Source organism: Acetobacter okinawensis, from assembly GCF_002153655.1.
Taxonomy (GTDB): domain Bacteria; phylum Pseudomonadota; class Alphaproteobacteria; order Acetobacterales; family Acetobacteraceae; genus Acetobacter; species Acetobacter okinawensis_A.
The window spans coordinates 110,467-164,475 of sequence record NZ_JOPJ01000002.1 but is presented as its reverse complement, the minus strand read 5'-3'; the positions used below and the strand labels follow the sequence as shown (position 1 = coordinate 164,475).

General features: G+C 60.1%; 58 protein-coding genes, 2 tRNA genes, 1 other RNA gene and 1 pseudogene (2 of these 62 cut by a window edge). 28 read left to right on the top strand and 34 right to left on the bottom strand.

Going from position 1 to position 54,009, the window contains the following annotated elements:
- A protein-coding gene (locus HK26_RS01665) for an HlyD family secretion protein (RefSeq protein ID WP_086638191.1) crosses the window boundary here: on the top strand, positions 1-706 show its 3' portion. The gene continues 206 nt to the left of window position 1, outside the view; only the last 706 of its 912 coding nucleotides appear in the window; its start codon lies beyond the left edge, outside the window; the stop codon is at positions 704-706.
- 22 nt (positions 707-728) lie between these two features.
- Positions 729-2,243, top strand: a complete 1,515-nt coding sequence (locus HK26_RS01660) for an efflux transporter outer membrane subunit (RefSeq protein WP_025827703.1) — start codon at positions 729-731, stop codon at positions 2,241-2,243.
- Positions 2,244-2,316: 73 nt separating this feature from the next.
- On the opposite strand, the gene HK26_RS01655 is transcribed toward HK26_RS01660, so the two are convergent.
- From HK26_RS01655 to hpnA, 6 genes are all read right to left on the bottom strand, one after another.
- A complete protein-coding gene (locus HK26_RS01655; RefSeq protein WP_374188200.1) occupies positions 2,317-3,042 on the bottom strand; it encodes a phosphorylase family protein in 726 nt (241 codons plus the stop codon).
- A gap of 41 nt (positions 3,043-3,083) precedes the next feature.
- Positions 3,084-4,382, bottom strand: coding sequence for a hydroxysqualene dehydroxylase HpnE (gene hpnE / locus HK26_RS01650; protein WP_086638190.1), 1,299 nt, complete (start codon positions 4,380-4,382; stop codon positions 3,084-3,086).
- 19 nt (positions 4,383-4,401) lie between these two features.
- Positions 4,402-5,280, bottom strand: coding sequence for a presqualene diphosphate synthase HpnD (gene hpnD / locus HK26_RS01645; RefSeq protein WP_086638189.1), 879 nt, complete (start codon positions 5,278-5,280; stop codon positions 4,402-4,404).
- Between the two features lie 96 nt (positions 5,281-5,376).
- Positions 5,377-6,237, bottom strand: coding sequence for a squalene synthase HpnC (hpnC, locus tag HK26_RS01640; RefSeq protein WP_086638188.1), 861 nt, complete (start codon positions 6,235-6,237; stop codon positions 5,377-5,379).
- Between the two features lie 104 nt (positions 6,238-6,341).
- A complete protein-coding gene (locus HK26_RS01635; RefSeq protein WP_086638187.1) occupies positions 6,342-7,556 on the bottom strand; it encodes a glycosyltransferase in 1,215 nt (404 codons plus the stop codon).
- Positions 7,557-7,574: 18 nt separating this feature from the next.
- A complete protein-coding gene (gene hpnA, locus HK26_RS01630; RefSeq protein WP_086638186.1) occupies positions 7,575-8,570 on the bottom strand; it encodes a hopanoid-associated sugar epimerase in 996 nt (331 codons plus the stop codon).
- 215 nt (positions 8,571-8,785) lie between these two features.
- On the opposite strand from hpnA, the gene HK26_RS01625 reads away from it, so the two are divergent.
- Both HK26_RS01625 and HK26_RS01620 read left to right on the top strand, forming a co-directional pair.
- The gene (locus tag HK26_RS01625) at positions 8,786-9,856 is read left to right on the top strand and encodes a lysylphosphatidylglycerol synthase domain-containing protein (RefSeq protein WP_025827693.1); all 1,071 of its coding nucleotides are present in this window, start codon (positions 8,786-8,788) and stop codon (positions 9,854-9,856) included.
- Between the two features lie 3 nt (positions 9,857-9,859).
- Positions 9,860-10,759, top strand: a complete 900-nt coding sequence (locus tag HK26_RS01620) for a prephenate dehydrogenase/arogenate dehydrogenase family protein (RefSeq protein ID WP_086638185.1) — start codon at positions 9,860-9,862, stop codon at positions 10,757-10,759.
- Between the two features lie 6 nt (positions 10,760-10,765).
- Here the strand turns inward: HK26_RS01620 and HK26_RS01615 are convergent, their stop codons facing one another.
- The 3 genes from HK26_RS01615 to HK26_RS01605 form a co-directional block, all read right to left on the bottom strand.
- Positions 10,766-11,500: a tetratricopeptide repeat protein gene (locus HK26_RS01615; RefSeq protein ID WP_086638184.1), complete on the bottom strand. Its 735-nt coding sequence runs from the start codon at positions 11,498-11,500 to the stop codon at positions 10,766-10,768.
- Between the two features lie 3 nt (positions 11,501-11,503).
- Positions 11,504-11,629: a type B 50S ribosomal protein L36 gene (gene ykgO / locus HK26_RS01610; protein ID WP_003625637.1), complete on the bottom strand. Its 126-nt coding sequence runs from the start codon at positions 11,627-11,629 to the stop codon at positions 11,504-11,506.
- Between the two features lie 169 nt (positions 11,630-11,798).
- On the bottom strand, positions 11,799-12,728 hold the full coding sequence (locus tag HK26_RS01605; RefSeq protein WP_086638183.1) for a hydrogen peroxide-inducible genes activator: 930 nt from the start codon (positions 12,726-12,728) through the stop codon (positions 11,799-11,801).
- Between the two features lie 163 nt (positions 12,729-12,891).
- Here HK26_RS01605 and HK26_RS01600 point away from each other — a divergent pair, with 163 nt between their 5' ends.
- Both HK26_RS01600 and ahpD read left to right on the top strand, forming a co-directional pair.
- Positions 12,892-13,434 carry a peroxiredoxin gene (locus HK26_RS01600; protein ID WP_086638182.1) on the top strand — a complete coding sequence of 181 codons (543 nt, stop codon included), beginning with the start codon at positions 12,892-12,894 and terminating at the stop codon, positions 13,432-13,434.
- A gap of 203 nt (positions 13,435-13,637) precedes the next feature.
- The gene (ahpD, locus tag HK26_RS01595) at positions 13,638-14,165 is read left to right on the top strand and encodes an alkylhydroperoxidase, AhpD family (protein WP_025827687.1); all 528 of its coding nucleotides are present in this window, start codon (positions 13,638-13,640) and stop codon (positions 14,163-14,165) included.
- Between the two features lie 131 nt (positions 14,166-14,296).
- Here ahpD and HK26_RS01590 read toward each other — a convergent pair.
- From HK26_RS01590 to ppa, 3 genes are all read right to left on the bottom strand, one after another.
- A tRNA-Asp gene (locus HK26_RS01590) sits at positions 14,297-14,373 on the bottom strand.
- A gap of 159 nt (positions 14,374-14,532) precedes the next feature.
- The gene (locus tag HK26_RS01585; RefSeq protein WP_086638181.1) at positions 14,533-15,360 is read right to left on the bottom strand and encodes a DODA-type extradiol aromatic ring-opening family dioxygenase; all 828 of its coding nucleotides are present in this window, start codon (positions 15,358-15,360) and stop codon (positions 14,533-14,535) included.
- A 182-nt stretch (positions 15,361-15,542) separates the two neighbouring features.
- Positions 15,543-16,070, bottom strand: a complete 528-nt coding sequence (ppa, locus tag HK26_RS01580) for an inorganic diphosphatase (RefSeq protein WP_025827684.1) — start codon at positions 16,068-16,070, stop codon at positions 15,543-15,545.
- Positions 16,071-16,228: 158 nt separating this feature from the next.
- Between ppa and HK26_RS01575 the strand changes: the two genes are divergently transcribed.
- The 3 genes from HK26_RS01575 (at position 16,229) to HK26_RS01565 (ending at position 18,614) form a co-directional block, all read left to right on the top strand.
- A tRNA-Ile gene (locus HK26_RS01575) sits at positions 16,229-16,302 on the top strand.
- 76 nt (positions 16,303-16,378) lie between these two features.
- Positions 16,379-18,058 carry an energy-dependent translational throttle protein EttA gene (gene ettA / locus HK26_RS01570; protein ID WP_086638180.1) on the top strand — a complete coding sequence of 560 codons (1,680 nt, stop codon included), beginning with the start codon at positions 16,379-16,381 and terminating at the stop codon, positions 18,056-18,058.
- Between the two features lie 58 nt (positions 18,059-18,116).
- Positions 18,117-18,614, top strand: coding sequence for a GNAT family N-acetyltransferase (locus tag HK26_RS01565; protein WP_025827682.1), 498 nt, complete (start codon positions 18,117-18,119; stop codon positions 18,612-18,614).
- Between the two features lie 56 nt (positions 18,615-18,670).
- Here the strand turns inward: HK26_RS01565 and HK26_RS01560 are convergent, their stop codons facing one another.
- From HK26_RS01560 to HK26_RS01550, 3 genes are all read right to left on the bottom strand, one after another.
- Entirely contained in the window at positions 18,671-19,294 is a 624-nt protein-coding gene (locus HK26_RS01560; RefSeq protein ID WP_025827680.1) for an MlaC/ttg2D family ABC transporter substrate-binding protein, read from the bottom strand.
- 25 nt (positions 19,295-19,319) lie between these two features.
- Entirely contained in the window at positions 19,320-20,168 is an 849-nt protein-coding gene (locus HK26_RS01555; RefSeq protein ID WP_086638179.1) for an MlaA family lipoprotein, read from the bottom strand.
- 243 nt (positions 20,169-20,411) lie between these two features.
- Positions 20,412-21,239 carry a TerB family tellurite resistance protein gene (locus HK26_RS01550; RefSeq protein ID WP_086638215.1) on the bottom strand — a complete coding sequence of 276 codons (828 nt, stop codon included), beginning with the start codon at positions 21,237-21,239 and terminating at the stop codon, positions 20,412-20,414.
- A 119-nt stretch (positions 21,240-21,358) separates the two neighbouring features.
- Here HK26_RS01550 and HK26_RS01545 point away from each other — a divergent pair, with 119 nt between their 5' ends.
- Complete coding sequence (locus tag HK26_RS01545; RefSeq protein WP_086638178.1) at positions 21,359-22,306, top strand: ketopantoate reductase family protein; 948 nt, start codon at positions 21,359-21,361, stop codon at positions 22,304-22,306.
- 22 nt (positions 22,307-22,328) lie between these two features.
- The gene (locus HK26_RS01540; RefSeq protein WP_086638177.1) at positions 22,329-23,201 is read left to right on the top strand and encodes a PhzF family phenazine biosynthesis protein; all 873 of its coding nucleotides are present in this window, start codon (positions 22,329-22,331) and stop codon (positions 23,199-23,201) included.
- On the opposite strand, the gene HK26_RS01535 is transcribed toward HK26_RS01540, so the two are convergent.
- The 5 genes from HK26_RS01535 to HK26_RS13390 are packed head-to-tail and all read right to left on the bottom strand — an operon-like array spanning position 23,198 to position 27,034.
- Entirely contained in the window at positions 23,198-23,446 is a 249-nt protein-coding gene (locus tag HK26_RS01535; protein WP_086638176.1) for a ribbon-helix-helix domain-containing protein, read from the bottom strand. The genes HK26_RS01540 and HK26_RS01535 overlap by 4 nt on opposite strands.
- Positions 23,443-24,549, bottom strand: a complete 1,107-nt coding sequence (gene queG / locus HK26_RS01530; protein WP_086638175.1) for a tRNA epoxyqueuosine(34) reductase QueG — start codon at positions 24,547-24,549, stop codon at positions 23,443-23,445. The genes HK26_RS01535 and queG overlap by 4 nt, the downstream gene beginning before the upstream one ends.
- Before the next feature lie 45 nt (positions 24,550-24,594).
- Positions 24,595-25,755: a tRNA guanosine(34) transglycosylase Tgt gene (tgt, locus tag HK26_RS01525; RefSeq protein WP_086638214.1), complete on the bottom strand. Its 1,161-nt coding sequence runs from the start codon at positions 25,753-25,755 to the stop codon at positions 24,595-24,597.
- Between the two features lie 43 nt (positions 25,756-25,798).
- Positions 25,799-26,860, bottom strand: coding sequence for a tRNA preQ1(34) S-adenosylmethionine ribosyltransferase-isomerase QueA (gene queA, locus HK26_RS01520; RefSeq protein ID WP_086638174.1), 1,062 nt, complete (start codon positions 26,858-26,860; stop codon positions 25,799-25,801).
- Between the two features lie 12 nt (positions 26,861-26,872).
- Positions 26,873-27,034: a hypothetical protein gene (locus HK26_RS13390; protein WP_159101983.1), complete on the bottom strand. Its 162-nt coding sequence runs from the start codon at positions 27,032-27,034 to the stop codon at positions 26,873-26,875.
- Here HK26_RS13390 and HK26_RS01515 point away from each other — a divergent pair.
- Positions 27,033-27,245 carry a hypothetical protein gene (locus HK26_RS01515; RefSeq protein ID WP_086638173.1) on the top strand — a complete coding sequence of 71 codons (213 nt, stop codon included), beginning with the start codon at positions 27,033-27,035 and terminating at the stop codon, positions 27,243-27,245. The two genes, HK26_RS13390 and HK26_RS01515, sit on opposite strands and share 2 nt — an antisense overlap.
- A 511-nt stretch (positions 27,246-27,756) precedes the next feature.
- On the opposite strand, the gene HK26_RS01510 is transcribed toward HK26_RS01515, so the two are convergent.
- The 5 genes from HK26_RS01510 to HK26_RS01490 all read right to left on the bottom strand — a co-directional run bounded on the left by HK26_RS01510 (position 27,757) and on the right by HK26_RS01490 (position 32,762).
- On the bottom strand, positions 27,757-28,506 hold the full coding sequence (locus tag HK26_RS01510; RefSeq protein ID WP_086638172.1) for a methylenetetrahydrofolate reductase: 750 nt from the start codon (positions 28,504-28,506) through the stop codon (positions 27,757-27,759).
- A complete protein-coding gene (locus HK26_RS01505; RefSeq protein ID WP_086638171.1) occupies positions 28,503-29,411 on the bottom strand; it encodes a bifunctional methylenetetrahydrofolate dehydrogenase/methenyltetrahydrofolate cyclohydrolase in 909 nt (302 codons plus the stop codon). The genes HK26_RS01510 and HK26_RS01505 overlap by 4 nt, the downstream gene beginning before the upstream one ends.
- Positions 29,412-29,546: 135 nt before the next feature.
- Positions 29,547-30,707, bottom strand: coding sequence for a GNAT family N-acetyltransferase (locus HK26_RS01500; protein WP_086638170.1), 1,161 nt, complete (start codon positions 30,705-30,707; stop codon positions 29,547-29,549).
- Positions 30,708-30,725: 18 nt separating this feature from the next.
- Entirely contained in the window at positions 30,726-31,187 is a 462-nt protein-coding gene (locus HK26_RS01495; protein WP_025827658.1) for a RidA family protein, read from the bottom strand.
- 36 nt (positions 31,188-31,223) lie between these two features.
- On the bottom strand, positions 31,224-32,762 hold the full coding sequence (locus HK26_RS01490; protein ID WP_086638169.1) for a TSCPD domain-containing protein: 1,539 nt from the start codon (positions 32,760-32,762) through the stop codon (positions 31,224-31,226).
- A gap of 185 nt (positions 32,763-32,947) precedes the next feature.
- Here HK26_RS01490 and HK26_RS01485 point away from each other — a divergent pair, with 185 nt between their 5' ends.
- The 7 genes from HK26_RS01485 to HK26_RS01455 all read left to right on the top strand — a co-directional run bounded on the left by HK26_RS01485 (position 32,948) and on the right by HK26_RS01455 (position 37,495).
- Positions 32,948-33,328, top strand: coding sequence for an NADH:ubiquinone oxidoreductase subunit NDUFA12 (locus tag HK26_RS01485; protein WP_086638168.1), 381 nt, complete (start codon positions 32,948-32,950; stop codon positions 33,326-33,328).
- A gap of 57 nt (positions 33,329-33,385) precedes the next feature.
- Positions 33,386-33,922 (top strand): outer membrane lipid asymmetry maintenance protein MlaD, encoded by a 537-nt coding sequence (gene mlaD / locus HK26_RS01480; RefSeq protein ID WP_086638167.1) that lies wholly within the window; start codon positions 33,386-33,388, stop codon positions 33,920-33,922.
- A gap of 52 nt (positions 33,923-33,974) precedes the next feature.
- Entirely contained in the window at positions 33,975-34,190 is a 216-nt protein-coding gene (locus tag HK26_RS01475) for a hypothetical protein (RefSeq protein WP_086638166.1), read from the top strand.
- On the top strand, positions 34,187-34,816 hold the full coding sequence (locus HK26_RS01470; RefSeq protein ID WP_086638165.1) for a DUF2155 domain-containing protein: 630 nt from the start codon (positions 34,187-34,189) through the stop codon (positions 34,814-34,816). The genes HK26_RS01475 and HK26_RS01470 overlap by 4 nt, the downstream gene beginning before the upstream one ends.
- Positions 34,817-34,904: 88 nt before the next feature.
- Entirely contained in the window at positions 34,905-35,648 is a 744-nt protein-coding gene (otsB, locus tag HK26_RS01465; protein ID WP_086638164.1) for a trehalose-phosphatase, read from the top strand.
- A 3-nt stretch (positions 35,649-35,651) separates the two neighbouring features.
- On the top strand, positions 35,652-36,992 hold the full coding sequence (locus HK26_RS01460) for an alpha,alpha-trehalose-phosphate synthase (UDP-forming) (RefSeq protein ID WP_086638163.1): 1,341 nt from the start codon (positions 35,652-35,654) through the stop codon (positions 36,990-36,992).
- A complete protein-coding gene (locus HK26_RS01455; RefSeq protein ID WP_257640808.1) occupies positions 36,989-37,495 on the top strand; it encodes a disulfide bond formation protein B in 507 nt (168 codons plus the stop codon). Before HK26_RS01460 ends, HK26_RS01455 begins: the two co-directional genes overlap by 4 nt.
- Positions 37,496-37,576: 81 nt before the next feature.
- Here HK26_RS01455 and HK26_RS01450 read toward each other — a convergent pair whose 3' ends face one another.
- Positions 37,577-38,029 (bottom strand): NUDIX hydrolase, encoded by a 453-nt coding sequence (locus tag HK26_RS01450; RefSeq protein WP_086638161.1) that lies wholly within the window; start codon positions 38,027-38,029, stop codon positions 37,577-37,579.
- Between the two features lie 163 nt (positions 38,030-38,192).
- Here HK26_RS01450 and HK26_RS01445 point away from each other — a divergent pair, with 163 nt between their 5' ends.
- From HK26_RS01445 to HK26_RS01430, 4 genes are all read left to right on the top strand, one after another.
- On the top strand, positions 38,193-39,161 hold the full coding sequence (locus tag HK26_RS01445; protein ID WP_219337077.1) for an aldo/keto reductase: 969 nt from the start codon (positions 38,193-38,195) through the stop codon (positions 39,159-39,161).
- A 100-nt stretch (positions 39,162-39,261) separates the two neighbouring features.
- On the top strand, positions 39,262-41,529 hold the full coding sequence (gene uvrB, locus HK26_RS01440; RefSeq protein ID WP_180539254.1) for an excinuclease ABC subunit UvrB: 2,268 nt from the start codon (positions 39,262-39,264) through the stop codon (positions 41,527-41,529).
- Between the two features lie 77 nt (positions 41,530-41,606).
- Positions 41,607-42,266 carry a 2OG-Fe(II) oxygenase gene (locus tag HK26_RS01435; protein ID WP_086638160.1) on the top strand — a complete coding sequence of 220 codons (660 nt, stop codon included), beginning with the start codon at positions 41,607-41,609 and terminating at the stop codon, positions 42,264-42,266.
- A 42-nt stretch (positions 42,267-42,308) separates the two neighbouring features.
- The gene (locus HK26_RS01430; protein ID WP_086638159.1) at positions 42,309-45,050 is read left to right on the top strand and encodes a M16 family metallopeptidase; all 2,742 of its coding nucleotides are present in this window, start codon (positions 42,309-42,311) and stop codon (positions 45,048-45,050) included.
- A 75-nt stretch (positions 45,051-45,125) separates the two neighbouring features.
- Here HK26_RS01430 and HK26_RS01425 read toward each other — a convergent pair whose 3' ends face one another.
- The 3 genes from HK26_RS01425 to HK26_RS01415 all read right to left on the bottom strand — a co-directional run bounded on the left by HK26_RS01425 (position 45,126) and on the right by HK26_RS01415 (position 48,341).
- Positions 45,126-46,118 (bottom strand): transporter, encoded by a 993-nt coding sequence (locus HK26_RS01425; protein ID WP_257640811.1) that lies wholly within the window; start codon positions 46,116-46,118, stop codon positions 45,126-45,128.
- A 361-nt stretch (positions 46,119-46,479) separates the two neighbouring features.
- Positions 46,480-47,559, bottom strand: coding sequence for a DNA polymerase IV (dinB, locus tag HK26_RS01420; protein WP_086638158.1), 1,080 nt, complete (start codon positions 47,557-47,559; stop codon positions 46,480-46,482).
- Between the two features lie 182 nt (positions 47,560-47,741).
- Positions 47,742-48,341, bottom strand: a complete 600-nt coding sequence (locus tag HK26_RS01415; RefSeq protein WP_086638157.1) for a hypothetical protein — start codon at positions 48,339-48,341, stop codon at positions 47,742-47,744.
- Between the two features lie 164 nt (positions 48,342-48,505).
- On the opposite strand from HK26_RS01415, the gene HK26_RS01410 reads away from it, so the two are divergent.
- Genes HK26_RS01410 through HK26_RS01400 form a run of 3 tightly spaced genes read left to right on the top strand, consistent with a single transcriptional unit; the run spans position 48,506 to position 50,856 of the window.
- Positions 48,506-49,579, top strand: a complete 1,074-nt coding sequence (locus HK26_RS01410) for a quinone-dependent dihydroorotate dehydrogenase (protein ID WP_086638156.1) — start codon at positions 48,506-48,508, stop codon at positions 49,577-49,579.
- Positions 49,576-50,451: a TIGR01459 family HAD-type hydrolase gene (locus tag HK26_RS01405; RefSeq protein ID WP_086638155.1), complete on the top strand. Its 876-nt coding sequence runs from the start codon at positions 49,576-49,578 to the stop codon at positions 50,449-50,451. The genes HK26_RS01410 and HK26_RS01405 overlap by 4 nt, the downstream gene beginning before the upstream one ends.
- A 3-nt stretch (positions 50,452-50,454) precedes the next feature.
- Positions 50,455-50,856 carry an NUDIX hydrolase gene (locus tag HK26_RS01400; protein ID WP_086638154.1) on the top strand — a complete coding sequence of 134 codons (402 nt, stop codon included), beginning with the start codon at positions 50,455-50,457 and terminating at the stop codon, positions 50,854-50,856.
- Positions 50,857-50,920: 64 nt separating this feature from the next.
- Here HK26_RS01400 and HK26_RS01395 read toward each other — a convergent pair whose 3' ends face one another.
- The 5 genes and pseudogenes from HK26_RS01395 to HK26_RS01375 form a co-directional block, all read right to left on the bottom strand.
- Positions 50,921-51,736: a TIGR00282 family metallophosphoesterase gene (locus HK26_RS01395; protein ID WP_086638153.1), complete on the bottom strand. Its 816-nt coding sequence runs from the start codon at positions 51,734-51,736 to the stop codon at positions 50,921-50,923.
- A 33-nt stretch (positions 51,737-51,769) separates the two neighbouring features.
- The gene (locus HK26_RS01390; RefSeq protein ID WP_086638152.1) at positions 51,770-52,354 is read right to left on the bottom strand and encodes a 5-formyltetrahydrofolate cyclo-ligase; all 585 of its coding nucleotides are present in this window, start codon (positions 52,352-52,354) and stop codon (positions 51,770-51,772) included.
- Positions 52,341-52,496: non-coding RNA, 6S RNA (gene ssrS, locus HK26_RS01385), on the bottom strand. Before ssrS ends, HK26_RS01390 begins: the two co-directional genes overlap by 14 nt.
- Positions 52,497-52,652: 156 nt before the next feature.
- A pseudogene (locus tag HK26_RS01380) lies at positions 52,653-52,844 on the bottom strand (cell division protein ZapA); the annotation flags it as partial.
- Between the two features lie 3 nt (positions 52,845-52,847).
- Complete coding sequence (locus tag HK26_RS01375; protein WP_086638151.1) at positions 52,848-53,144, bottom strand: hypothetical protein; 297 nt, start codon at positions 53,142-53,144, stop codon at positions 52,848-52,850.
- Between the two features lie 86 nt (positions 53,145-53,230).
- Between HK26_RS01375 and HK26_RS01370 the strand changes: the two genes are divergently transcribed.
- The gene (locus HK26_RS01370; protein WP_143296268.1) at positions 53,231-53,716 is read left to right on the top strand and encodes a hypothetical protein; all 486 of its coding nucleotides are present in this window, start codon (positions 53,231-53,233) and stop codon (positions 53,714-53,716) included.
- Positions 53,713-54,009: the 5' end (the start) of a class I fructose-bisphosphate aldolase gene (locus HK26_RS01365; RefSeq protein ID WP_086638149.1), read on the top strand. It continues 618 nt past the right edge of the window; 297 of the gene's 915 nt are visible here — the first part of the coding sequence; the start codon lies at positions 53,713-53,715; its stop codon lies beyond the right edge, outside the window. Before HK26_RS01370 ends, HK26_RS01365 begins: the two co-directional genes overlap by 4 nt.

Sequence of the window (54,009 nt, the reverse complement as noted above, 5' to 3'; positions counted from 1 at the left end):
CAAGGGCGACCCGCTCTTTGTGCTGGATCCGGTCCGCTTCCGTCTGGCTATCCGCGAGGCACAGGCCCGTCTGGACGGCGCTCTGGAGGATTTGAAGCTCAAACGCAATGATGCCAAGCGCCGTATGGGGCTGGGTGGCATTGTGTCGGCCGAAGAGCAGGAAGTGTTCAACTCCAATGTGGCAACCCAGATTGCCGCGGTGGATGCAGCCCGCGCGGCGCTGGATGTAGCCAAGCTTAACCTGCAACGCTCGGTCCTCTACTCTCCCGTCAATGGTTATGTGACCAACCTTAATCTGCGGGTGGGGGATTACGCCGCAGCCAGTCAGGCCCGCATGGCGGTGATCGATGCCGACTCCTACTGGGTTTACGGGTATTTTGAAGAAACCAAGATGTGGGGCGTGCATGTGGGGGATGTCGCCCGTGTCAAGCTGATGGGGTACAAACCCATTCTGGCAGGGCATGTTGTCAGCATTGCGCGCGGGATTAACGATACCAACGGTACGCCCGACAAGCTGGGGCTGCAGGATGTCAATCCGATCTTTACGTGGGTGCGTCTGGCCCAGCGTATTCCTGTGCGTATCCATCTGGACCATGTGCCTGACAGTGTGACACTGGCTGCGGGTATGACCGCAACGGTCAGTGTCGGGCCGGAACCAACAGGGCGCAGGGGCAAATTGACCACCTGGCTGCAAGATCATCTCTGAGCGTGGGCCAAGGATGAAAAGCATGAAGGCTCGCCGCCGCTTTGGGTTATGTGCCGCAACCGGCATGCTGCTCTCCGCCTGTACTGTTGGGCCAAATTACCAGCCTGACCGTATGAAGCTGCCAGCCCAGTTCAAGGAGGCGGCGGAAGAGCACGTTGCTACCCCTGAAGAGATTGAGCGCACAAACAAGGAAATGGTCGAGTGGTGGTCCCTGTTCAGGGACCCCATGCTCTCCCAGCTTGTGCAGGACGCCATCAAGGGCAACTATGACCTGCAGATTGCGGGGCAGCGTATTCTGGCCGAGCGCGCCATGCGCGACCGTTCCGCCGCGCAGTGGTACCCACAGATGGATGCCAATATGGGCGGGGGGGATGTCCGCTACTCCCTGAATATTGATAACTGGCCGATCCGTCCGGGTAACCCGCAGAACAGGCCCGAGGCCTCCATGCTGACCTATGGTGCCACCGCATCGTGGGAGCTGGATATGTTCGGGCGGATCCGTCGGGATGTGGAAGCGCGCGAGCACGCGGTTGAAGCCACGATTGAGGCCCGCCGCGCAGTTCTTATGGGTCTTCTGTCCGAGCTGGCATCGGACTACATGCTGCTGCGTGTGACCCAGTTGCAGATCCAGATTGCAACGGACAACATCCGGGTTGCCAAGGACGCGGTGGACCTGACCAACAAGCTGTATCTGGAGGGTGTGGGCAACACCTTGCAGATTGCTCAGGCTCAGGCTGAACTGGATGCACAGATTGCGGCACGTGAGCCGCTTAAAACCCGTGTTTCTCAGGTAACACACGCGATTGCAGTTCTGCTGGGCAAAATGCCCGGTGAGCTGGAAGATCAGCTCAAGCAGCCGCGTGCGCTCCCTACAGTGCCGGAGTTCCCCGCGGTTCTGCCATCCGTGGTGATTGCCAACCGCCCGGATGTGCGTATGGCCGAGCGGCGTTACGCAGTTGCCACGGCCCAGATTGGCGTATCGGTTGCCAACCTGTACCCGCATTTTGTGGTGCCGTTGACATTCAACCCCAATGCTTCGGCTATGTATCAGGCGTTTCAGGTCAACGCCATGAGCTGGCAGTTCCTGCTTATGGCCAGTCTGCCGCTGATGCATGGTGGTAAAATGACGTCCGAAGTCCGGGCGGCACAGGCCTCGGCGGAAGCATCACGTCTGACATATCGTCAAACAGTGCTGACCGCGTTCAAGGAAGTCGAAGACGCGATGGCCGCATGGCATGATGATATTGAATATGCCGAGCAGCTGCACAAAGCGGCGGAAGACAGTGCAACAGCCAGCGAGCGGGCGCGCAAGCTGTATGGGGCAGGTCTGGTTGGCTTTCTGGAAGTGCTGACAACCGAACGCACGACCCTGAACGCGCAGAACACCGAGGCACTGGCCCGTCTGGAACGCCTGCGTGATGCGGTTAATCTTTACACGGCGCTGGGGGCTGGCTGGAAAGGTGTAGCCTTGACCAATTCCACCCTGCCTGTTTCTCTGGAAACGCAGAATATTCTGGCAAGGGCTTTTTCGCAGTAACACGCGGGCAGCAGGTCTGGGGCCATATACCCGCCCGGCATGTCTGTCGGGCGGTTTTTTTATACCCTGACGATCAGCCGCGCGCGTTGCCGGTTGCAAACTGCCTGAATGCCGGGCGCTCTGCCTGCGTGTGCAAAAAGTGCAGCATGGCCTTGCGCGCCAGCCCGGCATCTCGCCCCAGATTGATCAGCCCGCTTATCTGCGATGGGTGGCGGAGCAAGGAGCGGAGGAGCAGGCCAATTTTAAGCCCCCCATCGGGGGAGAGCACGCAGGCCGTAACCGGGGGGAGGGAGCGCGTTGCCGGGTCGCAGATAACACGTAGTACGGCAAAAGGTAGACCAGCCTCCTGCGCAGCCTGCGCCAGAAAGCCACTTTCCATATCCAGTGCGGCACAGTGTGTGTCGGCAAACAGCGTGGCTTTGTGCTGTGCCTCAAGGACCACATCATCATGGTGCAGCAAAGGGCTATTGATAACGCCTTGCTGGTCTGCTCCCAGAATATGGCGCAGGGTCGCATCACACGACCACGTGTTGCTCCATGCTTTGACCGCGCCGGGAATAACAATGCTCCCCGGTGGCAGGGCCGGGTCCAGCCCTGCGGCCAGCCCGAACGATAGCAGGCAGTCTGCTCCACATGCGGCCAGCCGGTTGGCCTCGCGCTGGGCGCCTGTCCGTGTGGCGCCACTTGCCGCAATGGCTGCATGGGGGAAAACACTGCGGATGAGCTGTGCTTCGGCCTTGAGCCCGACCAGAATGCCGGGGCGTAAGGGGGCTGGATGTGTGGTGGATGTTTGTATCATGGATCAGCCCCCGGCGTGGTGGATAGTGTGGTACCCCCTGCTCAGGCCGGGGTTTTAAGGCCCAGTGCCTGCGCGGCCCGCAGGCCCGAGCGCATGGCCCCTTCCAGCGTGGCGGGCAGGCCGGTGTTCGTCCAGTCGCCTGCCAGTGCCAGATTGACAAGCGGGGTCGCAGGTCCGGGTCTGCGGCGGTTCTGCTCTGGGGTGGCGGCAAAGGTTGCGCGCTTTTCCCATACAATACGCTGCGCATCTGGTGTTTGCGGCAGGGGTTGTTCGAGCACTGCATCGCAGGCACTGCGCAACTCGGTCCAGATTGTGCGGGCCAGTTCTTCATGGTCGTGGCTTGCGTAGCGGTTGGCCGCGCTGACTGTGACGGACAGAATATTCCCGCGCAAAAACACCCACTCTGTTACGCCGCCGATTACGCCCATAAACCCGCAGCGGGCAAAACTGCCAACAGGGCGTGGCGCATCCTTCAGGCGGAAATGCAGGTTGAGAATGCTCTCAAACGCGTTGGGGGTTACCAGCCCGGCCATATGCGGGGCCAGCAGTGTTTCTGCCACCGGGGCGGTGGTCGCCACAATGACGTGATCCTGTTCGGACAGAGCAATGCTGTCCTGGGCTGTGTGCAGGGCGCTGACCCGGCCTTTTGTAACATCCAGCCCGGTAATGCGGGTTTGTGTGCGGACTTCGGCGTTCATGCTGCCCAGATAGGCTATGGCCGGGTCCACAAGGGATTCGGACAGACCATCACGCGCAAACCATGGCACACAGGCATGCCCGCCCAGAGAGAGAGATTCGCGCACGACTGCACCCAGTAGTGCGGCACTTCCCGTATCGCTCAGGGTATTCAGCGCGGAAATGGAAAAAGGTTCGAGCAGCCTGCGGGTAAAGGCACCGGGGAGCAGGCAGTCGGCTACGGTGGTTTTGGCATCCGCACGGATCAGGCGGTACAGGCTCTGCAACTCGGGCAGGCGCATGTCTGGCACGCGGCGGTGGGGCTGAAAAACCCACAGGGGGAGCCGTCCGCGGGACAGGTCAAGCGTCCAGCGGGCATCATCAGCCAGATCCACGAATGGAAAAATCGGTTCTTCCGGTCCGCTGAGTGTGTCCAGCGCTCCTGTTATGCCCAGATAACGGAAAACAGTGCTGTTGGCGGACAGCAGCAGGTGGTTGCCGTTATCTATCCGGCAGTCAAGGTGCCGGTCATGGTAGGAGCGTGCTCGCCCACCACAGCTACGCCCGGCTTCATGCACGATAACGCGCGTACCTGTACCCGCTACGTCAACAGCAGCGGCAAGGCCTGCCATGCCGCCGCCAATAATATGCAGAATACCAGACATACCGTGTTTTGCCGTTTCTTCAGGAGACGTAGGACAGGGCAAACCATTTGGCTTTGCCAAGCAGGGTGGTCTGGGGGCGTGCGCGCAGTACGGCAGCATCCCAGCCACGTTTGCACAGGGCCTTGAGAATGGACTCGTAGCTTGCCCCCATAATGCGTGCGGGCAGCATGGAGCGGGGCTGGCAGACCTTCATGGTGGCAAAGGCCGTGCGGAAGTGGTCCTGCGCACGGGCAGCCATAACGCGGGCGACCTGTTCCAGACCGGGTGCGTACAGGGCCTGCACCGGGTCCTTGGGTACGTCAAAGCGTTCCAGCAGGTCGGCGGGCAGGTAGAGCCGCCCGCGAGCGGCGTCTTCGGGGATGTCGCGCAGGATGTTGGTAATCTGCAGGGCGCGGCCCAAGTGGTAGGCTACGCGGTCGCCATTGTCCGAACTATCGCCAAAAATGCGCACGGACAGGCGGCCAACGGCAGAGGCTACACGGTCACAGTAAAGGTCCAGCGTTTTTTCATCCGGGGCGACAATGGCGGTCTGTGTGTCCATCAGCATGCCGTCGATGACGGCATCAAAATCCACCTGCTGGAGGGAGAAGAAGTTGATGGCAGCCAGCAGTACCCGGTCCAGTGCTTCCACCGGTGGGAAGGCCCGCTCGGCGTATAGCTCGGCAATGCGCTGGTGCCAGTCTTCCAGCCCTTTGGTGCGTTCGGCCAGCGGGGTGTTGCCATCGGCAATATCGTCCACAACACGGCAGAAGGCATAAATGGCGTACATGCCATAACGCCGCATGGGGGGCAGGATACGCATGCCAGCGGCAAAGGAGGTACCTGCCTGTTTGACGGTGCTTTCCACCCAGGCAAGATCAGCAGGATCGCATCCGAGCGGGGTCGGTTTATCGTGCATCTGGATGTTTACGGCTGTCACGCGCTTGTCACCTGTTTATCGTCAAGATTGAAAAGAACGGGTCTCTTTTTACAGAACTTTCACCATTCGGGAAGGTCATGCCCATGCCCGCAGGGCCGCAATGGCTGCATGCATGGCGTCTGTCCGGCGCAGGGCCACGCGCCCTGCCAGAGGGTCTTCGCGGCGCAGGCGCTGTGTCAGGCGGTGGGCAAGGGCCACAATGGCCGCACATTCCATACGGAAACGCCGGTCCTTGATATGGGCTGGCAGCGCGCTGGCCTGCCGGTTTAGGTCGTCCACCCCGTCGAGCAGGGTGTTAAAGACCCGGCGCATGGCGGGGCTGGTCCGCCCTGCCAGCAGGTCCTGCGCAGAGGTGCCTGCCCGTTGCATCAATTCGGAGGGCATGTAGCAGCGGTTCAGGCGCTCAAGGTCCTTGGCGCAGTCCTGCAGGTGGTTCAGAATCTGCAGGGAGGTGCATAATGCGTCTGACGGGCCAAAGGCTGCCGGGTTCTCCCCATGCAGGCAGATCAGGTAGCGCCCGACCGGGTTGGCGGAATATTTGCAGTATTCCAGCAGGTCGTCCCACGTATGGTAATTATGCCCGCGTGAATCATTGCGAAAGGCGACCAGCAGGTCTGTTGCCGTCTCGAACGGGACATGGGTCTGCAAAAGGGATGCCCGCAGGCGTGCAGCACTCAGGGCATCAGCCCGGTTGATGGCGCTGCGCTGGCCAAGCAGCACCTCCTCCATGGCATCCAGCCGGGTGATTTTGTCCTGCGGGGGCAGGCTCTCGCAGTCTGCAATGTCGTCTATGACGCGGGCATAGTCATAATAGGCATGCACATGCGGGCGCAGTTTGCGGCTGAGTAGCAGGGAGCCTACGGGAAAATTCTCGTCAGACGCACCCTTGCCGGATGAAACGTCAGCTTGTCCCCAGATGCGTGTATCGTCAGTCATGCCGTGCCGTGTTCCAATAAAGGGTGCCTAAAGGCCGCTTGGTGTTTACATGACCCCGCCAGCCGTGCCTATCCCTTAATCCGGCAGGGGGGGGGCACAGGGACTCACCCGCCGGGTGCGCGTATTTTCTGTGCCGTATCGGTGGGGGAGGTGTGGTCGTTGTCGGGGGTGGTTCCGGTATAGGCCCGGTTCTTCCACACAACGCCGCGTCCACGATGGTGGTTAAGTGCGGAGCCTATGGTGGCCGCGGTGTAAAACCCTGCGATGAGCGGCAATGCCAACGCCCAGAGCACGGAAAGCCGGAAGCGCCGGAGTGTTGGCACAAAGGATGACGTGGCGGCAAGCCAGACCCCGGCTCCAATCCACCGGGCGCTACCATGCGCGCAGAGTGCAAGCATGGCCGGTGCAACCCAGACCACCAGCATGGCCACAACGGTCAGAACAAGCAGAATGGGGGAGAACCTGAGCTGCACGTAAGCCGTGCGCGCAATCATGCGCCAGATGTCGGCGGCAGACGGGTAAGGGCGAATGGAGCGTGCCAGGCAGGAATGGCCAAGGTAGAGTTGCCCCCCGGCCTGTTTGACGCGGGCTGCCAGAGTGCAGTCATCAATCAGGGCACCCTTCAGGGCTTCAATCCCGCCAATCTGGTGGAGCATGTCACGCCGGAGCAAAATGCTGCCCCCGGCGGCTCCGGCGGTTTTGTCTTTGGGGTTGTTGACCTTGGCAAAGGGGTAGAGCAGCGTAAAAAAGAAGACAAAAGCGGGGACCAGCGCACGTTCGGCCAGTGTTGCGCACTGGAGTTCCACCATTTCGGACACCATGTGCAGCCGCTCGGCCTGCGCCTTGGCAACAAGGGTGGAAATATGGGCCGGAGCGTGAATGATGTCCGCATCGGTCAGGAACAGGTAGCCACTGCCCTGCGGGCTCTGTTGCTCTGCCTCATGCACCCCTTGGGCCACAGCCCATAGCTTGCCGCTCCAGCCTGCCTCCGGGGTTGTGCCATCCAGTACGTGCAGTCGCCCCTGCGGGTCGGGCAGGGCTCTGGCCAATGCGCCTGTGCCATCCGTGCTGCGGTCGTTGACCACAATAACGCGCAGTGCGCCCGGGTAGTCCTGCTGCAAAAGGGAGCATACGGCCCCGGCAATGGATTCCGCCTCGTCACGTGCGGGAACGATGACTGTAACCTCTGGGGCAATATCCGCCGGAGCCTGCGCCATGCTGACAGGCTGGAGAATGGGCCCTGCCTGCCAGAAATACCCGTGGCAGAAGAGCAGACCCACCCAGACAAGGGCGCACAGAATGGCCAGAGCAAGCAGCATGGCAGACTGTGCCTTCCCTTATTTGAGCATGCCGTTGTTGCGGAACCACGTAATGGCATCCTCTACGGCCTGCCGTGCCGGGCGTGGTGCGTAGCCCAGTTCGTCCATGGCTTTTGCGGATGAGAAAAACATTTTCTTGCGGGACATGGCGAGCATCTCCCGTGTGACACGGGGCGAAAAGCCAAAGGCGCGGGACATCCACTCGGACACAACAGCTACCGGCCAGATGACCTCCTGCGGCAGGCTGATCTTGGGCGGGGGAACATGCGCGATCTGTGACACCATGGCAAACAGGTCACGCAGCAGATAGTTCTCTCCGCCCAGAATGTATTTTTCGCCAATTCTGCCGCGTTCAAGGGCTAGTGCGTGGCCTTCTGCCACATCATCCACATGCACGATGTTCACGCCCGTATCCACATAGGCGGGCATGCGCCCTGCGGCGCAGTCCAGAATCATCTGTCCTGTGGGGGTGGGTTTGATGTCGCGCGGGCCCACGGGGGTGGAGGGGTTTACAATCACCGCAGGCAGTTGCTGCTCACGCACAAGACGCAGGACTTCCTGCTCCGCGCGGTATTTGGAGCGTTTGTAAATGCCAATAACGGCATGTTCCTCTACAGGCGTGTTCTCGTCCGCTATGGAGCCGTCCCCGATCAGCCCAAGGGCGGCCACGGACGAGCAATAGACAATCCGCTCCACTCCGGCTTTCTGGGCGGCCAGCATCAGCAGGCGTGTGCCTTCCACGTTGGCGGTCATCATGGGGGCGGGGTCGGGTACCCACAGCCGGTAGTCGGCGGCAACATGGAAGACGTAGCGGCACCCTTCCACCGCACGCGCAAATGTGTCCGGGCGGGAAAGGTCCCCCTCCACCAGCTCGGCGGGAATGTCGGCAATGTTTCTACGGTCGCTGCCTTCGCGCACCATCAGGCGCAGGGAGTGCCCACGTTCGAGCAGTGTACGAGCTACGGCGGAACCGACAAAACCAGTTGCGCCGGTTACGAGCGTATGAGCAGTCATGGAGGGTGCGCTCCCGGTAGAGGGCTGAAAAAAAACAGGTGTTGGGTTTGGATCCCGAACGGCTGGTCTGTTTCTTTATCCTGACACCCGAGGTGGCGCCAGACCCCGTGGTAGTGTAAGGGGGCGGAACATTCACATATGCGCCCGGTCGGGTTTGCGCCACATCCATGGGGGTGGCGGAGCCAGTGGCGTAACAGGCGGACAGAGCTGAGGCCTTGAAGAAGCTTACGGTTTTTCTCACTTTTCTTGGGCTCGTGGTCGTTACGGCGGCAATGGCGTGGAGCGGTTTCGATTCCGTTTTGCGTGCTGTTATGCGCATTGGTCTGGGCGGCTTTCTGCTTATGGTATGCTGCCAGCTGGCCGTGGATGGCGTGCTGGGCATGGCATGGCATGCCGCGTTCCCTGAAATTGGATATGTGCGTCTGCTGCTTGCACGTATGGTGCGTGATGCGGCGGCGACCTGCCTGCCGTTCTCGCAGGTCGGGGGGATTGTCATTGGTATTCGTGCCACGTGCTCGGGCCATGGCATGCACCGTGCATCCGACCGCGAGGTAGAACTGCCCGAGGCGGCCTGCGCCAACCTTGTGGACATTACAACGGAGGTTATGGGGCAGGTGGCGTTTGTGCTGCTTGGTGTGGCCTGCCTTGTGGCGCACCAGCGCACCAGCCCGTTTGTGGTGCCGGTGGTGGGGGGCACACTGTTCCTGATCGCAGGGACGGCAGGCTTTATCTGGACACAGACACATGGGGGCAACCTGTTCCGCAAGTTTGGCGGCATGTTTACCCGCAGCCTTGCATCACAATGGCGGGACAGCATTCTGGCAGGTGCAGATAACCTGCAGGAGCGCATGGAGGCCGCGTGGAGCCGCCCATGGCATATCTGCCGTTCGGCCTCTTACCATCTGCTGGGCTGGCTGGGGGGCGCTGGCATGCTCTGGCTGACCGCGCGTTTTCTGGGGGCGCATCTGACCTTCTCCGGCGCTGTGGCGGTGGAGGGGGTGACCTGCGCCATTATGTCGGTCGGGTTTTTGGTCCCCGGTAGTCTGGGTGTGCAGGAAGGGGCCTATATGGCCATGGGCCATGCGTTTGGCATTGACCCTTCCCTGTCCCTCGGGATTTCGCTGCTGCGCCGTGGGCGGGAAATTATGATCGGTATTCCCGTGCTGCTGCTCTGGCAGTTCATGGAAATGCGGGGCCTGCGCCAGAGTGCGTCTGCCGAGCCTGCCCCGAGCAACGGTGAGGGTATGGGGTATTCCCCCTCCTCCAACGTGGTGAAGGATAGCTGAGCGGTGGCAGGTACAGACTCTGGCGTTGTGTTTGATACGCTTGTTGTTGTGGGGCCGGGGCTGATTGGCTCCTCCGTGCTCCGTCGCGCCAAAGAGTATGGCACACTAGCCCGCAGGCTTGTCGCGGTGGATAACAGTGCAGCCGTGTGTGCGCGGGTTATGGAACTCGGTCTGGCGGATGAGGCCACGACCGATGGTGTGGCCGCTGTGGCACAGGCCGACTGTGTTATGCTCTGCGTGCCCGTGGGGGCCATGGGTGCCGTTGCAGCCCAGCTTGTGCCAGCCATGAAGCCCGGCGCCGTGCTGACCGATGTCGGCTCCACCAAGGTTTCCGTGACCGAGGCCATAGCCCCCAGTCTGCGGGCGGATGTGCCCTATGTGCCTGCCCACCCCATGGCGGGAACCGAATTTTCCGGCCCGGATGCAGGGCTGGTGGACCTGTTTGAAAACCGCTGGTGCCTGCTGACCCCGCTGGAGGCCACAACGCCGCAGGCGCTACAGCAGATTCGCACGTTATGGACACGCTGTGGCGCCCGCCTGCGGGAGATGAGCCCCGCCCACCACGACCGCGTGTGCGCCATTGTCAGCCATCTGCCGCATCTACTGGCCTTTACCATCTGCGGTACGGCCGATGATCTGGCGGAGGAAACACGCTCGGAGGTGCTGGACCTCGCCGCTTCGGGGTTCCGTGATTTTACGCGTATTGCCGCCTCCGACCCCGTGATGTGGCGTGACATCTTTCTGGCAAACCGCGAGGCGCTGCTGGAAATGCTGGGGCGTTTTATGGAAGACGCACAGGCCATGGCCCGCGCCATCCGTTGGGGGGATGCGGAGTATATTGTCGATAAAATTGAACGCGGGCGTGAGATTCGTAAAAGCCTGATTGAGAACCGGCAGGCCTGAACCCGCTCAGGTCGGCTGACCAAAGGCCTTGAGACGGAGGGAATCGAGCCGCTTGCCGCTCTTGTCCAGCATGGGGTTAAGGGCTGTCGCCTTTTGCCACGCCTTGAGTGCGGCCTGACCATCGTTCAGGTGTTCTTCCACACTGGCGAGCAGGCTCCAGCTTTGTGCGTCCTCTGCATCGCGCGCCAGTGCTTCCCCAAGGTCAGCTACAGCTCCACGCAGATTGCCCGCTACAAGGCGCATCTGGGCCCGTGTGCGCCACAGGACTGCCTGATCGGGTTGCAGGGCCAGAGCATCGCCAACATCTTCCACCGCATCGTCCGGCTTTTCTGTCGCGAGGTCTTTTTCTGCCCGGCGGAGCAGGAGCTGCGTGGTGGGGGAAAGATGCGCGGCCCGCAGTGCCTCCAGCCTGCTTTGCAGGGTATGGGCATCATCAGGGGTCTGTGCCTGTGCCAGCAGCTTGACCAGCATGGCAATCTGCCCCGCTGTGGTGCCAGTGCCAGTGCCAGTGCCAGTGCCAGTGCCAGTGCCAGTGCCAGTGTGGACGGCGGGAGGCGCTGGTGTGGTGGTGGGGGCAGGTGGTGCAGCCGCCAGAGCATCTTCCCAAGTCAGGGGGAGAGCCGTGCTCAGCAGTGCAACAGACAGGCTATAAAACAGAAACCCGTTCCTTCGGTATCCGAGGGAACGGGTTTTGTGCATGATAGTCATGATAAGCTTGCCCGCAAGGGCGCGGCCAACCATCAATTAGCCCTGACGGGCCTTCATGCGGGGGTTCTTTTTGTTGATAACGTAAACCCGGCCACGACGACGCACCACACGGCAGTCTTTGTCGCGCACCTTGGCTGACTTCAGGCTATTTCTGATTTTCATGGCCCGTATTCTCCGCCGATGCTGCTCAATGCATGAATAAGTTGGCTCGGCACATACCGGCCCCGTGCGTCTGAGTCAATATTGCCCGCATTTATCGCGCGTTTTTCTTGCGGATTTTACGTTTTTGGGGCCTGTCAGTGAGCCAGATGCCTGTGATCTGGCCCGCTCTTCAGGCTGTGTGGGGGGCAAGGGTGCGCAGTGTGCCGGCCAGCGTGGTAAAATCCGCAGCACGGGGGGAGCGGGGGCGCCAGGCCAGGCCGATGGTGCGCCATGTAGCCCCCCCGGCCAGTGGGCGGGCAAGAATGGCACGGTTTTTAAGAATACCGTTCTCAATGGCCAGTGCGGGCATAATGGCGATTCCCAACCCCAGTTCAACCATTTCCGCCATGCTGTGGAGTGACATGGCGGTAAATGTGGGTTCGCTCTCCCCTTCCGAACCACTGCGGCTGGGGCTTTGGCGGCAGATGGCCAGTGTCTGCTCGCGCAGGCAGTGCCCGTCTTCCATCATCACCATGTTGTACTCGGACAGGCGCTCCGCAGGCACACTCTTCAACGCAGCAAAAGGGTGGTTGGTGGGCATGATGACGTAAAAGGGGTCCTGCCACAGGGGGTGGGTCTCTGTGCCGTCACACAGGCAGGGCATGGCCAGCACCAGCATGTCCAACTGCCCAAGGGAGAGTTTTTCCAGCAGATGCTCCGTTGTGTCTTCGGTCAGGGACAGGAGCAGGCGCGGAAAATGCTCATGCAGGATGCGGACGGTGCTGGGGATAAGGAACGGGCCAATCGTGGGAATGACCCCGAGTCGCAAGGGGCCGGTCAACGGGGTGCGGGCGGCTGCGGCCAACTGGGGCACGGCCTCCAGTGCCGCCAGAGCCTGCCGGGCCTTTAGCGCGATCTCATGCCCCAATGGGGTAAAAACCACTTTTTTACCCACCGTACGGTCCAGCAGGGGGGCATCAAGCTGGCGCTCAAGCGCCATGATCCCGGCAGAGAGGGTGGACTGGGTAACCGCGCAGACTGCCGCTGCACGGCCAAAATGGCGCAGTTCGGACAGGGCGATCAGGTAGCGCAGTTGCTGGGCGGAGGGGAGGGGAAGCATGACCAAGTCCTACCTGAAAACCAAGGTATGGGTAATCGATATACTCAATTGTTCCTATATAAAATTTTCATTGGATTAAATGAAAAAGGCGGCCCATACAGGTTTGCACCGCCTGACCAACTCAAGATGGTCAGGCACAGTGCCAGAAACAAGGAGCAAACATATGCTGACCGTTGGCGATAAGTTTCCCAGCTTTGATCTGACCGCCGTTCCGGGTGGGCCGGAAGGCCTGAAGGGCGAATTCGTTCAGATTTCCGACAAGACCGATGCCGGTAAGTGGAAAGTAGTGTTCTTCTGGCCGAAGGACTTCACCTTTGTCTGCCCGACCGAAATCGTGGCTTTTGGCAAACTGTCCAAAGACTTCGCAGACCGCGACGCAGTTGTGTATGGCGTGTCCATCGACAGCGAGTTCGTGCATCTGAACTGGCGTCTGCACCACGATGACCTGAAGGATCTGCCGATCCCGATGCTGGCCGACATCAAGCGCGAGCTGACAGAAGGCACGGGCGTTATGGCAAAGGACGCTGGCGTTGCCCTGCGCGCCACCTTTGTGGTCGACCCCCACGGCGTGATCCGTCATGTGTCCGTCAACGACCTGTCCGTTGGTCGTAACCCGCAGGAAATCCTGCGTATTCTGGACGGCCTGCAGAGCGATGAGCTGTGCCCGTGCAACTGGAAGAAGGGCGAAGACTTTATTAAAGTCTGAGTCTGATACTTCTCCCGGTCTGTGTTTGCGGGCCGGGGGTGGTCAGGCAGATCCATTGTGTGGTCTGCCTGACCGCCTGCACTGCTCTGTTCTGGTGGTTATGCCCACCTTCCGCCATCTGATGTGGCGGCCATGTGTTCCAGTTAACCATAATCTGGTCTGGCGCAGTTTTTCCCCCAAAAAAAATCGCGATGGAAAAAGTCATGTCCATAGATGCTCTCAAAGACCGTATTCCCGATTACGCCAAGGACCTGCGCCTCAATCTGGGGTCTCTGGCCAGTGACATCTCCCTGACCCCGCAGCAGCTTGGTGGTACGTTTGTGGCCTCGGCCCTTGCTGCGAGAAATGACGATGTCACGCGTGAGATTGTGGCTCAGTTCCGCGATGTCCTGTCCGAACAGGCGCTGACAGCCGCACAGTCCGCCAATGCCATTATGGGCATGAACAATATTTACTACCGCTTTGTGCATATGGCCGGTGGTGAGTATGCCAAAATGCCTGCCCAGCTCCGTATGAGCGTTATTGGCAACCCGGGTGTGGATAAAGCCGACTTTGAGCTGTGGTGTCTGGCTGTTTCCATTATCAATGGGTGTGACCTGTGCGTAACCAGCCACGAAAAAATCGTGCGTGATGCGCTAGGGGCCGCCGCTGTGCAGACTGCCGCCCGCATTGCAGCAACCGTGCATGCTGTTGCGGTAACACTGCAAGGTGCAGACGCATTGCAGGGCTAACGGTCAGTAAGACGTCAGGCGTAAGCGCAAACCGGTCGTTCTCGCGGCCGGTCAGGAGCGCGCATGTGGCTTGTGGTAAAAAAGGGGCGCTCGGCGCCACTTTCTGATTACGATAAGATTGTAAGGGAAAGTGGCGCGAGTGACGGGGCTCGAACCCGCGACCTCCGGCGTGACAGGCCGGCGCTCTAACCAACTGAGCTACACCCGCATTTTCGACGCTCAACCGTTGTGTGCGTCGGTATGTGGGGCTTTATAACGATGTTTTTTTCTTTGGCAACAGGCATTTCACAAAAAAATGCAAAGAAACGCATTTTTGCCAGTGCCGTGCTGCCCAAAGGGGCAAAAAACACCCGGCTAAGAGGCCGGGTTACCCAAAACGGTAGCCCGAGAGCGCTTTGCCCAGAACCGTATCGCTGTAGATCTGCTGGCCTTTATCCTGCCCGGCGGCTCCGGCAGCGATCATAAGGGGGAGCAGGTGCTCCTCACGCGGGTGGCACAGGCGCGCACCGGGGGCCTGTGCCCATTGCGTCAGCCTCAGGTTCCGCTCAGGCGGTGGGGCGCAGGCTGTGGCCGTCAGCCATGTATCAAACGCCTGTGCGGGCTGGTCGGTCACAGGGGAGCCGTTCATGAAGTGGCGCAGGTTATGGTAGCTCAGGCCGGTGCCCACAATCAGCACATTCTGCGCACGCAATGGGGCAAGTGCTGCACCAATGGCCAGATGCTCCGCCGGGTCCAGAGCCGTTTGCAGGGATAACTCCACCACGGGAATATCGGCGTGCGGAAAGGCGAGCATGAAGGGAATGAAGACCCCGTGGTCAAACCCGCGCTGTGGGTCTGCGGCGCTGGCAATCCCGGCGTTCTGGAGCAGGGTGCGTATGTGCCGCGCGACATCCGGGCTGCCCGGTGCGGGGTATTGCAGCGTATAGGTGTGGGGCGGAAAGCCGTAATAGTCGTATATCAGGTCTGGTGCGGCATTGGATGTGACCGTTACGGCCTGTTCCTCCCAATGGCCGGACACAACAACAATGGCATCCGGTTTTTGTGGAAGTATGTTACCAAGCCCGCGCAAAAAAGCGGCCATATGGTCCCATGTCTGGGGCCAGTCCATAAAAAAGCACGGCCCACCCCCATGCGGGATGAACAGGGTTGGCTGCTGGGGTCGGGCCGTTGTGGTGGAGAGGTCAGTGGCAGGCATGAACAGTCACCGTCAAAACATGTGTGTTTTAGAGTGTTGTTCAGAGCATGGCGTAAAACTGGCAGGCTGATAATCTGCAATGCTTGCAATATATCTCACACCTTGGGTGTGATTGCGGGGCAGCCTGCGGGCATGGTGGCGCAATGGGCCACCATGCCGTTCTGGTATAAGGCGCAGAAGCCTTATTTGGTTTTTGCGGCTTCCAGAGCCTTGAGGATGAAGGAGCCTGCTTCTTCCTTTGTGCCCCAGCCGGTCACTTTGACCCACTTGCCTTTTTCAAGGTCTTTGTAGCGGGTAAAAAAGTGCTCAATGGCCTTGACCGTAATTTCGGGCAGGTCCGCAATGGTTTCCACTTTGGAGAACTCGGGGTGCACCTTGTCGTGGGGGACGCAGATGATCTTTTCGTCCTGACCGGATTCGTCTTCCATCTTCAGCACGCCAATGGGGCGTGCGCGGATCACGCTGCCGGGTACGACGTTGGTGGGGGTCAGGACCAGCGCATCCGTGGGGTCGCCATCAGCAGCCAGCGTGTTGGGAATAAAGCCGTAAGCCGTCGGGTAGGCCATGGGCGTGAACAGAAAACGGTCAACGAACAGAGCGCCGCTTTCTTTGTCAATTTCGTATTTGACCGAGGAACCCTGCGGGATTTCAATCACGACATTGATGTCAAAGGGAACATCCTTGCCGGGAGAAAGTTTGGAAACGTCCATGAGCACTGCTCCAGCCAGTAAATAAGAGAGAATGTTCCAGACCCTATCCGCCCGTCCGCTGCTTGCCAAGGGCTGGAGTATAAACGGGCAATATATGGATTTTCCTGCCTCAGACCCTTGCCAAACCGCTCTGGTTGCGTAATCAGATACTCGCCTGCGCGCCCGTAGCTCAATTGGTTAGAGCGGGCCGCTCATAACGGCTTGGTTGCGGGTTCAAGTCCTGCCGGGCGCAGGCTGTTCCAGCCAGTCGCGCTGCCTGTGACCACTTCATTTTTTCAGTCTGTTCCGCATAACGGGGGTTCATCATCATGGCATCTTATCAATACGTCTATGTGATGAAGGATCTGACAAAGTCCTATCCCGGTGGGCGCGAAGTGTTCAAGGGGATTACCCTGTCCTTCGTGCCGGGTGCCAAGATCGGTATTCTGGGTGTGAACGGCGCGGGTAAGTCCACCCTGCTCAAGATCATGGCTGGACTCGATAAGGAATTCGGGGGCGAAGCCTGGGCGGCTGAAGGCGCGCGCGTTGGCTATCTGGAGCAGGAACCCCAACTGGACCCCAAGCTGACCGTGGGGGAAAACGTTGCTCTGGGCTTTGGTGAACTCAAAAAAGCGGTAGATCGTTTTAACGAAATTTCTGCCCGTTTTGCCGAACCCATGGAAGACGACGAAATGAACGCCCTGCTGGCCGAACAGGCCGAATTGCAGGAAAAAATTGATGCGGGTGACGGCTGGGAGCTGGACCGCAAGCTGGAGATCGCACTGGACGCCCTGCGCTGCCCACCTGCGGACAGTTCGGTAGAAAAACTGTCCGGGGGGGAGTGCCGCCGGGTCGCTCTGTGCCGCCTGCTGCTGGAAAAACCAGACCTTCTGCTGCTTGACGAACCGACCAACCATCTGGACGCAGAAAGCGTTGCATGGCTGGAAAAAACCCTGCGTGACTACGATGGCACGGTGATGGTCATTACCCATGACCGTTACTTCCTGGATAACGTGACCAACTGGATTTTGGAAATCGAGCGCGGTCGCGGCATCCCGTTCGAGGGCAATTATTCCTCCTGGCTGGAACAGAAGCGTAAGCGCCTGTCGCAGGAAGAAAAGGAAGAAAGTGCCCGCCAGCGTGCCCTTGCTGCCGAGCAGGAGTGGATTAACGCCAGCCCCAAGGCCCGCCAGAGCAAAAGCAAAGCCCGTATTGCCAAGTATGAGGAAATGCTGGCCGCAAGTGCCGAGCGTGTGGGCGGTGTGGCCGACATTGTTATCCCCCCCGGCCCGCGCCTTGGCGGTACGGTGATCGAGGCCGACAACCTGACCAAAGGGTTTGGGGACCGGCTGCTGATTGATAATCTGAACTTCAAGCTGCCACCGGGCGGCATTGTGGGTGTTATCGGGCCGAATGGTGCTGGTAAGTCCACGCTGTTCAAAATGATTATCGGGCAGGACAAACCCGATTCAGGTGAGTTGAAAATCGGTGAGACGGTCAAGCTCGGCTACGTTGACCAGTCGCGTGATGACCTGTCCCCCGATAAAACCGTGTGGGAAGAAATCTCGGGCGGGACGGATGTGATCTACTTGGGCAAGCGGGCTGTGCCGTCGCGCGCGTACGTAGGGGCCTTTAACTTCAAAGGGTCCGACCAGCAGAAAAAAGTTGGTGTGCTCTCGGGCGGGGAGCGCAACCGTGTGCATCTGGCTAAAATGCTTCGCCAGGAAAGCAACGTGATCCTGCTTGACGAACCGACCAACGATCTGGACGTGGATACGCTGCGCGCTCTGGAAGATGCTCTGGCCGAGTTTGCAGGCTGCGCCGTGGTTATCTCCCATGACCGCTGGTTCCTGGACCGTCTGGCTACGCATATTCTCGCGTTTGAAGGCGATTCCCACGTTGAGTGGTTTGAGGGTAACTTCCAGGCTTATGAAGAAGACAAACGCCGTCGTCTTGGCCCGGATGCAACCGAACCCGGACGTATCCATTACAAACCGCTTGCCCGTTAAGGGCATGCGGGCATGGGGGCTCCATCAGGGGGCCTTCCTCCGCTGCGGGGGCTGAGCAATGGATTTACGCTCGGTCAGAACACCACGCCTGCTCCTTAAACCCGTTACGTGGCGGGATATGGAGGATATGGTGCGCCTGAAGGCCGATGGCGGCGCTTTTGGCCAGATGCTGGGCGGGGTTTGCACCCGCCAGCAGGCAGAGCGCGAAATGGCAGATGACATTGCATTTTGGGCATGCCATCGCGTTGGTATTTTTACCATTCATGAAAATGGCCAGTTTGTGGGTATGACCGGCATCCATGACCGACCGGATGGTCGTGGGTTTGGTCTGCGCTTTGCTCTGTTTGCAAGCGCGCGCGGGCGCGGCATTGCGCGTGAGGCTGCCAATGCGGCATTGAACTTTGCGCATGATGCAGGCTTGCACAGGGTTATTGCCGTGGCGTCAGAGAGCAATGTGGCCTCCCGTACCATTCTGGGCAGTATTGGTATGCATGTCTGCGAGACATTTGCCAGAAACGGACAGACAATGATGGTGTACGAGAGCAAGCGCGCATAAAAAAAGCACCCTTTCGGGTGCTTTCTACCAGACTGACTGGTGCGTTTTTTATACGCTCAGTTGGCTGCCTGAGCGTGACGGTCCAACTGTTTTTGCAAGGCGACCAGCAGTGTGTCCACGCTGCCACCGTTACGGGCAATAAAGGAGGAGTAGTCGTTACGCTGGGTCAGGCGCAGGCTTGCCCCTTCACCGATCACGTCCACAACCTGTGGCTGCCCGTTGTCATAGCCAACAATCCACTGCATGGAGGCAGGGGGCTGCTGGGGGCGTGTGAGAATGGCGTTAACGGAATCTTCTCCACCCGATTTGGTCACATCCCCGATGGTAAAGCTTACGCCACGGTATTCACCAAGCTTGTCGGTAATGGCGTTGACCAGCACTTCGTGGAAGAGGGCCAGATAATGCTGCCGCTGTTCCGGGGTGGCAATTTTCCAGTAACGGCCAAGGCAGTAGCGACCAATGCCGTCAATATCCACGTTTTTCTGAACAAGAGGAAGCACTTTGGCTTTCTTTTCAGGCAGGGGCACGGGGCTGTTGACAATGGCAACAAGCTGGGTGCCAAAACCCTGAATGAACTGCTTGGCGTTATCCGCTGCACGGGCAGGCAGTGCAAACAGTCCGCTGGCGCATGTCAGGGCCAGAGTGGCAAGAACAATACGACGACCAGAAAGGAGTTTCATGTCTGCGCTACCTTCTTGTTGTTAGTTATTGATACCAGTCGGGCACGGTGGCGCGGTGGTCATTTTTAATGGCCTCGGCCTGTGCCTTGCGCTGCTGCTGGTATGCGCTGCGGATGGTGGCGTAGGGGTCCAGCGCATCGCGCTGCAGGGCATCCAGATCTTCCAGATGCTCGGAGCGACCGTGCACCACGCCCATCATATTGTAAGCCCAGTTAAAGCTGACAAGCCCGTAGCCACGCGGCACGTAATCCCATGGGGACAGGCCCTGATCAATGCCGTAGCCAATACCATCACGGAAGGAGGATGGCCCCATGGGCAGGAACAGGTAAGGACCGGAGGAAATACCCCAGTTGGCCATGGTCAGGCCTGCATCGTTGTCATGGTGCGGGAAGCCAGCCATTTTGGCCACGTCAATCAGTCCGCCCACACCTACGGTCATGTTGATGCACCAGCGCACGAACGAGTCCCCTGCACGGCGGGGTTTGCCGGCCCCGACGTCGTTAAAGAAGACGGAGGGTTCGTTCATGGTGGTAATCATGTTGCCGAGCGAGTTGCGTACCGGGCGCGGCACGGCCCACACATAGGCCTTGGCAGCTGGGCGGAGGGCCCATTTGTCAAACTTCATGGTCAGGTTGAACACCTTGCGGTTCAACGGCTCGTACGGGTCGTTTGCGGCCTTGTATTCGGCCAGGGCGTCCGGGTCTTTGGGAACGGGGGCTTTTATGGAGCTACACCCCGTTGTGCCGACCAGCACAAGACCAAGGCAGAGTGTTCCCAGACGGAAACGGCGATGTACCGAGGAACCTTCCCGCGTCTGATCGTTCTGATCCTGCGCGCGAGGGCGGAGCCGTGAGCCGTTCCGTCCTGAAATCATTGCCACCTTTACCTTTGCCTTGTGACGTCCGCATGGCCTGCCGGGCAGACCTGTTTATTGCTGCCTTCTCTACCATGAGAAACGCAGGGTGCAATGGCAGGGCTTCTCTGCGTAGAGGGCAGGGGACAAAATACAGCCCTTTGCATGTTGTCTTTTAGCCGGGAAGTCTAGGTTTTTGCAACTGCTGTTGCCAGAAAGTCGCACATCCTGCTCAGGATGTGATGGCAGGTTGGGACTCCGGTTTTACAGCCCGCGCTCACGCTTGATAATATCCCATGCCGCGTTGATTCTGGATATGCGGACGGAGGCAACCTGCACCTCTTCCGCGCTGGCATTGCGGGCGGCCAGAATGTCCGGGTGGTATTGCCGGACGAGTTTTTTCCAGTGCGTGCGCAACTCCTCGTTGGAGAGGGAGGCGCTGACCCCCATAACGGTGTAGGCGTCATCTTCCCCCATGCTGGCTCGGGCGCGGCCCTGTTCCGCCCGCTCCCACGCCCCGCGCCCCAGCCCGAACAGGGCATGCACGCGTTTGAGAAAGCGCAGCTCTTCAGGTGCCAGAGGTTCATCATCTGCCAGATCGGCGCGGGCAATGGCAAACAGGGTCCCCATCAGGTCTTCCAGCGGGGGTTTGTCCTTGCCGTAAGCCTGCCCGAGTTCACGGGCGAAGGCCTCGTAATCGTCGGTTCTTTGCCGGGCCATGTCAAACAGGCGGCCAATGTCGCGCATGTTCTCATCGGGCACACGGAAGCGGTTTTTAAAGGCGTTGATCTCCCGCCGGTTGACCGGTGCATCGCATTTGGCAAGCTTGGCGCACAGGATCACGCAGGTCAGCCCGTAAAGCTGGTCTTTTTTGCCCAATGTCGCGGCCAGTTTGGCGGCTACAAAGGCTGCGGCCCCGTTGGGGTCCGGGCGCGCACGGGCGGCCCAGCGGTCGCTCCAGCCAACAGCGGGCGGGTGCAGCAATGTGCCATTGTCCGCAGCATGGCCCAAAGCCGTGCCCAAAGCGGCACCGAGTGGCCCGCCAACGGCAAAGCCGGTCACTCCGCCAAATATTTTGCCCCAAATCGCCATAAACTCTTTTATCATGTTCTGGTGTTAAACCCTAGTGCGGGTAGGGGTAGCGCAAAAGCTGGGCAGCAATGTGCCCAAATCGTATTTGTGATGAACCGCGTAAAATGAAGAGAGAGGGTATGAGCACACACACAGCACCCGGACCTGCCCCTGCGCGGCCGACTGTCGCCCTGATCGGGGCTGGCGCGGTCGGGCTGGTTATGGCGGGTGCTCTTGCCCGTGCCGGGTGGGAGGTAAGGGTGTGCGGTGCGCGTGCCCCGTTTGCGCGGCTGGATGTAACCGAAGGCGCGGACACAACGGCATGTGCCGTCACACACGCGCACACTGCGGCCAATGTGGGGGCATGCACGCTGGCTATTGTGGCGGTCAAGGCGCACCAGACGGCGGATGTGGCGGGGTGGATTGCTGCGTTCAATCAACCGGGCAGGCGTATTCTGGTTGCCCAGAATGGTCTGGAACACCGTGCGCGCATTGCTGCATATGCGCCCGAGGCCAGTGCCGTGCCTGCCATTGTCTATTTTAACGCAGAGCGGTTGGCGCCGGGGCACACGGTCCTACGCCGAATCGGTGCGGTGGACATCTGCCTGCCCGCACAGGCAGATGTGCAGGATGTGGTACAGGCCCTGCAACAGGGCGGGCTGCGCACCCAGACCACGGCAGATATGACCACCATCGTATGGACCAAGCTGCTGGCCAACAGTGCCGCCAACCCATTGACGGCCCTGAGTGGCCGCACGACCGGGGTGCTGCACGACCCGGCCCTTGCTGCCAGTGCGCGCCAGATCATGGTCGAGGTGCTCCGTGTCGGGCAGGCGGAAGGTGCGGCGTTGACCGAGCAGCATGTGGACGAGAGCCTTGCATGGCTCCAGAGTGTGCCGCCGCAGAGCATGACCTCCATGCTACAGGACCGGCAGGCAGGGCGTCTTTTGGAGTATGACGCCATAACCGGCGCCATTGTACGCGCGGCTGAGCGGCATGGGCTGGATGTGCCTTTGAACCGTCTGCTTCTTGGCCTGCTGCGTGCGATCAGACCCACGCAGGGAGCGGGTCATTCTGGTCCTCGGTAAGGCGGTTGGAACGGGAAACCTTATGAAATACGCGTATAAAGTTGTGGATGTTTTTACCCAGACGTCTTTTGCCGGTAATCCGGTGGCTGTGGTGCTGGACGCTCAGGGGTTGGATACGCAGGCCATGCAGGCAATAGCCAGTTGGACCAACCTGTCTGAAACAACCTTTGTGCTGCCACCCCGGGCTGAGGGAGCAGACTACAGACTGCGTATTTTTACCCCCCGGAGCGAACTGCCCTTTGCAGGCCATCCCACACTGGGAAGTGCCCATGCCATACTGGAGGCAGGGCGCGCCACGCCACGGGATGGGCGGCTGGTGCAGGAATGTGGCGTTGGTCTTGTAGCACTACGGGTGGAGGGGAGTGGTGCTGAGCGTCATTTATATTTCTCTCTCCCCCCAGCAACACAGCAGGCTTTGAGTGCTGCGGATACAGAGGAGCTTGAGGCTATTCTGGGGGTGAGCGTGGACCGTGCAGCCGCCCCGTTGCGGGTTGATGTCGGGCCGGTGTGGGTTGTCGCCCGCGTGGTGGATGTGGCGCAGTTGCTCGCGCTTACGCCTGATTTCGGGCGGGCAAAAATATTTGAACAGCGCCTTGGTGTAACGGGGATCAGTGTGTTCGCCAATCATGCGCATACGCTGGCGGATATAGAGGTCCGCTCCTTTGCCGCATCGCAGGGAGTGAACGAGGACCCCGTGTGCGGCAGCGGTAATGGGAGTGTTGCTGTCTTTAGGCACACACATGGCCTGCTGCCACCCGGTCTGGTCCGGTACAATGCCACGCAGGGGCATTGCGTGGGGCGCGCGGGGCGGCTGGTGGTGTCGGTGGGGCCTGATGGCGCGGTGCAGGTCGGTGGGCAGTGTGTGACCACGGTTGAGGGTCGTCTGGCGGGCTAAGGGGATGGCGTGCGCATGTGTGTTTCCACCTGCTGCTCAAGCCATTCCAGCGCGCTGACCCGCAGGGCGGATGCAAGGGACTGGTCGGGCGCGCGCTGGGCGTCAACCTGAGTAACCAGTTGCACCAGCGTGATGTGCTGGTGAGCAATCATACGCTCAAGCACAGCCCAGAAGGCGGGTTCGAGCGCAACGCTGGTATCATGCCCGGCCAGAATCAGGCTACGCTTTCGTAAATGCCTGCTCATGTGGTGCGGCCTTCAAGCTGTTCAATGGCCCAGAGTGCGGCATCGCGTACGACCGGGTCGGGGTCCATGCTCAGGGTGTGGGCATGGGGCAGCAGGGCGGGCAGGCCAGAATTGCCAATGGCAATCAGCACATTGCGCACAAAGCGGTTGCGGCCGATGCGTTTGATGGGAGAGCCCGAAAACAGGGTTCTGAACGCGGGGTCATCCAGTTGGCTGAGTTCTGCCAGGTCCGGGGCGATAAGCTCTGCTCTGGGCTGGAGTTTGATGTGCTGGCTTGCCTTGGCAAACCTGTTCCATGGGCACACGGCCAGACAGTCATCGCACCCGTAAATATGCGTGCCCATTAGCGGTCGCAGCGCTACGGGAATGGGGCCTGCGTGCTCTATGGTCAGGTAGGAGATGCAGCGCCGCGCATCCATCTGGTAGGGGGCAGGAAAAGCCTGTGTGGGGCAGGCGCTCAGGCAGCGGCTGCAACTGCCACACCCCCCGCCAGATGGGGGGGAGGATGGCAGGGCGAGCGTTGTGTAGATTTCGCCTAAAAACAGCCAGCTCCCATGCTGGCGGGAGACAAGGTTGGTGTGTTTGCCAGCCCAGCCCAGTCCCGCTTTTTCTGCCAGAGGTTTTTCGGCCACAGGAGCGGTATCAACAAACACCTTGACCTCGGGGGCCGCAGTGGCCTGCCTGCCCTCACGCACAACAAACTGCGCCAGATGTTTGAGCATGCCCTTGACCACATCGTGGTAATCCCTGTGGCGGGCATAAACCGAAATATTGCCGCAGCCGGGCTTGTGCAATGTGGCCAGTGCATCCCCTTCCGGCGCGTAGGATGTGCCAAGGGCAATGACCGTGCGGGCATCGGGCCATAGGGCCGTGGGCTGGCTGCGTTGTTCCGCGCGGTCGGCCAGCCAGTTCATCTGCCCGTGGTATCCGTTTGCCAGAAAATCCTGCAACCGCAGGCGCACCTCGGGGCCAAGACTGGCCGGGCAGAAACCAATGGCGTCAAACCCCAACTCCAGCGCCTTGTTGCGTATGCGTTCGGCAAGGCGGTGCGTGGCTGGGTCCGCTGTGCCTGTTGCATGGGGCGGAGGGGAGGGGTTTGTCATGGTGGCAGGGCTGGCCCGGAGCGCATGGTGCGGTGTGCCTGCGCGCTACGGTATGGGGGGGATGAGGGGTTGTGGCATCTCATCTTCTGTCCAGTCCTGTGCTGCCCATTCTGCCCGCATGCGCGCCGCAGTGGCGTCCAGATTTTTGTCTACGATAGCCTGCCGGATCTGGCGCATGAGGCGCTGATAATAGGCAATATTATGCCATGTCAGCAGCATGGGGCCCAAAATCTCGTTCGCGCGGAACAGGTGGTGCAGATAGGCACGGCTATGGCGCGTGCAGGCCAGACAGTCGCAATGGGGGGAAATGGGGCGCGCGTCCGTGGCATGGCGGGCGTTGCGCAGGTTGAGTGTTCCCCGCTCGGTATAGGCGCGGGCGGTGCGACCTGCGCGGGTGGGCATGACGCAGTCAAACATGTCCACACCGCGTTGCACACTGCCGAGCAGGTCGTCCGGGGTGCCAACCCCCATAAGGTAACGGGGCTTGTCGGTGGGCATGATGGGGGTGGTGCTGTCCAGCGTTGCGAACATGAGCTCCTGCCCCTCGCCCACAGCCAGCCCGCCAATGGCGTAGCCTTCAAACCCGATGTCGGTCAGGGCTTTTACACTTTCTGCCCGCAGGTCGGTTTCTGTCCCGCCTTGCACAATGCCAAACTGGCCGTAACCCGTGCGCTGCACGTAAGCCTCGCGCGAGCGGGCGGCCCAGCGCATGGACAGGCGCATGGAGGCGGCAATGGCCTCTGGCGGGGCGGGGAGTGCGGGGCACTCGTCAAAACACATGGTAATGGTGGCGTCCAGATCATGCTGGATGCCTGTCGAGCTTTCAGGCGTCAGCCGGTGTTCGGAGCCGTCAATATGGGAGCGGAAGGTCACACCGTCCTGATCCAGCCGTCGCAGGGCCCCCAGCGACATGACCTGAAAGCCCCCCGAATCGGTCAGGATCGGGCCGGACCAGTCCATAAATCGGTGCAGCCCGCCAAGTGCGCGTACCCGTGCCGCGCCGGGGCGGAGCATCAGGTGGTAGGTGTTGCCCAGCACAATGCCTGCTCCGGTGGAGCGCACGGCATCCATGGTCATGGCCTTGACGGTTCCAACCGTGCCTACGGGCATAAAGGTGGGCGTGGCCACGGGGCCGTGGGCTGTGTGCAGCATGCCCGCACGGGCTGCGCCATCAGTACTTTCACAGGTCCAGTGGAAACGGCTCATGGAGTGGTCCTTGTGGGAGAATGACGGGTTGGGGGAGGAAGGCTCAGCGGTCATGAAGACTGCTTGCACACTGGAGCAGGCAGGCATCACCATAAGAATAAAAGCGGTACCCGGTATTAAGCGCATGAGCGTAAACCGCTTTTGCGCGCTCCTGTCCGGCAAAGGCGCAGACCAGCATGAACAGGGTCGAGCGTGGCAGGTGGAAGTTGGTCATCAGCACATCCACTGCCCGGAAACGGTAGCCAGGGCGGATGAAGATCGCGGTCTCCCCCTCAAACGGGTGCACAATGCCATGCTCATCCGCGGCACTTTCCAAAAGGCGCAGGGTGGTGGTGCCTATGGCAATAATCCGCCCCCCTGCCGCCCGTGTGGCGTTAATGCGCTCGGCGGTCTGGGGGGTGATAACCCCGTGCTCGGAGTGCATGTGGTGGTGTGCAATATCGTCCGCACGCACGGGCAGGAATGTGCCAGCCCCCACATGCAGCGTTAATGTGCAGCGCTGGGCACCTGTTGCATCGACTGCGGCCAGTAGTTCGGGCGTAAAATGTAGCCCGGCGGTGGGGGCGGCCACGGCACCTTTGTAGCGTTCAAAAATGGTGGCGTAGTCTTTGCTGTCCTGCGCCGTGGGGCCGTTGGGGCGGTGGATGTAAGGGGGCAGGGCCAGAGCACCCGCAGCCTGCAAGAACGCGTCAAACGCATCTCCCTCGCACGAAAAGCGCAGGTTTGCTCCCCCGCCGGGTTCCAGCGCCATGACCTGAGCCGTCTGGTCAGAATGGGGGAAGGTCAGCGTGTCTCCCACTTTCAGGCGGCGGGCATTGCGTACCAGAACGTGCCATGTGCCATCGGGGCGGATCTGGTCAAGGGTAATGCCAATTCTGGCTTCGCCGCGCAGGGCATGGAGCTGGGCGCGGATGACTGCCGTATTGTTGGCAACCAGCAGGTCCCCCTTGCGCAGGAGCTGAGGCAGGTCGCGCACATGGCGGTCTACCAGCGTATGCGGAGATGTGGCGTCCAGCAGGCGCGCGGCCTCGCGCGGGCGGGCGGGTTCCTGCGCGATCAGGGCTTCGGGGAGGTGGAAGTCAAAATCTTCGGTGCGGTTGCTCATGGTGTGCCGGGTTTACGCAATAGGGGAGCGCAATGCCAGAGGGAAAGGGAAGGCAGCCTCCACATCACGGGGCTTGCGTATATGGCCTGACAGGGCCAGTTTTGGTTTGAAATGGCCAGACAGTTCCCTGTTTGTCCATGAGTTTACATCCATAATAAGGAGACGACCCGGCATGTCCTATGCTCTGCTTGATGCGGCCCGCGTGGCCAAGGCCTCCGGTGTTTCGCTTGGTGTTCTCAAAACCAGTGCCGAAACATCAGAAACCCATGTGCGCAAGGTTGTCATGATCGAACGGATTGAGGCACTGGCGAACGCCGCCGCCGATTCCGGTGAGCGTGTGACCCTGACGTCCGAAGAGTTCTGGCTGATCAGCAAGAACTGGTAAGGGTATGGCCCCATTGTTGTCTGAGCCGTGTATTGAGCGGTCAGGGCGCTGTGGGGCTTACTCCCCTTGATACGGCAAATGTATTGGCGCGCGCGTTTGGTGTGCCAGATGCCCCTGATGCTATTGCAGAAGTCTTGGCAATATCTGGGGCCAAGCGATATTCCATTGCAGGCTGATGGAGATATAGCGGGTTTTGTACCCGTGATGATAAAGGATGCGGAGGCACCGCTCCTTGTTGCAAGTGTTTAAGGATGATGGTGTGCACACGGCAGAATATGTTGGTATGAGATAACTCTATTCTTTGCTTGCTTTACGTTTGTGCAGTCGCGTCTGTCTGGCAAAGGTGCCGGTGCTCGGGGCTAGCGGGTGGCATACTGGTCATCGGGATGTTCCAAGATGATAGTATTCGCACCCGCTATTAAAAACACCTGTAGAGAAGCAAGTTTTTCACCTGTTCAGAGTAGTCCAGCCTTCCCTCCCACCTCCGCTCTGGAGATGAAAGGATGCAGGCTCAGGACGCCGCTTCAAGCAGGGCGGGCAGGTATTGTTCCAGCTTGATGCGTACAGGCATCAGATAGGCGCTAGCCTGATCGCGTGCCAGTTCGCGCAGAACCCTTTGTGCAAAGGCAATGTTTGATTCAAGCGTTGTGGAAAAATCCTTGGGGAAGACAATGTGGTTTGTGGTCTCCCAGTAAGAGCGGGAGCGCGGACCAATAACGGGAGAAAGACCCCAGAATACATCTTCGCCCTGCAACCACTCGCGGCACAGGTCAAACAGCTTGTAGTCAAATACAGGCTGGGTGAAAAAACCGCTGGCTCCCGCTTCTTTTTTGCGGGCGATATCTTCCAGCTCTTTCCACGGTGCGCGGCGGTAGGGGTCGAATGCTGCGTAGATTTTAAGGTGTGGCGCTTCCCTGCGGTAGCGGCGGATAATGCTTTCCGTGCTGTTGGGGTATGTGCGCATGGACAGGTCGGCTGGGGGGTCTCCATGCACGACCAGAATTTCCTCCAGCCCTTCCTGCGCGGCGCCGGGCAGGGGGGCGTCGGGTGCAATGTCTATGGCGCGGATGTGCGGTATAACGTGGGGGAAGGTCGGGCGCAGCAGGGCCGCTGCATCCCAGCTCCGTAGGGGAAAGCGCATCAGGTCGGGGATGTTGAGCGTATCTGCCACGGGGAAAACGGTTTTAACCGTTTCCACATCCTGTGCCAAAGATTCGGCCGAGCGGGGGATCAGTTCAACGCACAGGCGGTTCAGGCTCATTCGGCTTGCCCCCTGATCTGCATCTGCGCGGCTGTGAGTGTGTTCTTGAGCAGGCAGGCAATGGTCATGGGGCCAACACCGCCCGGTACGGGGGTAATGCGCCCGGCAACCTGAACAGCCTCGTCAAACGCCACGTCGCCGACAAGGCGGGTTTTGCCGTTTGCTGTCTGGGTGCGGGTAATGCCCACATCAATGACCGTAGCGCCGGGTTTGATCCAGCTTCCCCGGACCAGCTCGCGGCAGCCGGTGGCTACAACCAGAATATCGGCCTCGCGGGCAAGGGCTGCGGTGTCGCGCGTGTGAATATGGGCAATGCTGACCGTGCAGCCTTCGCCCAGCAGCAGCAGCGCCATGGGTTTGCCCACAAGGTTGGAAGCACCAATAACCACGGCGTGCTTGCCCTTCATATCCCCAAGCTGGTCGCGTAGCAGCAGCAGGCACCCAAGCGGGGTGCAGGGCACAATACCGGGCAATTCAACCGCAAGGCGGCCTGCGTTGACCTCGCCCAGACCATCCACATCCTTGTCAGGGGCAATGGCGTTGGTAATACGGCGTGCATCCAGCCCTTTGGGGAGGGGGAGCTGCACCAGAATACCATGAATTTCCGGGTCATTGTTCAGCCGCCCGATCAGGGTCAGCAACTCGGTCTCTGACGTGGTCTCGGGGAGCATGTGCATGAAGGAGCGCATGCCTGCATGGTGTGTCTGAATAGCCTTGTTTTTGACGTACACCTCGCTTGCCGGGTCGTTGCCCACCAGAATGACGGCCAGTCCGGGGGTTACGCCATGCTGGTCGTGGAAGGCCAGAACATCCTCACGGATCTGCTGGCGCAATGTTGCGGCAAAGGCCTTGCCATCGATCAGGGTTGCCTGATGCTCGGAGGGGAGGGAGGAGGATGTGCTCATCAGTTCTGTGCCGGTCCGGTCGCGTAAACAGGTGGGAAAAGATCACGCGGGCATACGCAAAAAAACGCGTGTCGACAATCTCTGGCCCCAGACGTTCCGGTTTGTGACGTTGGCGTGTGGGGCTGATGTGCGGGGTTACAGCGCATCGGGGGCGCTGTCCTGCCTGTAGGGGGTCAGTGCGCTCAGGCTCTGGGCTTCGGCCAGTATGGCGGGGCGTTCCGCGTGCAAAAAACTTTCAACGGCTTCACGTAGGGCCGGGTTTTGCAGCCAGTGGGCGGAGTGGGTGAGGGTGGGCTGGTAGCCACGCTGGATTTTGTGTTCGCCCTGAGCGCCTGCCTCCACACGTTGCAGGCCGTGGGCTATGGCAAAATCTATGGCGCGGTAATAGCAGAGCTCAAAATGTAGAAAAGGCCAGTTGCCCACACAGCCCCAGTTACGGCCGTAAAGGGTGTTAGTGCCCATAAGGTTGAGTGCTGCGGCAACGGGTGTTTGTCCGTTGCGGGCGATCATAAGCACCACCCGCTCCCCCAGACGCTGCGCCATAAGGGGGAAAAACTCGGCGCTCAGGTAAGCGCTGCCCCATTTGCGGTCGATCGTATTGCGGTAAAATGCGTAAAAGGCCTGCCAGTCCGCCGGTGTTATGTCAGACCCTTGCAGGATTTCAAATGTCAGGCCCGCGGCATTGGCGTCCCGCCGTTCCCGCTTGATGCTTTTGCGTTTACGTGCAGACAGCGTGGACAAAAAATCGTCGAATGTTGCGTAACCTCTGTTGTGCCAGTGGTATTGCAGACCAAGGCGGGGTAGCCAGCCCTGCTGGTGCAGCACCGTACTTTCTGCCTCGGTGCAGAAGGTGATATGGGCGGAGGACAGGCCGGTATCCGCACAGATCTGGCGGAGCGCATCGGCCATGACAGCGGCTGTCTCGGGTGGGGCGTTGGGGTGGCACAGCAGCCTTGGGCCGGGGGCTGGGGTAAAGGGTACGGCAATCTGGAGCTTGGGGTAGTAGCGCCCCCCCGCCGCCTCAAACGCGCGGGCCCAGCCCTGATCGAACACATACTCACCCCATGAATGGCTTTTGAGGTAAGCAGGGCAGACTGCGGCCAGTTGCCCGTCTGGGCTATGCAGGCTGACATGGCGGGGGATCCACCCGCTTGTGCGCCCGGTGGAGCCACTGTCTTCCAGTGCGCTTAGAAAATCATGGCTGACAAATGGGTTGTCCGGCCCTGCACATTGCGCCCAATCCTTTGCTGGAATGTTGTGAATGCGGTCATGCAGGGCAACGGACCAGTCAGCCATCAGGTTTTGTCCACGCGGTCAGGCGATTTCAAACAGACCTTCCACTTCCACCGGCGCGTCCAGCGGCAGGGAGGGTACACCAACGGTCGAGCGGGCATGGCGCCCTGCATCCCCAAAGACGGCAACCGCCAGATCGGATGCCCCGTTCATGACCGAGGCATGGGCCGTAAAGTCGGGTGTGCAGGCAATAAAGCCACCCAGACGCACCACGCGCTTAACCCGGGCAAGGTCGCCCACCGCAGCCTGAACCTGTGCGATCACGTTGATCATGCTGTAACGCGCGGCTTCTACGGCTGTGTCCACATCCACTGTGCCACCCAGCTTGCCGGTCGCGAACAGCTTGCCATTGTGCAGCGGCAACTGGCCGGACACGACCAGCAGCGAACCAGTTTGCACACAGGCGACATAGTTTGCCACGGGGGCTGCGGGTGTGGGCAGGTCAATACCCAGTTCGGCCAGACGGGATTGGGGAGTGCTCATCGCGTTGTGTTCCGTTCCTTGTCAAAAAAACCGGGCCTAGCAAACCAGCCGCAGGTTGCGCCGTGGGCGGGTAGGCTGCGTATCGTCTCCCTCGGGCAGGTCCAGTGGCAGCAGCGGGTCCGGCTCGGACGCGCTGTCCTGATGGGGGCCGTCGGGCAGGCGTCTGTCCAGATAGGTGTCGGACAGGGCCCTGAAGGCGTAGTCCAGCATGGAAGTGGCATAGGAGGCAACCGGGTCTCCCTCCACGGTGCCAGCCGGGCCAAAGCAGGAATAGGCAAAGTTTTCCACATAGGCTTCCAGCGGTGCGCCATATTGCAGGCCGATGCTGACTGCGTCCCCAAAGCTTTCCATCAGTCCGCGCACCATCGGGCTCTCACGCGTGGGGGTAAGTGTGAGCTCCCCTAGTGTGCCGTCCTCGTATTCTCCGGTGCGCATGAACAGGCGGTGCCCGCCAATGGTGGTTTTTTGTGTAAAACCGCCATGCCGTGCGGGCAGAATCCGCCGCATCCCACGCTCCAGCCTCAGCCGCACAGGCGTGGGCAGGGTTTCTGGCCGTGCGGGCATGCGGTCGGCAAAGCCGGTGAGCGCGCGATACATGGCCAGATGTGCCTTGGGGCCGGGCTGGGGGAGCACAGTCTCGCCCGCAAGGGCTGCGGCCAGAGCGGTTTCTACCGTAAAACCGCGGATATCCAGCCGTTGCCGGGTGCTGTTGGCCAGCCGTCCATCGGGGCGGAGCATGGAAAAAACAGGGGCGAGCCCACAGGATTCCACTCCAAGCAGGCCATCTATGGGGTTGGGGGTGGAGAACCCGGTCTCGATCGGGGCTACGGGGGCAAGGGTTTCCACTGCAGCTTCGTTCCAGACTGCGCGCAGGGTCTCGCCCAGACCGGGGAGCACGGTGCGCACGGGGGGAAGGGGCAGGGACTCCGGGCCACGTCCGGCATGGGCGGTCAGTGTGGCCAGTGCCGTAATGGCGCAGGCGGCGGCCCGGCCATCCTCGCTGTCATAATCCAGACCGACTCCGGCCAGGCAGGCATCCATGTTGGTCAGCAGGATGTCTCCTGCTGTTATGGCCTGCATGGGGGGCGTGTCCGTTCCGGCGGAGGGGCTGGGTGCGAACAGGTCGGGCAGGGGCAAATCCCCATTGCGCTGGTCCGCCATATTGAGCGCTGCCTGACGCAGGACCGCACAGATGAGCTTGAGAGCCGCAACAAAGGTGCGGGCGGCAAAGCCCTCTCCGGGGGAGACAAAGCTCGCCAGATTGACCACAAAGCCTGCGGGCCGGTCGAACGCGCAATGCCACACGGCTTCCACCGGGGCGGCCTGCCGTGTGAGCAGCAGCCAGACCAACGAGCGCGCGGAGGCCTCGTCCGGTGCCAGTGCGCTGATCCAGCGCGAGGCAAGGGCGGGCAGGTCGATCGGGTCGTCCCCCGGCACAAGCTGGGCGAGCGCGGACGCGGCGTCCACATCCCACTCTGCGGGCAGGGTCACGGAGCGAAGGGGTGCGTCCGGGTCTGCTGCGGCCTCCAGTGTGCTCATCAGCACACCGTTCCAATGGCGTCTGGCTGTTGTCATGCAGGCATGTTACCGCCGTGCGCACAGGCAGCGGAACCCGACAAAACACGTCGCGGACGCCGTTATCACCCTGCAAAATGAGGATATGGGGGATAACTTTTGTCGCGCCCTGCTCGCGCGCGGTTGATCGGGCGATTTGCGATAAAACATGGACCACGGGCTGTGCGGAGTCCTATCATCCAGCCATGGCAAATTTCGGAACATGGCTGCATACGCGCCGGAAGGGGCGGTTGATTGGCAAGGATGCCGATGGCCGCAGTTATTATGAATCAACCGGCCCGGCCCGCAAGGGTGGCGGCATGGAGCGCCCCGAGCGTTGGGTGATCTACCATAAGGGGGAGGATGCCTCCGCCGTGCCCGCTGAGTGGTGGGGCTGGCTGCACCATACGCTGGATGCCCCCATTGCGCAGGCCGAGCGTAAGCCATGGCAGTTGCCCCACCAGCCAAACATGACCGGCACAGCCCAAGCTTACCACCCGCAGGGAAGCCTGTACGCAACCGGCCAGCACCCGCCCGCAACCGGTGATTATGAGGCATGGACGCCCGAGGGTACGTCCGAGGCGTGATTTGCTGCGCATTCCCTGTTAGAGTGGTCTGTCTTATCAGGGAGTGTACGTAAGTTCATGGCATCGGCAATGGCGGAAAAATCACGGCGCAGTCTGGCGGAGCTTCTGACCGGCACAGCCGTGCTGGTGGGGCTGGCAGGTATGCTGGCCGCAGCAGTGGTCGGTGAGGGCCGCAAGACGGATACGGTCGGGTATCAGCTCAGCGCAGATTTTGCGCATGTTGACGGCTTGAGTGTCGGCTCGGATGTGCGGCTGGCAGGCGTGACCATTGGCACCGTGCAGAGCGAGAGCGTTAACCCGCAGACGTTCAGGGCCCATGTGGTCTTTACCGTGCGCCCGGACATCCACCTTTCGGCGGATACGGCGGCCATTATTACCAGCGACAGTCTGCTGGGCGGCAAATACATTGCACTCTCCCCCGGAGGGGATGACAAAACCCTGTCCGCAGGTGCGACGATCAGCCAGACTCAAGGCTCGATCAGTCTGGAACAGCTTTTGAGCAAGTTCATTTTCTCCGTGACCGATACGCTGACCCGCGCCAACAAGGATGCGGCAGGGGCGCAGGGTGGAGCCAGTGGCGCGCCCGCGCCCTGAAACGAACATAAAACCGGTTTAGCATAAACAGAGTGATGATAAGGCGGACACAATGACGGCGTTGCGCATATGGCCGCAAGAGGACGGGCAACCCGTGACGTGCCAGGAAAAACTGCGGATGCTGGAAGAAAACTGGCAGGAAGTGCAGCAGGTTCTGGCCGATGCGTTTGAGGATGCAGTGTTGATGGGGGTGAGTGAGCAGGTCATGCGTGAACGTCTGGCGGAACTGGTGTCCTCCCTTGCGTCCCCCAAGGTGGGCCGGGCATGACGGTGCAGGTCTGGCGGCGCAGGTGCCGCCTGCTTGGTGCGGGGCTTGTGTCCTCCCTTGGCTGTGTGGCGTCGGTCTGGGCTGCGGGTACGCCTCTTGCACCCCCGGCTGTTTACCCTGCTGGCACATGGCAGGGTAAGGGTACTGCGGTTGTGCGTGTGCTCGACCGGCTGGATGCCCATGTGGAAGTGCTGTCCGTGCCAGTCGGTGGGGAGGCAAAACACTACAAAAATCTGGATATTCTGGCCCGTCGCTGCCTCCAGCGCCCGCCAACCCGTGCGCCTGACGCAGCAGCTTGGCTGGAAATACAGGATACACACCCCGGAGGGGCGGCCTTTAAAGGCTGGATGCTGGCCGCCGAACCCGGGCTCGGGGTGCTGGAAAGCTCCGTCTATGATGTGCGCATGGTGCGCTGCGAAGGTGACGATATGGCGCCTTTCCTGCCACCATTGGCCAAGCCGGTAGCACCTCCCCCCCTGCCGGAATCTGCCTCTGTGCAGGATGGTGCAGGTGTCGGGGCTGCCTCCCCCACACCGCCGGGTCTTGTGGCGCCATCTGCTCCACCCCGACCCGCAGCGCCTGATAACGCCAACCCGTTCCAGCCCGATAGTGACGGGGCGTATTAAGGCGCAGGCCTGAAAGATTGTTGACGTAGCGCCAAACGCGGCATGTGTTTTTTGTCTGGCGCTAGACAGAAAAGTAAAGAGGTACGTTGTGTTTGGTTCTTCCTTTACGCAGGACAGCCGTTTTAAAATTCCGCCCCTGAGTCAGGCAGCTTTCCTGCTCGATTTTGACGGTACACTGGTGGACATAGCCCCCACGCCCGAGGCGGTTGTGGTCCCCCCCGGCCTGCTGGAAACCCTGAGTCACCTGCGCGCCGCCTGTGGGGATGCGCTGGCCATTATTTCCGGTCGTCCGATTGAGCAGATTGACCAGTTTTTGGGCGACGTACCCTTTGCGGTTGCGGGGGAGCATGGTGTGACCATTCGCCACCGTCCCGGCGGTCCTGTTGAGCGGGCGGTGCTGCCCACCATGCCGCAGCGCTGGCTTGTGCAGGCATCGGACCTGCTGGCAACCCTGCCGGGTACGCGGCTTGAGCATAAGCAGGGTGGCTTTGTGCTGCACTACCGCGCTGCGCCGGAAAAAGCCGAAGTTCTGCGCCAGACAGCCGAGCGCTGGGTGCGGGAGTCCGATGGCGCGTTTACGCTCCAGCCTGCAAAAATGGCGTGGGAAATCCGCCCGGCCGGGGTGGATAAAGGCTATGCCGTATCCCTGTTGATGGAAACCACCCCGTTTGCCGGACGTAAACCTATCTTTGTCGGTGACGATGTAACAGATGAGGACGGCATGGCCGCTGTCCATCGTATGGGGGGGGCTTTTTTCCGTATTCCTGCGGATTTCCCTACCCCTTCGGTGTTTCGGGCCTGGCTGGCGTCCCTTGTCGCGGGAAGGGGGTGAGGCATGCAGAGGCTGGTCATTGTTTCCAACAGGGTACCAGCAATACGTGACCGCAAACAGCCCGCAGGGGGCTTGGCTGTGGCGCTCAGGGACGCAATACGTGACCGCCCGACCCTGTGGTTTGGCTGGTCCGGGCAACAGGTAGCGGACTGTGCGGACAGACCACTGGGCATGGATACGGTGGGTCATGTTACTTATGCGACCATAGCGCTGACCCATAAGGAATATAACGGGTTTTATCAGGGCTATTCCAACGCCGTTCTGTGGCCGCTGTGCCATTACCGTGCCGGGCTAATGAACTATAATCGGCACGACCAGCAGATTTACATCAACGTCAACACCCTGTTCGCCAACAGGCTGGCCCCTTTGCTGGAGTCAGATGACATGGTCTGGGTGCATGATTACCATCTGTTCCCCCTTGGCAGAATTTTGCGTGGGCTCAAGGTCAAGGCGCGTATCGGTTTTTTTCTGCACATTCCTTTTCCGCCGTGGAGCCTCATGCGCTCCCTGCCCGCTGCTGCGGCCCTTATGCGGGCACTGCGCGCGTATGATGTGATTGGCGTGCAGACCGAGGATGATGCTCGTAATATGAACGAGGCCTTTGCCGTTCTGGGTATTCCCGCACGGGCGCGCGTTTTTCCCATTGGTATTGACCCCGACAGTTTTGCCACCTGCGCGCGTGAGGGGCAGGGGTTACCGCAATTGCGGCGCCTGCAGCAGGACCTGCGTGGTATGCCGCTGATTATTGGCGTGGACCGTATGGATTATTCCAAAGGTCTGCCAGAGCGTTTGCGGGGGTATGATACGTTCCTCAAGCGCTACCCGGAATACAGGGGCAAGGTGGTGTATCTCCAGATCACTCCTGTCTCACGCGGGAGTGTGCCGGAATACCAGAGCCTGCGTGCCGAGCTGGACCAGCTTGTGGGGCATATTAACGGCACCTATGGCGCGTTTGACTGGACCCCTGTGCGCTACCTGACACACCCGCTTCCGCGCGAACTGCTTGCGGCATTTTTCCAGTTGTCCAGTGCAGTACTTGTCACCCCACTGCGTGACGGGATGAACCTTGTGGCCAAGGAATATGTTGCCGCCCAGCTTGCGGACAATCCGGGAGTACTCATTCTGTCCCGCTTTGCCGGGGCCGCGGCGGATATGGACGACGCCTTGCAGGTTAACCCACATGATTCGGACGAAATTGCAACAGCCCTGCACAAGGCGCTAAGTATGTCTGCCTCCGAGCGTAAGGTACGCTGGGAGCGGTTGCGTACGGATGTGTGGCGCGTAACGGCCGCAAGCTGGGCGCGGTCATTTATCGCAGCGTTATCCGAGGTCCGAACCGCATGAGACAGAATACCCGGCAAAGTGTGCTTGCGCTTTTAATGATCATGGCGGGTTTTTCTGCCCTGGGCGTTGCCTGGTGGACGCAGCACGAGCTTGGGATCATGCCGTGTGAGCTTTGCCTGTGGGAGCGCTGGCCGTGGCGCGTGCTGGTTGTGCTGGGGGTTATGGTGCCTGTTCTGCCCAGTAAGTGGGGGCGTGTGGTTTTGTGGCTGTGCGCGCCTGTGCTGCTGGTGGCGGAGGGGCTTGCCATCTGCCACGCTGGGGTTGAGTGGAAGTGGTGGCCAAGCCCGTTCCCCGCTTGCCATGCAGCCCATGTTGTCGGGCGTACATTGGCTGAGCGCTGGGCATCCATGCCGCTGGTTCCTTCCAAACCTTGTGATGCACCCACATATCTTATCCCCGGCCTGCCTGTTTCCATGGCGGTTATGGGGGGGGTGTTCACGCTTGTTGTGTTTGTTGCGTGGAGCACGGGTATGGTCTGGAGCAAAAACAACAGGCGTTTTTAAAGGATTTTTTTAACTCCCATGTGCTGTGGTGCGCGGGGAGATATTCTGTTTAAAAAATACGTCAGGAATAAAGAATGTTTTTTATTCCTGCGTGTGGGCCTGCATGACGGCTTGCGCAATATAAAACAGACGCTCGCTGGCCTGTGGGCCAAGTTTGCGAATGGCATCATAACTGAACCAGCGGACTTCCTGTGCGTCATCCCCCGCAATGGGGGTGCCAAGGGCAGGCTGTGGCTCGGTGCAGAGCACAGCCAGAATAAGGTAGTGAAAAGCCAGCGTACCATCTGGCGCATAATGCACACTGTCAAACACATCAATGAGCGATGTTGCCTGCGCAGAGAGAGCCGTTTCTTCCATCAGTTCGCGCTCTGCTGCGTGGAAAAAGGTCTCCCCTCCTTCCACTTTGCCGCCGGGAAAACCCCATAACCCCGCATCGGGGGGATTGGAGCGTCGGACAAGCAGAAAATCGCTGTCACGGCGGACAATGGCCAGCACACCAGCACGGGGAAACACAGGAGATGCGTGAGCGTTCATGGCTGTGTAGTGTAGAACGGCCTGTATGCAGGTCAACCTATCTTTGCAGTTCTGCACTGCATTGCTGCCCATATGCCGTGTTGCATGCAAACTGTGTGACAAGCATGCTGTTATCGGCAGGTCAGAGATATTCAGGGAGAAAGAGAACGTGGCTGCGGAATTCATGACAATTGAGGGCATTGCCAAACCGGTCTCGCGCGTGGCGCTGGGTACATGGGCCATGGGGGGCTCCATGTGGGGTGGCGCTGATGACGAGAACGCGGCAAAAACAATCGATAAAGCACTCGATGTCGGGATCAATCTGATTGATACAGCCCCAGTCTATGGTTTTGGTCATTCGGAGGAAATTCTGGGCAAGGCTTTACAGGGGCGGCGTGACAGGGTGGTGCTGGCTACCAAAGTGGGGCTGAACTGGCAGAATGGTCAGGTCTTCCGCGATAGCAGAAAAGCACGGGTGGAGGCGGAACTGGACGCATCGCTCAAGCGGCTGCATACGGACCATATCGACCTGTACCAGGTGCACTGGCCAGACCCCCAAACCCCGTTTGAGGAGACCGCACGCGCGCTGGAAAAAAGTGTGCAAAGCGGCAAGGTCCATGCTCTTGGCCTGAGCAATTTCTCGCCTGAACAGATGGACGAATTTCGTAAATTTGCGCCGGTGGCAAGCATTCAGCCGCCGTATAATCTGTTTGAGCGCGAGATTGAAAAAGATATTCTGCCTTATGCGGTCAGGAACAATCTTGCGGTGCTGGCCTATGGTCCGCTGTGCCGTGGGCTTTTGTCGGGCAAAATGACCGCAGAGCATGTTTTTACCGGGGATGATCTGCGCAAGGTGGACCCCAAGTTCCTACAGCCCCGTTTCAACCAGTATCTGAACGCGGTGCAGGGGCTTGCAACCATTGCGGAGCAGCACGGCAAAAGCCTGCTGGCTCTGGCTATTCGCTGGGTGCTGGACCGTGGGCCGACCATTGCCCTATGGGGGGCCAGAAAGCCCGAGCAGATCACAGCCGTGCAGGACGCTTTTGGCTGGGCGCTGAGTGCAGACGACATGGCTGCCATTGACGCGGTTGTGGCGCAACATGTGACCGACCCGGTCGGGCCGGAGTTCATGGCGCCCCCTGCACGCTCCTGAGCCAGTCTGCCTCCCCGGATTTTTCTGGGGAGGTGCCGGGTGTGGCGTGGTTGGCTTTGCTCCCTTGCGCCGGAGCGCAGAGTTGCCCATCTTATCGGGTATGGGTGCTTCATCTTCTTCCACCACGCCTTCGGCAGCGTTGCCGTCGCGGGGTAAAAAACGGGCTTCTCTGAGCGAGCGGGCTGCAAGCCTGCCGCCGGTTACTTTTGTGCCGGAGCAGCAGTCCCCCCGCCCACGCCTGCGCCGGATGGAGGTTGTCTCTGAATATGAGCCAGCGGGCGATCAGCCACAGGCGATCAAGGAGCTTGTCGCCGGTGTGGAAGGGCAGGAGCGCGATCAGGTTCTGTTAGGGGTTACGGGGTCGGGCAAGACCTTCAGCATGGCCAAGGTGATCGAAGCCACACAGAAGCCAACCCTTATTCTTGCACCCAACAAAACACTGGCCGCCCAGCTTTATGGGGAGATGAAGCAGTTTTTCCCCAATAATGCCGTGGAATATTTTGTCAGTTACTACGATTATTACCAGCCCGAAGCCTATGTGCCGCGCTCGGACACCTATATCGAAAAAGACAGCCAGATTAACGAGCAGATCGACCGTATGCGCCACGCCGCCACGCAGGCGCTGCTAGAGCGTAATGATGTGATTATCGTTGCCTCTGTCTCCTGCATTTACGGTATTGGCTCGGTGGAAACCTATGCACGCATGGTGGTCAAGCTGGAGCTGGGGGGCGAGATTGATCGCGACAAGCTGATTAAAAGTCTGGTGGAACTGCAATACCGCCGGAACGATGCGGCCTTTACGCGTGGTGCATTCCGTGTGCGTGGGGAGAGCGTGGATATTTTTCCCGTGCAGAACGAGGACAGGGCGTGGCGCGTCTCGCTCTTTGGTGACGAGGTGGACGGGATTATCGAGTTTGACCCGCTCACTGGAGAAAAAACGGCTGATTTGCAGGAAATTACCATATACGCCAACAGCCACTACGTGACCCCGCGCCCCACCCTTAACCAGGCCATAAAAGGCATAAAGCACGAACTGCGCACCCGGCTGGACCAGTTTACAAAGGATGGTAAACTGCTTGAGGCCGAGCGGCTGGACCAGCGCACCACGTTTGATCTGGAGATGCTGGAAACCACAGGCGTGTGCAAGGGAATTGAGAATTACTCCCGCTACCTGTCCGGTCGCAAACCGGGGGACCCGCCACCCACCCTGTTTGAATACCTGCCCGCAGATGCTTTGCTGATTGTGGATGAAAGCCACGTGACTGTCCCCCAGATCGGGGGCATGGAGCGTGGAGACTTTGCGCGCAAATCCATTCTGTCAGACTTCGGGTTTCGTCTTCCCTCGTGTCTGGATAACCGGCCTCTCAATTTTGCGGAGTGGGATACGTTCCGCCCCCAGACAATTTTTGTCAGCGCAACCCCCGGCCCGTGGGAAATGGAACGCACGGGCGGCGTGTTTGCCGAGCAGGTCATCCGCCCCACGGGGCTGATCGACCCTGTTACGATTATCCGCCCCGTGGAACATCAGGTCGATGACCTGCTGGCCGAATGTCGGGAGACCATAGCCAAGGGTAGTCGTGTGCTGGTGACCACCCTGACCAAGCGCATGGCCGAAGACCTGACCGACTATATGAATGAGGCGGGTATTCGCGTCCGCTATCTGCACTCTGATGTGGATACGCTGGAGCGGATCGAAATTATTCGTGATCTGCGCATGGGCGCGTTTGATGTGCTCATCGGCATCAACCTGCTGCGTGAGGGCTTGGATATTCCCGAATGTTCGCTGGTGGCCATTCTGGATGCGGACAAGGAGGGCTTCCTGCGCTCACGCACGTCACTTATCCAGACCATTGGCCGTGCCGCCCGTAACGTGGACGGCCGCGTGCTGCTGTATGCGGATAAAATGACCGACTCCCTGACCTATGCGGTGGAGGAAACCGCACGGCGCAGGGAAAAGCAGATGGCGTGGAACGAGGCGCACGGCATTACCCCCCAGAGTGTGCGCAAACATATTGGTGATATTGTCGGCTCCGTGTTTGAGCAGGACTATGTGACCGTCGCCCCGGATGAGGATGCAGGCGTGGCCGAGTTTGTAGGCCAGGACCTGAGTGCGACCATTGCCGGGCTGGAAAAGCGGATGCGTGATGCCGCAGCCGAACTGGAGTTTGAGACCGCAGGCCGCCTGCGTGATGAAATCAAACGGCTGGAAGCGCTCCAGCTTGGGCTGGATGTGCCTGTTCCGCCAAAGGCAGGGCAGGGGACCGGGCGCAAAAAAACAGGCAAGGAACAGGTGCCCCGCCCACTAGGGCCGGGAGGCGGTGGGTATGAGCCAAAACCGGGCAAGGGGCGCGGCAGACGGCGGGCCTGATAGGGGCTCTTGTCTATGGGGCGCAACCCTTCTACCGTTTCGGCGGTTAACAGGTTCACTTTCGCGGACAACAGGGTATGACCACGCCACACGCAACCATCCGACCCGACTACGCGGCATTAACGCAGGCGCCCGTCTGCGCAGAGCCCTATACGCACATCATGGTGCCGCATTTTATTCGCAAGGATGATCTGCCCGAACTGTTTGCAAGTCTGCCACAGATCAACTCGGGTGGGTCGTTCCCGCCCCAGTCGCTCAGCCTGTCCCCCCTTGTGCAGGCACTGGTGCGGGAGATGGAAGGCCCGGAACTGCGGCGCATCATTGCCGACAAGCTTGGTCTTGATCTGGATAATGCGCCCTCCATGCTGACCATCCGTGGTCGCACGCGGGAGAAGGACGGACGCATCCACACGGACTCTACAGCCAAGCGGGTCACCATTCTGCTCTACCTCAACCCCGCAGGGCCGGGGTGGGAAAAACAGGAAGGCTGCCTGCGTCTGCTCCGCAGCCCCGATGATCTGGAGGACTACGCCAAGGAGGTGCAGCCCGTGGATGGCACATTGCTGATCTTCCCCAATGGCCCCACCACATGGCATGGCCACAAGTCGTTTGTCGGCTCGCGCTATACCATCCAGCTTAATTACATGACCGAGGACGCCAAGGCCCGTTCCGAACTCAGGCGGCACAAGCTGTCTGCTCTGGCCAAAAAACTGCCATTGCCCGGTATGGGGTATTAGACGTTTTTTTCGCGCGGGTTTTCACAGGACACAGGATTTTTCATGATTTTTCGTAAAACCACCATTTCCCGCGCAAGGGCGCTGGCGCTTGTTTCCGCTCTGGCTTTGTGCGGCAGTGCGCTTTCGCCCGTTGGTGCGTTTGCACAGGCGGCAGCGCCGGGCATGCCGTCCACCCTTGTGCCGCCTGCGCTCAGCAGCGCACAGGTGGTGCGGGCAACCCTGCCCAATGGCCTGAAGGTTGTAATCGTTCCCAACCGGCTGGCACCTGTGGTGACAACGGAAATCAACTATCTGGTGGGTTCGGCGGAAGCGCCTGCGGGCTTTCCCGGCACGGCGCACGCGCTTGAACACATGATGTTCCGGGGTAGCAAAGGGCTGGACAAGGACCAGCTTGCCGCTGTGGGTACGCGCCTTGGCGGGAGCTATAACGCGGACACGACCGAGGACGTCACCCAGTATTTTTACACGGCTCAGGCACGGGACCTGCCTGTCCTGCTCAGAATAGAAGCCCTGCGCATGAGCGCACTGACCCTGTCGGAGGCAGACTGGAGCAAGGAGCGCGGCGCGATCGAGCAGGAAGTCTCGCGCGATCTGTCCAGCCCTGCTTACCTGTATCTTGAGCAGTTGCAGGCCATTTTGTTTGCAGGCACACCGTACGAGCATGACGCACTGGGCACGCGCCCTTCCTTTGACAAGACAAAAGCGGCTGACCTGCGGGCATTTTACGAAAAATGGTACGCACCCAACAATGCCGTTCTGGTCATTGTGGGGGACGTCAATCCGGTGACCACCTTGCAGTTGGTGGAAGAAACATTTGGCAGTGTTCCACGTAAAACATTGCCCGCCCGCCACACGGTAAAGCCCGTTCCGCCACCAGCCAAAACGCTTACGCTGGCAACGGATTACCCGGTGGGGTTTGCAACGCTTGCCTTCCCCATGCCCGGCTCTTCGGCGGCGGATTATGCCACTGCAGATGTGCTGTCCGATGTGCTGTCCAGCCAGCGTGGGGCGCTGTATGATCTGGTGCCACAGGGCAAGGCGCTGTTTGCCGGGTTTGAATACGCGCCCAAAAAGGAGGCAGGCTTCGGGCTGGCTCTGGCGGCCTTCCCCAAGGGCGGGGATGCTGCAAAAACTATGGCAGACATGCGCGCGGTGCTGGAAAATATCCGCAAAAATGGTGTTCCGGCTGATCTGGTGGAAGCGGCCAAACGGCGGGAAATTGCACAAATGCAGTTTGCCGCCAATTCGGTCAGTGGTCTGGCCTCCACGTGGTCTACGGCCCTTGCGTTTCAGGGGCTGGATGCACCGGGGGATCTGGTGGCCGCCTATCAGGCTGTGACACCAGAGGCGGTTAACAAGCTGGCGGCAACCCTGCTTAACCCGGCCCATGCCGTCTCGGCCGTGCTAACGCCCGAAAGTTCGGGCAAGCCGGTATCGGGCAAGGGGTTCGGGGGGGCGGAATCCTTTGCGTCCTCCCCCGACAAGCCTGTCAAACTGCCTGACTGGGCAGAAAAGGCGCTGCTCAAGCTCGACAAGCCCGAACCGACTCCGCAGCCGTATGTCAGCACCCTGTCCAACGGGATCAGGCTGATTGTCTGGCCGTCGCACGTCAGCCACACCGTTCAGGTCAGTGGTCAGGTGCGGACCACTCCCTCCTTGCAGCAGCCCGCAGGGCAGGATGGGGTGAACGATGTAACAGAGGCCCTGTTCTCCTACGGGACCACCCGGTATGACCGTCTGGCCTTCCAGAAGGCGCTGGACGATATTCCAGCGTGGGAGAGTGCGGGGAGTGCGTTCTCCCTACAGGTGCTCACACCTGATTTTGCAAAGGGTGTGGCCCTTCTGGCAGAGAATGAGTTGCATCCCGCTTTTGGGGAAAAGGATTTTCAGGTTGTGCGCCAGCAGGCAGCACAGGCGCAGGCGGGGGAACTGCTCTCGCCCGAACATCTGTTCAGCCGTGCCATAAAAATGGCGGTCCTGCCCCCCAAAGACCCCACCCTGCGCGAGGCCACACCACAATCGATTATGAGTGTGACGCGTGATGACGTGCTGGCCTATTATAAAAAGGTCTGGCGGCCGGATGTCACGACTATTGTTGTGACGGGGGATGTCTCCCCCGAAAAGGCGCAGGCCGTTATGGAGCAGGCGTTCGGGGGGTGGAAAGCCGAAGGACCCACCCCTGATATTGACCTGCCAGCCGTGCCCCTGAGCAAGGCGTCCCATGCGCTGGTGCCGGACAAGAGCAGTGTGCAAGATGAGGTGGTTCTGGCCGAAACACTCGGCCTGACCGCAGCCCAGCCTGACCACTTTATGCTCCAGTTGGGGAACGAGGTCTTGGGGGGTGGTCTGTTCTCCTCACGTCTGTACCGCGACCTGCGTGTTAAAACAGGGTATGTTTACACTGTGGGCAGTGCGTTTGAGTGGGGGCGTACCCGTGGCCTGTATACGGTCAATTATGGCGCAGACCCCGATAAGGTCGGCAAGGCGCAGGCCGCTGCGGTGCGTGACATCAAAGCCATGCAGTCTGCCCCTCCATCTGATGATGAACTGGCTCTGGCCAAGGCGTCACTCTTGCGGAGCATTCCTCTGGCCCGCGCCAGTCTGGACCGGATTGCAGCACAGTACCTGCACCTGACCGAACTGGGGCTGCCGCTGGATAATGCGGACCGTGGCGCACAGGCTTACTACAACGCAACCGGCGCGGACGTGCAGGCAGCGTTTGGCAAGTGGATACGCCCGGATGACCTGTCATCCATTGTCAAAGGTCCTGCGCCCGCACCGTAAAAAGTAAAACCTGCATAAACGGTTGAGCATGAGCGGCGGAAAGTTTTTCTTTCCGCCGTTTTTTGTGGGGTAAGGCTAGAATACGCTGTTGAACGCCACCTGCGGTGACACGTCAAAATTGGTGTTATGCCCAGCAAAATAGGTGGAAACACCAGCAATCACCCCAAAGTTGGGCGACCAGCTATATTCAACAGCCGGAGCGATCTGCCAGTCGCCTGACGACTGGGCAATGGTATCCACCTTCTGGCCTGTGGCTGTTGTGCCGCGTACATGTGCGCCGTTAGCCCAGTCCCGCGCCAGATCCATGGCCAGAACCCACCTCTGGTTCACGGCATATTCCAGCGAAAAACCACTCTGCCCATACATGCCCGGCTGCGCACGGCCCCTGAATCCGTTTGATGTGTCATAGCTTGTTACATCATGCAGATGCGCGGTTGTTACGGCTCTGCGGAAGGTGCTCCACACGCGCAGGCGCAATTCATGCTGGCCGGGCAGGGTGTAGGTGGACTGGCTGGTCAGGGCCAGACGGAAGGTATAGGCTCCTGCACCTACCCCGTCCTGTGCGCGGCCAAGCCGGTTATAATCCCCCGTAGGCATGGCCATGCCTGCAAAAATGCTCAGGGCGGGAATATAGCGTTTGGGGTCTGCATTCACATAGCGCCACATCAGGTCTACGGGCAGGTCACCAAACTTTAGGCCGCTGCTGGTATTGTCCCCCTTCTTCCAGCGATAGCTGATGACCGGGGTCAGCTGGATGCTGATCGAATCCGTAATTGAATATTTATACAGGGTAAAATTGCTGACCGACTTTTGCCGTGGGTGCAGCGATTCCATGCCGTTATTGTTGTTCAGGTACCCAACCGGCTGGCTGTAGGCCATATAGGGTTCCCACGCAAAAACACCCTTTTTGACCAGCGCTCCTGAAGGGGAAACAAGGGAGCCTGTGTACCACTGGGGTTTGGTTTCCTGCGTAACCTGCTGCCCGTTTGTTCCACTGTTGTCCGCGCCTGCTGCGTGGGCGCTGGTGGCAATCAGCAGCAGGGCCTGCAAGCCAAGCACTGTGCGCATCGGCTTGTGGGCTCCACTGCGCCGGAAGGCGGAGGCTACGACCTGCTGGGGGGATGGCATGTTCTGCGGTGCGGTTTTTGTGGGTATGGGGCGGAGCGCAGTCATTCAACCAACCTTATGCAAGACAGTTTTTTGTTATGGAACTGTATCGGTTGCCCTGAATTGTTGCGGGTGTAAAGACATGGGCAGGATTAAAACAGATGTGTGAACATGTAATTTTCCTGCGGTTCTGTCCATATTTTCTGATTTTGAGCCAGATATTTTATTTTGTTAGCAAAATGTTCATGCCTATACTGTTTCTGTATCAAAACAATATCATGGATTCTTTGCCAATATTGCGCAGAAGACTGCGGGGTAGTGTTTATGGGAGCAAAGAGAGCTGCCTTGCGGCCTCATGCTGCCCCGGCAGCACCAGCCCGGTGAGCGAAACCCCCAGGAGCCGCACTGGCTTGCCAAGGGGGAGGAGCGGGGTCAGCAACCCGCGTGCGGCATCGTGCAATGCGACTTCATTCTCTACCGGCTGTGTAAAGGACTGGCTGCGCGTGCGCTGGGTAAAATCCGAGTGGCGGAGTTTGAGCGTGACCGTGCGCCCGCTGAGTGTGCGCTTCTGGCAGGCGGCCCAGACCTGCGCCACAAGGTTGCCCATGGCCTGCATCAGTTCGACCTCGGCATGCAGGTCCTGTAGGAATGTTGTTTCCTTGCCAAGGGATTTGCGGGGGCGGTTGGGTTCTACCGGCCGGTTGTCCACGCCTTGGGCAATGCCATGGTAGAATGTGGCGGCCTTGCCAAAGTGGTGCTTGAGAATATCCAGCCCGCAGGTGCGTAGGTCAGCCCCGGTATGAATCCCCAGAGCGTTCATGCGGCGGGCGGTGGCGGGGCCAACACCATGGAACGCGCCAACAGGCAGGGGTGCTACAAAAGCTTCTCCCCTCCCCGGTGGAATAACAAACAGGCCATCGGGTTTGCGGTGGTCAGATGCCAGCTTGGCCAGAAATTTATTGTAAGACACGCCGGCAGAGGCGGTCAGGCCGGTCTGTTCAAAAATACTGGCCCGGATCTCCTCCGCAATAGCTGTGGCGGAGGCGCGGCGGAGGAGCGGGTGGGTGATGTCCAGATAAGCCTCATCCAGCGAGAGTGGCTGTATGAGCGGCGTATAGCGGGCAAAAATAGCGTGAATCTGGGCAGAAACAGCCCGATAGGCCTCAAATCTGGGAGGGACAAAAACCAGTTCGGGGCATTTGCGCCGGGCGATAAGGGAGGGCATGGCCGACCTTACGCCAAATTTGCGGGCTTCGTAGCTGGCGGCGGCAACAACACCGCGCTCTTGGCAATGCCCCACGGCAACGGGCCGCCCCTTAAGGGCAGGGTTGTCGCGTTGTTCGACCGAGGCATAGAATGCATCCATGTCGATATGGATAATGCGGCGTATGGGCGTAGGCATTGCCCCCGCATTATGGCATGGAATACGCCACAATGGAACATAAAGAGAACAATTAGCGCTGCATGACCATTGTTATGTCAGGCTCCAGCGGCATCAGCATGTTTAACGCTGTGGCTCTGTGAGCCGCTTGGGTCTGGTACGGGCACTGCGTAACTGGTGGCGCTGCGTGCAGGCATGGGTGTTCAGCCCGCATTGCGGGGAGCAAAGCTGTGGCGTGGTGCGGTCTGGCGCCATGAGTGGGCCATGCTCATGTCCAGATCATGCCAGCGCGCAACGGAAAGAGCGGCTGTTGCCGGGTAGGCCGCGCGGTTAAGGCCCGCCGTGGCAACAGGCTGCTGCAAGGGCCGCGCAGCATGGTGCGAGAGCCAGTAGCCTGCCCCGGCAAGGCACGCGCCCAGAGTGGTCAGGGCCGCCATCATGCGCTGGCGCAGGCGTGCAAAGGGGAGCAGGGGGCGCAGGAGAGCCTGCATATCGGTTTCCCGCTCGTTTTGCGCGGCTTCAGTGGCCAAAAGCAGGTTGTACTCTGTCTCCGTTACAGCCAGCGTGCTGCCTGCGCAAATATCCAGAGCGGGGATTTCATGTGCTGCCATATCTGTCAGCGCATCCTGAAAAGCTTGGGAGACAGCCATGAACTCCTGCCGGAAGCAGGGCAGGAACAGGCTACCCGATGCGCCGGGAGCAGCCCCACATGCGGGCGGTGCGCCAGCAAGGCGGCGGATGGTCCATAAGGTCAGACGTTCGCTGGCGGCAAGATCGGTGAGGTAGACGGGTGTGCGATGCATGACATGATCCGGAGGCAGCGCCTCCCTCCCTTGCTATCGGTCATGAAGGATCATTAAATGAGAATCACTCTTAGTTGCAAGTAAAACTTTGGCTGCAAATCGTGTGCTCACCGGTCTGTTTTTTTCTCTTTCCTTGGGGGGCAGCTTGGGGCAGTACAAAAGGCATGTCAGTGCTAGCATCCCTCTCCCTGCCGCTTGTGCGCAAGCTTGACCCCGAAAAAGCGCACGAGCTTGCCATAGATGCCCTTACGCTGGGCATTTCCGTTCCTTTCAAACGCCCAGAAGACGACCCGGCTCTGGCCACGCGTGCGCTGGGTATGCGGTTTTCCAACCCGATCGGTATTGCCGCAGGCTTTGACAAGAACGCCCGTGTGCTGCGCCCGCTGGCCCGTCTGGGCTTCGGGTTTGTCGAGGCGGGTACCGTGACCCCGCGCCCCCAGCCGGGCAACCCCAAGCCCCGCCTGTTCAGGCTGGAGGAGGACCGTGCGGTCATCAACCGCATGGGGTTCAATAATCAGGGTATAGACAGGTTTGCCGTGCGGCTTGCCCGCCTGACCCGCCCCCTGCCATCCGGGCGTGCCGGTGGGGCAGGTGTGCCGGTGGGTGCCAATATTGGCATTAACAAAACAGGAGCAGACCCCGAGCGGGATTATCCGGCCCTTGTGGCGCGGGTCAAACCGTACGTGAACTACATTGTGCTCAATGTCTCCTCCCCCAACACGCCGGGGCTGCGGGGTTTGCAGGATGCAGCAAAGCTCAAGGGTATTCTGGACGCCATTGCCGCCCGCCACCCCGAACGCCCCCCTCTGCTGGTCAAACTCGCCCCTGATCTGGAAGATGACGCCATAGCCCCTATTGTAGAGGCAGCGGTGCAGGGCGGCGCGCAGGGGTTGATTATCAACAACACCACGCTGGCCCGGCCTGCCACATTGCGCAGTGCGTACAAGGGCGAGTCTGGTGGGTTGTCTGGCCGTCCGCTGGCCACCCGCTCGCGCGATATGCTGCGTATTGTTGCCAATATTGCCGCCGGGCGTCTGGCACTTGTCTCCTGCGGGGGGATTGAGAGCGGGCAGGATATTCTCGACCGTATCCGCCTGGGGGCTGATCTGGTGCAGGTCTATACCGCCTTTGCGTATGAAGGACCGGCTCTGCTGGGGCGCCTCAAGCAGGAGATGCTCCAGAGCATGCGTGCTGCGGGGGTGGAAACACTGGACGACATCCGTGGAGCAGACCTGTGAGCGAGACCGAGAACTGGACTGTCCCGCAGGTTACCGGGCTGCTGGCCCTTGCCAGCCAGTATGATGGGTACATCATAGACCTCTGGGGTACCGTGCATGACGGGGTTCAGCCATACCCCGGCGCTCTGGAGTGCCTGCGCGCACTGAGTGCTGCTGGCAAGCGCGTTGTTCTGCTGTCCAATGCACCCCGCCCCGCCAGTGTTATTGCCACACAGCTGGAAGGGTTTGGCGTGGACCGCAGCCTCTACCACGGCGTGATGACCAGTGGGGAGGAAACACATCGCCAGATGCTGGCGCGGACAGACCCGTGGTTTGCCCGCCTTGGTAACAGGGTGCTCCACATTGGCGGTGTGCATGATCTGGGCCTGTATGAAGGGCTGGACATTGAGCGTGTGAGCGATGTGGGCATGGCGGATTTTGTCATGAACACGGGGCCGGATCTGGAGCGGGGGGTATCCACGCTGGAGCCGTATCTGCCCGAACTGCGCGCCTGTCTTGCGCGGAACCTGCCCATGATCTGCGCCAACCCTGACAGGGTGGTGGTCAAGGGGGGCAACCGGCAGATCTGTGCGGGTGCTCTGGCGGCTTTTTATGCCGAGCAGGGGGGCGATGTGCGCTGGATTGGCAAGCCGTACCCCGGCGTGTACCAGCCCGTGTTTGCTATGCTCGATGTTCCACGCACCCGTATTCTGGCAATTGGGGATGCGCTGGGGACTGATATTCGGGGCGCAGCCGCAGTTGGTGTGGACAGCCTGTGGATTTTAGGCGGTATTCATCAGGAAATGATCGGCAACGACATGGCATTGGCTACGGCCGAGGCCCGTGCCGCTGGTTTGCAGCCTACTGCGGCAGTGCATCGGCTGGTGTGGTAGCGCATGCAACCTGCCGTGGGGTGTGGGGCGTTTATCCTGCGTGATGGATGCCTGTTGCTGATCCGGCGGATGAAAGCGCCCGAGGCCGGGTGCTGGGGGCTGCCCGGAGGCAAGGTGGACCCGTTTGAAACTATAGCGGACGCCGCCATGCGTGAAGTGCGGGAAGAAGTGGGGCTGGAGCCAGAGGCCGGCCCCCTGCTTTGTGTGGTGGACCAGATTGACCGTGCAGCAGGAACGCACTGGGTTGCTCCGGTTTACATGGTGGATGCAGTGCGGGGAGAGCCCCGCGTATGCGAACCCCACAAGCATGATGGACTGGGCTGGTTTGCTCTGGATGCCCTGCCACACCCCTTAACTCTGGCCACGCAGGTTGCGGTGCAGGCGTTTTGCACACAGGCCGGGTAGTCTGCTGCGCTAACGGGCAGGTTGGTACCTGCCCGGCGGTCTGGTAATTTTGCTCGGTGTTGCCTCAGAAGTCCGGCATGGTCTGGGCAAGCAGGCCACCTTGGCGCAGGGGGGCCAGACGGCGGGCAAGGCCCGTTGCATCGTCCGTTTCCACCATAATACCGCAGATCGTGGCTTCCCCTTCGGAGGGTTGGAGCCGCTCACCGGGCATTTTGCGCACAAAGCGGGCAACGGCAGGCTCTTTGGTCATGCCGATCACGCTGTTGTAGTCCCCGCACATGCCAGCATCGGTCTGGAAAGCAGTGCCTGCGGCCAGAATACGGTGGTCGGCTGTGGGTGTGTGGGTGTGGGTCCCCACAACAAGCGATACCCTGCCATCCAGCATATGGCCAAAAGCCCATTTTTCGCTTGTGGCCTCGGCATGAATATCCACAACAATGGCCTGTACCGTGGCTCCCATGCGGTGTTTGGTCAGCAGTTCGTTCATGCAGCGGAAGGGGTCGTCCAGCGGGTCCATGAATAACCGCCCCATAACATTGACCACCAGAGCCTTGCGCCCATCGGCCAGTGCGACCACCACGCTCCCCTGACCGGGGGTTGCTGGCGGGTAGTTGAGCGGGCGGATAATGCGGGGTTCGCCGTCAATATGGCCGATCAGGTCACGGCGGTCCCAGGCATGGTTGCCCAGCGTGATCACATCCACCCCGCTTTGGAGCAGGGTGGTGGCAATGGCGGGGGAGAGGCCAAAGCCATGGCTTGCGTTTTCTGCGTTGACCACCACAAGGTCCAGCGCCAGCCGCGCGCGCAGGTCGCTCAGGCGGGCAAGCACACCATCGCGCCCGGTGCGACCAACAATATCGCCTAAAAACAGAATTCTCACGCGCTGGTCTTTCGCACGGTGCTCGGGTGTGGGTCAGCCAAAACGAATAACCTCCTTTTCGGTTACAATGCAGCTCAGGGGCTTGTCATGGGGGCCGCAAGGCAGTTGCGCCACCTCCTGTGTGGAGGGAGCATAGCCTATACTGGCGGCGTGTGGCAGGGCTGCCAGTGTGCGGTCATAATATCCCCCTCCGTAGCCAAGGCGGTTGCCGGTGCGGTCAAAGCCCAGCAGGGGTACCAGCACAATACGTGGCTCCATAATTGGGCCATCGGGGTAATGCGTGCCAAAGCGGCCAGCCAGCATGGTGGATGTTGGCACCCATTGGCGAAAAACCAGTGGTGCGCCGCGTGGAGGTGTCTGGGGGAGCACAACGGTTGCCCCAGCCTGCGCCAGCGTATGGCACAGGGGGCGCAGGTCCACCTCATGCGCAAGTGGCCATACACAGGCAATGGGGCCCGCTTCGGGATGGAGCAAAGCTTCCAGCCGCCGGACAATACCGTGGTCAAGCCGCACGTTGCGCGCGCGCAGGGCCGCTGCACACTGGAGTCTCAGTGTTTTTTTGCGTGCGGCAATGTCTGGCGGGTCATTGCTTGTGTGGGGGGTGTGCGGAGCCACCATGGACCGTGGGTCTTTCAACCTCCAGGACCTGCTAGTGCAGGTGGGCGCCGGGTAATGTGACCAGGGCCACAACAGAGCCAGCTCCCTAGGAAGTGCTTATCGGCCCAGGGGATGACTTGCCTCACGTATCGGGCAGCTCCGCCTTCTCTATGTAGGCGCGCTCTATCTCCACTGCAAGAGATTCTGCAGTGTCGGCCAGATCGGCCAGCCGGTGGTTGGTCAGGGCCAGCTCTGCGCGCAGGCGTTCGGCGTCCTGTGCGGCCAGAATTGTGCTTTCGGGCACCCGGTTGCCTGAGAGGTCCTGAATTTCGTCCGCCATCAGCAGGGCAGCCAGCACCAGCAGACGGCTCTCGCCGCTAAAGCCCAGATTGCGCACCTGCTGTACGCGGCGCTCAACCTGATGCGCCATGGCCTGAACATGGCGTTCCTGCCCGTTCTCACACCCGACAGTGTAGCTGTGGCCGTTAATATGCACCGAAACAAGCGCCATGGGTCAGTTCTCCTCCGCAGGGGGGGGCGGGAGCGTATCATGGCTGAGTGTGGAGGCGCTGGTCTGGTCCAGCACGTCGCGCACACGCAGGATCAGCGCGTCAATGTTGGCCAGCAGTTCCTGCTGGTTGGGGTTGGGGGCGGGTGGTCTTTTCTGCTGCTTTTTATCAAGAGCAAAGGAAATGCGCTGCAAGGCACGGTCCAGACGGGTGATGGACTCTTCCGCAGATGTTACGCGGGTGTGCATGCTGGCATAGCTGTTGCCTTGGGGTGAGTGCGGCTCCACGTCTTGATCCTGCATTCCTTTTCCCTTCTCTTGGGGATAAGGAATCACCTGCAAAAGCGATCGCGTCAAGCATGCTCACGGAAAACAGGCCACTTTTCTCATTGTCTCACTCGGGTATCCGCTATGTGTGTGTGTCTGGCCATGCGCAGGCGTGCATGGCCTTGCGTGCGGCTGATCAGGCGGCGTATGGCGGCTGTGTGGGCCTGCTCTCCCCCCCCGGTGCTGTGGCGTTCATGGGGGTGAGCTGGTGGCATGCCCTGATGGACGGGGTGGCAGAATCGGCCACGCGGAGCTTTGTGCACGTGCTCGATTGTGACAGTAGTCCGGCTGGGGCGCTCATGGCGTTGCGTTGTGGGCAGCAAGCTGCCATTCTGCGCCAGCAAAACCCACAATACGAGACGGTCCGGGCCTTGTACGCACAGCAAAACGCAGCACTTCTGCCACAGTGCCCGCCATCATTTAACCTTATCACGCCGTTAAGTGCCATATCGTCTCTTGTCGGGTATTTCGCCCACGGTTATTGCCAACACCAGCATCCGGAAAATAATGTGCCGGACACAAGGCAAAAGAAGGACTGTTCCACATGACGCTGACCCCGAAGGTTAAGGCTATTCTCAACCAGTATGAGAGCGATAACCCCGGTACAAAGACGAATCTGGCCCGTCTGCTTAATGCAGGCAAGCTGGGTGGAACCGGCAAAATGGTCATTCTGCCGGTAGATCAGGGGTTTGAGCATGGTCCAGCCCGCTCTTTCGCAGCCAATCCGGCCGCCTATGACCCGCACTACCACTTCCAGCTTGCTATTGAGGCCGGGCTGAGCGGTTATGCCGCACCGCTGGGTATGCTTGAATGTGGCGCCGCCACCTTTGCGGGCGAAATT

What these genes read in the sequence shown, in the direction of transcription:
- HK26_RS01450 (WP_086638161.1), bottom strand. Translation starts at nt 38,029, where the DNA reads ATGAACGCTCACGCATCTCCTGTGTTTCCCCGTGCTGGTGTGCTGGCC.
- HK26_RS01445 (WP_219337077.1), top strand. Translation starts at nt 38,193, where the DNA reads ATGACAATTGAGGGCATTGCCAAACCGGTCTCGCGCGTGGCGCTGGGT.
- HK26_RS01475 (WP_086638166.1), top strand. Translation starts at nt 33,975, where the DNA reads ATGACGGCGTTGCGCATATGGCCGCAAGAGGACGGGCAACCCGTGACG.
- HK26_RS01535 (WP_086638176.1), bottom strand. Translation starts at nt 23,446, where the DNA reads ATGAGCAGGCATTTACGAAAGCGTAGCCTGATTCTGGCCGGGCATGAT.
- HK26_RS01550 (WP_086638215.1), bottom strand. Translation starts at nt 21,239, where the DNA reads ATGGCGATTTGGGGCAAAATATTTGGCGGAGTGACCGGCTTTGCCGTT.
- HK26_RS01505 (WP_086638171.1), bottom strand. Translation starts at nt 29,411, where the DNA reads ATGAGCACATCCTCCTCCCTCCCCTCCGAGCATCAGGCAACCCTGATC.
- queA (WP_086638174.1), bottom strand. Translation starts at nt 26,860, where the DNA reads ATGAGCAACCGCACCGAAGATTTTGACTTCCACCTCCCCGAAGCCCTG.
- hpnC (WP_086638188.1), bottom strand. Translation starts at nt 6,237, where the DNA reads ATGACTGACGATACACGCATCTGGGGACAAGCTGACGTTTCATCCGGC.
- HK26_RS01615 (WP_086638184.1), bottom strand. Translation starts at nt 11,500, where the DNA reads ATGGTTGGCCGCGCCCTTGCGGGCAAGCTTATCATGACTATCATGCAC.
- mlaD (WP_086638167.1), top strand. Translation starts at nt 33,386, where the DNA reads ATGGCATCGGCAATGGCGGAAAAATCACGGCGCAGTCTGGCGGAGCTT.
- HK26_RS01485 (WP_086638168.1), top strand. Translation starts at nt 32,948, where the DNA reads ATGGCAAATTTCGGAACATGGCTGCATACGCGCCGGAAGGGGCGGTTG.
- HK26_RS01515 (WP_086638173.1), top strand. Translation starts at nt 27,033, where the DNA reads ATGTCCTATGCTCTGCTTGATGCGGCCCGCGTGGCCAAGGCCTCCGGT.
- HK26_RS01600 (WP_086638182.1), top strand. Translation starts at nt 12,892, where the DNA reads ATGCTGACCGTTGGCGATAAGTTTCCCAGCTTTGATCTGACCGCCGTT.
- HK26_RS01470 (WP_086638165.1), top strand. Translation starts at nt 34,187, where the DNA reads ATGACGGTGCAGGTCTGGCGGCGCAGGTGCCGCCTGCTTGGTGCGGGG.
- ykgO (WP_003625637.1), bottom strand. Translation starts at nt 11,629, where the DNA reads ATGAAAATCAGAAATAGCCTGAAGTCAGCCAAGGTGCGCGACAAAGAC.
- ettA (WP_086638180.1), top strand. Translation starts at nt 16,379, where the DNA reads ATGGCATCTTATCAATACGTCTATGTGATGAAGGATCTGACAAAGTCC.
- HK26_RS01500 (WP_086638170.1), bottom strand. Translation starts at nt 30,707, where the DNA reads ATGGCTGACTGGTCCGTTGCCCTGCATGACCGCATTCACAACATTCCA.
- uvrB (WP_180539254.1), top strand. Translation starts at nt 39,262, where the DNA reads ATGGGTGCTTCATCTTCTTCCACCACGCCTTCGGCAGCGTTGCCGTCG.
- HK26_RS01490 (WP_086638169.1), bottom strand. Translation starts at nt 32,762, where the DNA reads ATGACAACAGCCAGACGCCATTGGAACGGTGTGCTGATGAGCACACTG.
- hpnA (WP_086638186.1), bottom strand. Translation starts at nt 8,570, where the DNA reads ATGACTGCTCATACGCTCGTAACCGGCGCAACTGGTTTTGTCGGTTCC.
- ahpD (WP_025827687.1), top strand. Translation starts at nt 13,638, where the DNA reads ATGTCCATAGATGCTCTCAAAGACCGTATTCCCGATTACGCCAAGGAC.
- hpnD (WP_086638189.1), bottom strand. Translation starts at nt 5,280, where the DNA reads ATGCACGATAAACCGACCCCGCTCGGATGCGATCCTGCTGATCTTGCC.
- HK26_RS01660 (WP_025827703.1), top strand. Translation starts at nt 729, where the DNA reads ATGAAGGCTCGCCGCCGCTTTGGGTTATGTGCCGCAACCGGCATGCTG.
- HK26_RS01565 (WP_025827682.1), top strand. Translation starts at nt 18,117, where the DNA reads ATGGATTTACGCTCGGTCAGAACACCACGCCTGCTCCTTAAACCCGTT.
- HK26_RS01455 (WP_257640808.1), top strand. Translation starts at nt 36,989, where the DNA reads ATGAGACAGAATACCCGGCAAAGTGTGCTTGCGCTTTTAATGATCATG.
- HK26_RS01425 (WP_257640811.1), bottom strand. Translation starts at nt 46,118, where the DNA reads ATGCGCACAGTGCTTGGCTTGCAGGCCCTGCTGCTGATTGCCACCAGC.
- HK26_RS01375 (WP_086638151.1), bottom strand. Translation starts at nt 53,144, where the DNA reads ATGCAGGATCAAGACGTGGAGCCGCACTCACCCCAAGGCAACAGCTAT.
- HK26_RS01560 (WP_025827680.1), bottom strand. Translation starts at nt 19,294, where the DNA reads ATGAAACTCCTTTCTGGTCGTCGTATTGTTCTTGCCACTCTGGCCCTG.
- dinB (WP_086638158.1), bottom strand. Translation starts at nt 47,559, where the DNA reads ATGCCTACGCCCATACGCCGCATTATCCATATCGACATGGATGCATTC.
- queG (WP_086638175.1), bottom strand. Translation starts at nt 24,549, where the DNA reads ATGACAAACCCCTCCCCTCCGCCCCATGCAACAGGCACAGCGGACCCA.
- HK26_RS01605 (WP_086638183.1), bottom strand. Translation starts at nt 12,728, where the DNA reads ATGCTTCCCCTCCCCTCCGCCCAGCAACTGCGCTACCTGATCGCCCTG.
- HK26_RS01400 (WP_086638154.1), top strand. Translation starts at nt 50,455, where the DNA reads ATGCAACCTGCCGTGGGGTGTGGGGCGTTTATCCTGCGTGATGGATGC.
- ppa (WP_025827684.1), bottom strand. Translation starts at nt 16,070, where the DNA reads ATGGACGTTTCCAAACTTTCTCCCGGCAAGGATGTTCCCTTTGACATC.
- HK26_RS01460 (WP_086638163.1), top strand. Translation starts at nt 35,652, where the DNA reads ATGCAGAGGCTGGTCATTGTTTCCAACAGGGTACCAGCAATACGTGAC.
- HK26_RS13390 (WP_159101983.1), bottom strand. Translation starts at nt 27,034, where the DNA reads ATGCCGGGTCGTCTCCTTATTATGGATGTAAACTCATGGACAAACAGG.
- HK26_RS01540 (WP_086638177.1), top strand. Translation starts at nt 22,329, where the DNA reads ATGAAATACGCGTATAAAGTTGTGGATGTTTTTACCCAGACGTCTTTT.
- HK26_RS01410 (WP_086638156.1), top strand. Translation starts at nt 48,506, where the DNA reads ATGTCAGTGCTAGCATCCCTCTCCCTGCCGCTTGTGCGCAAGCTTGAC.
- HK26_RS01585 (WP_086638181.1), bottom strand. Translation starts at nt 15,360, where the DNA reads ATGCCTGCCACTGACCTCTCCACCACAACGGCCCGACCCCAGCAGCCA.
- HK26_RS01415 (WP_086638157.1), bottom strand. Translation starts at nt 48,341, where the DNA reads ATGCATCGCACACCCGTCTACCTCACCGATCTTGCCGCCAGCGAACGT.
- HK26_RS01555 (WP_086638179.1), bottom strand. Translation starts at nt 20,168, where the DNA reads ATGATTTCAGGACGGAACGGCTCACGGCTCCGCCCTCGCGCGCAGGAT.
- hpnE (WP_086638190.1), bottom strand. Translation starts at nt 4,382, where the DNA reads ATGTCTGGTATTCTGCATATTATTGGCGGCGGCATGGCAGGCCTTGCC.
- tgt (WP_086638214.1), bottom strand. Translation starts at nt 25,755, where the DNA reads ATGAGCCGTTTCCACTGGACCTGTGAAAGTACTGATGGCGCAGCCCGT.
- HK26_RS01390 (WP_086638152.1), bottom strand. Translation starts at nt 52,354, where the DNA reads ATGGTGGCTCCGCACACCCCCCACACAAGCAATGACCCGCCAGACATT.
- HK26_RS01635 (WP_086638187.1), bottom strand. Translation starts at nt 7,556, where the DNA reads ATGCTGCTTGCTCTGGCCATTCTGTGCGCCCTTGTCTGGGTGGGTCTG.
- HK26_RS01495 (WP_025827658.1), bottom strand. Translation starts at nt 31,187, where the DNA reads ATGAGCACTCCCCAATCCCGTCTGGCCGAACTGGGTATTGACCTGCCC.
- HK26_RS01655 (WP_374188200.1), bottom strand. Translation starts at nt 3,042, where the DNA reads ATGATACAAACATCCACCACACATCCAGCCCCCTTACGCCCCGGCATT.
- HK26_RS01510 (WP_086638172.1), bottom strand. Translation starts at nt 28,506, where the DNA reads ATGAGCCTGAACCGCCTGTGCGTTGAACTGATCCCCCGCTCGGCCGAA.
- HK26_RS01545 (WP_086638178.1), top strand. Translation starts at nt 21,359, where the DNA reads ATGAGCACACACACAGCACCCGGACCTGCCCCTGCGCGGCCGACTGTC.
- HK26_RS01435 (WP_086638160.1), top strand. Translation starts at nt 41,607, where the DNA reads ATGACCACGCCACACGCAACCATCCGACCCGACTACGCGGCATTAACG.
- HK26_RS01430 (WP_086638159.1), top strand. Translation starts at nt 42,309, where the DNA reads ATGATTTTTCGTAAAACCACCATTTCCCGCGCAAGGGCGCTGGCGCTT.